Source organism: Cupriavidus sp. 22TCCZM04-2 (assembly GCF_057798895.1).
Genome location: NZ_JBYOJS010000014.1, coordinates 1 through 56,547, shown reverse-complemented (window position 1 = coordinate 56,547; position 56,547 = coordinate 1). Strand labels below are relative to the sequence as shown.

The following is a 56,547-nucleotide window of genomic DNA, read 5'->3' as shown; positions in this document are numbered from 1 at the left end:
TGTTCGGCCTGCCCGGCAATCCGGTGGCCGTCATGGTCACCTTCTACCATTTCGTGCGCGCCGCACTGCACCGTCAAATGGGTGCCAGCGTGCCGCCGCTGCCGCTGATGCGCGTGCGCAGCGCCCAGCCGATCCGCAAGAAGCCCGGCCGCACCGAGTACCAGCGCGGCATCCTGGCGCGCGGCGAGCAGGACTGGGAGGTGCGAGTGACCGGACAACAAGGCTCCGGCGTGCTGCGCTCGATGAGCGAAGCCAATTGCTTCATCGTACTGGCGCACGAGCAGGATTCCGTCCGGGCCGGCGATCTGGTCGATGTTCTGCTGTTCGACGGGCTGGTCTGAGCTTAGAACCGCGGGCCCGGGCGACGCCAATGTGTCGTTTTTGCGCCGCATATTGACGCTCACTGTTGGCGGTAGCGGGTGAAATGGACGCCACGCCGTTGCCGGGCTATGCGTGGCAACGGGCAATCGCTACACTTGCCGCACGATTTTGAAACATATCTCTCCCCCGTCATGAATCAGGAGATTGCCTACCTCCACCCGGTCAAGACCGCCCGCGCACTGGTGCTGGTCTACCTGTGCTTTTCGGTACCGATCGTCTCGCTGGGGCTGTTTGTTGCCTTCATCCGCTATGGCGATCTGCCCGGCATCACCGTGTTCACGGCCCTGATCCTGAACGCACTGATCGGATTCGGTCTGCTGTGGCTGGCCTGCAAGGCCTACAACTGGGTTGCCGCACGCTTTGGCGGCATCGAAGTCCACGTGCGGGAACTGGCGCCCGAAGAGCAGAACTGACCAAATTGCGGAGCCGGCGCGTGTCGCGCCGCCAGCTTCAGCCGCCCGCGTCTTCCGACACTTCGGGCACTCCCAGCACCTCGGGCACGCCGGTGCCCAACAACTGCTGTGCCGCCTCGCCAGGCAAGGCCTCGACTGTCCGCAACTTGCGCGCCATCTGGCGCGTGCGAACCTCGGCCTGTTCGATATTGCGTGCCGCACGCTCCAGCGTATCGCGGGTCTTGGCAAGCACGTCCCCGAATTTCCCGAACTCCGTCTTCACCGCTCCCAGCACTTCCCACACTTCGCTGGAGCGCTTTTCCAGTGCCAACGTGCGGAAACCCATCTGCAGGCTGTTCAGCACTGCCGTCAGCGTGGTCGGCCCCGCCACCGTGACGCGGTAGTTCCGCTGCATCACATCGGTCAGGCCGGGCCTGCGCAAGACCTCTGCGTATAGCCCTTCCGTGGGCAGGAAGAGAATGGCGAAATCCGTGGTGGCGGGCGGCGACAGGTATTTCTCCGAGATGGTCTGCGCCTCGCGCCGCAATGCCACTTCCAGCTCACGCCCAAACGCGGCCACGCCGTCGACGTCGCCACGCTCCTGGGCATCGAGCAAGCGCTCGTACTGCTCCTTCGGGAACTTGGCATCAATCGGCAGCCAGACCGCGCCCTGCGCGGCATCCTTGCCCGGCAGGCGGATGGCAAATTCCACGCGCGCGCCCGAGTTGCGCACGGTTTCCACGTTCTTGGCGTACTGGTCGTGCGTCAGCATCTGCTCGAGCAACATCTCGAGTTGCACTTCACCCCAGGTGCCGCGCGACTTCACGTTGGTGAGTACTTTCTTCAGGTCGCCGACGCCCTGCGCCAGCATCTGCATTTCGCCAAGACCGCGATGCACCTGCTCGAGCCGGTCCGAGACCAGCCGGAACGACTCGCCGAGCCGTTGCTCCAGCGTGGCGTGCAGCTTCTCGTCGACGGTGCGGCGCATCTCGTCGAGCTTGGTGGCGTTGTTCGCCTCGATGTCGCGCAGCTTCTGCTCCAGCGTGGCGCGCACCTCGGCCAGCCGGCGCTCATTGGCCTCCGACATCTGCGCAAGCTGTTGCTGCAGGCCGTCGCCAAAGCGGCGCAACGACATGGCCTGCTCGTCGCGTGCCTGCTGACCCTGCAACAGCAGGTTCTGCCTGACGTGTTCGAGTTGCTGGTTGTTCGATTCGGTCAGCTTGGCCAGCTGCTGGGCAAAGGTGTCGATCTGGTTGTTCTGCAGCGTGGCGATGCTCGTGAGCTGTGACGACAGCGTCTGCTGGAAGCGCAGCATCTGCTGGGCCGACTCCGACCGGCTGCCGCGCGCGGCCTCGGCCACTTCATTGCGCAGTTCGCGTTCGAGCCGCTCCATCCCGCGCAGGCCTTCATTGCGGGACTCGGCAAGCTGGCGATGCAGGTCGCCGTCGGCGGGCGTTGCATGCTGGCGCAGCACCAGGACGACAAGCAGAACCAGCGCCAGCAGCGCCACGCCCAGTGTAAGCAGGGGAATCCAGGTCATAGGTAACGTTTCAGCGGCGATGCCCCATCACCGTGGGATTGATGACGGACTTGGGATGCCCGGCATCAGGCCCGGCATCGAGCGCCGCGATCAGGTTGTCGGCGGCCAGCATGGCCATGGCACGGCGCGTCTTCTCCGATGCGCTGGCGATATGCGGTGTCAGCACGACGTTGGGCACGACCAGCAGGTCCGGGTGAACATCCGGTTCGCCTTCGAACACGTCAAGGCCCGCAGCGAAGATGCGACGCGCCTTGAGCGCGTGCGCCAGCGCCTCGTCATCGACGATGCCACCGCGCGCAAGGTTGACCAGCGTCGCAGTCGGCTTCATCTGGTTCAGTTCGGCAGCGCCGATCGCGTGGTGGCTGTCCGGGCCATACGGCAGGACCAGCACCAGGTGGTCGGACTGTTGCAGCAGCTCGGCCTTGCTCACATAACGCGCATTGAGCGCCTGCTCCGTGGACGCCGGCAGTTGGCTGCGGTTGTGGTACAGCACCGTCATGCCAAACCCGGCCGCGCGCCGAGCCAGCGCCTGGCCGATGCGGCCCATGCCGAGGATGCCCAGCGTGCTGCCGTACACGTCCATGCCAACCAGCATGTCATAGCTCCATCGCTGCCACCTGCCATCGCGCAGGTAGTGTTCGGACTCGGTGACGCGGCGCGCGGTCGCCATCAGCAGCGCCCAGCCGAAATCGGCCGTGGTCTCGGTCAGCACGTCAGGCGTGTTCGTGGCGACAATGCCCGCTGCCGTCAATGCCGGAATGTCGAGGTTGTTGTAGCCCACCGCCATGTTGCAGACGGCACGCAGGCTGGGCAGCGCGGCAATCAGGCCGGCATCGACGCGGTCTGCGGTATTGGTCAGCACGCCGGCCTTGCCGGCCAGGCGCGCCTTGAGCGCGTCGGCGTCGAGCACGGCGTCCTGCTGGTTGTCATCGACATCGAAATGCCGCGCGAGATGGTCGATGACATCGGGAAAAATGGCGCGGGTGACAAGGACAGACGGCTTCATGGCATCACACTTTGAAAAAGAGGAACGTCATCACCAGGAACAGCGGCAGCAGGATGGAGCCAGACCATAGCATGTAGCCGAAGAAACTGGGCATGCGCAAGCCGCGGTTTTCAGCGATGGCTTTCACCATCAGGTTCGGCGCATTGCCGATATAGGTATTGGCGCCCATGAACACCGCACCGGCGGAGATGGCCGCGAGCGTGGAAGCGTCGCGCGTCATCAGCGTGGCGGCATCTCCGCCTGCGGTGTTGAAGAACACCAGATAGGTCGGCGCATTGTCCAGGAAGGACGACAGCAGTCCCGTCGCCCAGAAGTACATGCTGTCGACCGGCTTCCCGTTTGCATCGCTGACCGTCCGCACCACGACCCCGAACGCGCCGTCGGTACCGGCCTTGAGCATGGCAATCACCGGGATGATGGTCAGGAAGATGCCGGCAAAAAGCTTGCCGACCTCCAGGATCGGCTCCCAGCTGAACTCGTTGCCGTTGCGTGCCGAGTGCGGCGTCACCAGCAGCGAGACAATGGCCACGACCACCAGCATCACGTCGCGCACGGCCGCCTGCAGCGGCACCTCCGTGCCCAGCACGTCGAACGAGAGGCCCGGCTTCCACAAACCGCTCATCAGGACCAGACCCACCACCGCGAGCAACAGCGCGAAGTTGACCTTGCCTTCGATGCGAAGCCCGCGTGTGTCCGGCGTGGGGTCGCTGCTGGCTGGCAGCGCCTCTTCCTTGTTGTGGTAGTAGTGCCGGTCGAGCACGTAGAAGATCGCCAGCAGCGCCACGCAGATGAACAACGTCTCCGGCAGGATATTGCGCAGCGTCCAGAAGAAGTCCACGCCCTGCAGGAAGCCAAGGAACAGCGGCGGATCGCCGAGCGGCGTAAGCGCGCCGCCCGCATTGGCCACCAGGAAGATGAAGAAGACCACCACGTGCGACACATGGCGGCGGTTGTCGTTGGCGCGCAGCAGCGGCCGGATCAGCAGCATGGCCGCGCCCGTCGTCCCCATGACGCTGGCAAGCACCGTGCCGAGTGTCAGGATGCCGGTATTGAGCCCTGGCGTTCCGTGCAGGTTGCCGCGCACACAGATACCGCCCGCGACGATATAGAGTGCTGCGATCAGCGCGATGAATGGAATGTACTCGGCCAGCAGCGCGTGCACCGCGCCTGCCAACGCCGTATGCACGCCGAACACCGCAGCGAACGGCAGCAGGAACAGGAGGCCCCAGCCCGCGGCGATCTTGCCGTAGTGCTGATGCCAGAAACGCGGTGCCAGAAGCGGCAACAGCGCAATCGACAGCAGCACCCCCGCGAACGGTAGTCCCCACCATGCGGACAGCGTTGCGCCATTGATGTCGGCGGCGTGTGACTGCGACGGCAAAAAGGCCAGCATGGCCGGCACCGGCCACAGCATGCGGGCACGTTGCATCAGATGAACTCTCCTTGGACAGTGTGCGCAGGAGCGGCCGGGCAAAACCGCCGCGCAGGTATGAGACCTGCAGCGGCGCCGCGCCTGCCCTTCCGAAGCGCGCGATCAGGTCTGGTCGACCAGGATGACGTGGACGCGATACGGCCCATGCGCGCCCAGCACGATGGTCTGCTCGATATCGCCGGTACGCGAGGGGCCGCTGATGATATTGGTCGCGCGCGGCAGCTCGCCGCGTTCGCTGCGCACCAGCGCGAACGCATCTTCGAGACTGTCGACGATGCGCGACACGGGCACCACCGCGATATGTGTCTCCGGCAGCAGCGCTGCCGACGCGAACGTTTCCGGACCCGACAGCAGCATCAACGAGCCCGTCTCGGCGATGGCGCAGAAACAGCCCGTGATGCCGACCAGATCGCCATGGTCGTGGTCGGCCTGCGGATCGCGCTCAGGAGGCCGGCACTCCACGGTCAAGCCGCTGTCCTGCCATGGCAGCGCGCCAAACGCGTCCCACGCGACGGCACGATGCACCAGGTTCAGGCTGTCCAGGAAGCGCGCCGTCGCCGCCGGCACATCGGCGAGCGTCGCGACACGATCGACCGTGGACGCCATGCGCTGCGCCTGTGCCATGAAGGCTTCGGTACGGTCCGGGTGCACCTCCGGACGAGGCCCCTGCGGATGACGCGCGAGGTAGTCGGCCACGGCTTCGCGCTCGCCGCTGGTTACCTTGGGCGAACGCCCCTGCGCGGCGCGGATACGGGCAAAGATGCGGTCACGGGCGTTGTTGGTTTCCATAGGGCCTGGCGTCATGAACATGCGTGGCAATGCACGCCATTATAGTGGCGCGCCCTGACCCGCCCTCGCCCCGAATCTGTTGAAAATTGCTAAGCAGGCGCCTGGACCTCGAACACCTGGCGCAGGTAGGCCAGGTAGCCGGGATCGTCGCACATGGTCTTTTCCGGCGTATCCGACAGCTTGGCCACGGGCTGCCCGTTGCAGCGGACCATCTTGATGACGATCTGCAGCGGCGTATAACCAAGGTCGTTGGTCAGGTTGGTCCCCACGCCGAACGCCAGCCGGCAGCGGCCATGAAAGCGCTCGTACAGCTCGATGACACGCGGGATATCGAGGCTGTCGCTGAAGATCAGCGTCTTGCCGAGCGGGTCGACGCGGTTGGCCACGTAGTGCGCCAGCATCCGCTCGCCCCACTGGAACGGGTCGCCTGAATCGTGGCGCACGCCGTCGAACAGCTTGCAGAAATACAGGTCGAAGTCGCGCAGGAACGCATCGAAGCCGTAGGTATCCGACAGCGCAATGCCAAGGTCACCGCGGTATTCGCGCGCCCAGCTTTCCAGCGCGAAGACCTGCGAATCGCGCAGGCGTGGGCCCAGCGCCTGGCACGCCTGCAGATACTCGTGGGCCATGGTACCCAGCGGCACCATATTGTGCAGGCGCGCGAAATGCACGTTGCTTGTGCCTGCCAGTTGCGGCCCCAGCATGCCACGCATCGCCAGCAGGACCTCTTCCTGCCAGCCGCGCGAGAAGCGGCGGCGCGTGCCATAGTCCGCGATCACGCAATCGCGGTAATTCGGTGCCTGCAGCAACGTCAGTTTCTCATCCAGCCGGCGGCGGCCTTCGGCAAGGTCGGGCTCGGGCCGGGTACGGCGGAAGTACACCTCGTTGACGATGGCCAGCAGCGGCACCTCGAACAGGATGGTATGCAGCCACGGGCCACGGATCGCAATCTCGATCTCGCCATTGCCCTGCGGCGCGGGTTCGATCGACACGTACTTCTGGTTCAGGTGGAACAGCGCGAGGAAATCGACGAAATCGCTCTTGATGAAACGCATGCCCCGCAGGAAGTCGAGCTCCTCGTCCGAGAAACGCAGGCTGCACAGGTGCGCCACCTCCGCACGGATTTCGTCGATGTACGGGGTCAGGTCGACGCCCGCGTTCCGGCACTTGAAGCGGTACTCGACGTGCGCCTGCGGGAAATGGTGCAGCACGACCTGCATCATCGTGAACTTGTACAGGTCGGTGTCGAGCAGGGATGGAATGATCATAACGGGCCAGACGGCGATGCCGGGTCAGGCACACATGCTAACCGATGTCCGCCCTGGCGGGCGGACGGGTGTTCGAACGCCCGGTCAGCCGCCGTCGAGAAAAGGTTGCGGGCGCCGTGGGGCCGCGGCGCCCTGCACACACCACAAGGGACGGTCATCGCTGCCGCGGCAAGACACCAGCGTTGCCGCCGCGCGCGGCACCCGCACCGGTAATGGCTCGGCGAACGCGCCGTTCTCCGCCATGATGCGCTCGGCATAGACCTGGACCCCCGCGCGCTGGAAGCTCAGTACCTGCACCATCTGGCGGGAATCAGGTTGCAGTTCGGGGCCACATGGCAACAACCCGGCCCGCCCGCAGTTGGCCATGGCATCCCCGGCCGGGGCCCGGGTGACGCTGAAGCTCTCCCAGTCGAAGCTCGTCAGTGCCGCGAGCGTCACCGGCTGGTCCGAGCGCGTGCGCCATGCCACCAGGCGGGACACCACGCTGTCAGCCATGGCGGGCTCGGACAACGTCTGCGCGTTCGCGCCGGCCGGCAGAGTCGCCGCCAGCAAGTGCAGCCCGATAAGCCCCAGCCACCCGAACAACGCCCGGTAACGCGCGCCTCTGAGGCGCTCCCACGGACCAAAGCGCTGCTGGCAAGGCATGGTGATCTCCTGGTGACCGGGCGTGACGGAGGATGCGGCGCTCTGAAGTGCTTCCGGGACCATCGCATCGTGCCATTCCCGCACTATCTGGCACAGACCTGTTCGCAATCAAATATACATAAAGAAATAAGAAAACTATCTGATCCAGCTATATAGACCCGCTATCCTTGCCCGGAGGCTCGGATACAATATCGGTTTCTGAAAGGCCACGGCCCGCGCTCGCCCCGTGCAGATCGCCAATTGGCGGCAATGCTCGTTGCAGCGCCGGCAAACAAGCGGCCGAAACCAGTTTCCCATCAAAAGCCGACCCGTTTTCCTGGAACCGAAATGACTCACGTTGTCACCGAATCCTGCATCCGTTGCCGCTACACAGACTGCGTTGACGTATGTCCGGTGGATTGTTTCCGTGAAGGCCCGAATTTTCTGGCCATCGACCCGGACGAGTGTATCGACTGCGCGGTGTGCGTGGCCGAATGCCCGGTGAATGCCATTTACGCCGAGGAAGACGTTCCGGGCGACCAGCAGCAGTTCATTCAACTGAACGTCGAGCTGGCGCGCAACTGGCCGTCCATCACCAAGACCAAGGCTCCGCTGGCCGAGGCCGAAGAGTGGAAGGACGCCACCGACAAGCTGCAATACCTGCAGCGCTGAACCGACTAGAAAGCCGTCCCCACGCGCTTTCCGCAATGCCGGGCACGCGATGCCCACAACGTATCAGGACGATTATGGACTTGAGCATTCCCAATCCCGTTGCCGACACGACGAAAGCCGCCGCCAGCAACACCGCCGGCGGTCAGCCGCTGGAAATCGACGCGCTGATCGTCGGTGCAGGCCCCGTGGGCCTGTTCCAGGTGTTCGAGCTGGGCCTGCTCGAAATCAAGGCACACGTCATCGACTCCCTCAAGGTGGTGGGCGGCCAGTGCGTGGAGCTGTATCCGGACAAGCCGATCTACGACATCCCGGCCGTGCCCAGCTGCACCGGCCAGGAACTGACCGACAACCTGCTCAAGCAGATCGAACCGTTCGAGCCCACCTTCCACCTGGGCCAGGAAGTCTCCGTGGTCGAGCGCCGTGAAGATGGCCGCTTCTTCGTCGAGACCTCGCTCGGAACCCGCTTCATCACCAAGACCATTTTCATCGCCGCGGGCGTGGGCTCGTTCCAGCCGCGCACGCTGAAGGTCGACGGCATCGACAAATTCGACGGCAAGCAGCTGTTCTACCGCGTCAAGGATCCGAGCCGCTTCCACGGCCGCAACCTGGTGATCGTCGGGGGTGGCGACTCTGCGCTGGACTGGGCGCTGGACCTCGTCGGCAAGGCCGAGTCGGTGGTAATGATCCACCGCCGCGACGGCTTCCGCGCGGCTCCGGCTTCGGTCGCGAAGATGAAGGATCTGTGCGAACAGATGGAAATGCAGTTCCTGGTCGGCCAGATCGGCGGCTATGAAGAGAAGGATGGCGTGCTCACCGAGGTGAAGGTGACTGGTGCCGACGGCGTCACCCGCCGCCTGCCGCTGGACGACCTGCTGGTGTTCTTTGGCCTGTCGCCCAAGCTCGGCCCGATCGCCGAGTGGGGCCTGGACCTGGAGCGCAAGCAGATCAAGGTGGACACCGAGAAGTTCCAGACCAATATTCCCGGCATCTTCGCGGTGGGCGACATCAACACCTACCCCGGCAAGAAGAAGCTGATCCTGTCAGGCTTCCACGAGGCCGCACTGGCCGCGTTCGGTGCTGCACCATATATCTTCCCCGAGAAGAAGATCCACATGCAGTACACCACCACCTCGCCGAAGCTGCACAAGGTGCTCGGCGTGGAATCGCCGGTGTTCGACTGATCACGGTCCGGACATCAGCGATCAAACGAAAAGCCGCCTGAATGGCGGCTTTTTTCTTGTGGGCGCCGACCGGGGGCTCGCCTATCATTCGGCCTCGCTGTTGATGCGAAGCAACGGAGCGCCACCAATCAGGCGCGCCTGCAGCGCAGACCGCAGCAGCCAGGCAGCTCGCCAGACCAGCCGGCAAGAAAAATACGCCAAAAGGTGTTGACGAAGAAAAGAGGCACTGGCTATAATCTCTTTCTCTGCTGTTCCCCGATAGCTCAGTCGGTAGAGCGCCGGACTGTTAATCCGTAGGTCCCTGGTTCGAGCCCAGGTCGGGGAGCCATCCGATACAAGACGAAGGCCGATGCGCAAGCATCGGCCTTTATCTTTTTGTCGATTCGGTTCGTTCTTGGCGCGGCGGCGTCCACGCAGGTCAGCAGCAATGCCCGGCCGTCGCACTGCACCCCTACCCTACCCCGCAAACCGGTAGCCGAGCCCGACCTCCGTGAGCAAATGCACCGGCTGCGCCGGATCCGCTTCGAGCTTGTGCCGCAAGTGGCCCATATAGACCCGCAGATACTGGCTGCTCTCGGAATGCGAAGGCCCCCAGACCTCGCGCAGCAATTCGCGATGCGTCATCACCTTGCCGCGATGCGCGATCAGCACCGACAACAGTCGGTATTCGATCGGCGTCAGGTGCACCGCCTGCCCCGCGCGCATGACCATCCGGCTCGCCAGGTCGACCTGCACCTCGCCAAAGGCGATCTGCGTCGAACCATGCGGATTCGATCGCGCATGCCGGCGCAGCAGCACGCGCAGGCGCGCCACCAGTTCGCCCACGCCGAATGGCTTGGTCAGGTAATCATCGGCACCGGCATCGAGCGCGCCGATCTTGTCTTCTTCGCCACTGCGCGCGGACAGCACCAGGATCGGCACCTCGGTCCAGGTGCGCACTTCGCGGATCAGGTCGACGCCGTCGCCATCGGGCAAACCAAGGTCAAGCACCACCAGATCCGGCTGGCGCGTGCCCGCCTCGATCAGGCCGCGCTTGAGGTTCTCTGCCTCGTGCACGGTGCAGCCTTCAGCCTGCAGGGCCGTGCGCACGAAGCGGCGGATATGGGGTTCGTCCTCGACCAGCAGCACCGTGGGCGAAAACTCGAAAGGCATCTGTTGCTCTCCGTCTGAATGCGATTACGCGGGGATATCCGCCGCCTCGGGCTCGATCACCGGCGGATTGCCGCGCGGCAGGGCCACCACGAAGCGCGCGCCGATGCCGACACCCGCCATGGCCGCTTCGCGCACCGGCTCGACCCAAATGCGTCCGCCATGGGCCTGCACGATTGCGTCGCAGACTGCGAGCCCGAGGCCCACGCCAGCGGTCACCGATTCACGTTCGCCGCGCGTGAATTTCTCGAAAATCTGCCGTTCGCTGCCGGCCGGAACGCCAGGGCCATCGTCTTCCACGATCAAACGTATCTCTTCATCAGTGGATTCGGCGCGAATACGGATCTCGGTTGCGGCCGGTGTGTACTTCGCGGCATTCTCCAGCAGGTTGCACAGCACGCGGTCGATCAGCACGGCATCGCACTCGACCAGCGGCATCGTGGACAAGTCCGCCACCACGACGCGATGCAGTGCAAGCGCGTCGCGCAACGCGCCAAGTGCCGCGCCGACCAGCTCTTCGAATGACTGCCATTCCTTCCGCATGCGTACGTCGCGTCCCTGCAACCTCGCCATGTCGAGCAGGTTGACCACCATGGTACTCATGCGCCTGGCCTGTTCTCGCATTGCGGCCACCGTCTCGGCGACGCGTGGCGCGAGCGGCGGATCGCCACGCTGCAGGGTCTCGGCCATGCCGATCAGGCTGGTCAGCGGCGTGCGCAGGTCGTGCGATACCGCGGCCAGCAGCGAGCTGCGCAGCCGCTCCGACTCCATCGACAGCAGCGCCTGCTGCGCGACGTCCACATAGTGCAGCCGCTCGATGGTGATGGCGATCAGCGTCGCGAACACGTCGACCTGCCGCCGCAATGCCGGCTGGGCAAACGCGCGCCACGCTCGCGGTTCCACCGCCAGCACGCCGCGCGTCTGCATCGGCGCCTTGAGCGGCAGGTACAGCACCGTGCCGGCCGGCAGCGTGTGCGTGCCCGTGCCGGCCGGCTGGCCATGATCGAACACCCATTGCGCGAGCACGCGGTCGATCGCGTCGCTGTGCGCATCGGCTTGCCCCGGCTCGACCACGGGCGCCTGCAGGCGGCCATCCGGCCCTACCAGGAAGAATGCCGAACGCGCATCGAAGGCCGCGTGCAGAAAGCGGCTGCCGATCGAGACGATCTGCTCTGTCATCAATGACGACGACAGCTCGCGCGCGAGCTCGTAGAGCGTGCGCGCGTCGGTCTCGCGCTGCACCGCCACCTCGGCCTGCTCGCGCAGGCCTGCAGTGAGCTGGCCGATCACCAGCCCCACCGACAGCAGCACCAGGAAGGTCAGCAGGTACTGCACATCGCTGACGGCGAAAGAAAGCCGGGGCGGCACGAAGAAGAAATCGAAAGCCCCCACGGCGATCACCGAAGCCAGCGCCGCCGCAGCGCGGCCATGCCGCAATGCCACGCCGACCACCGCCACCAGGAACAGCATGGCGATATTGACCAGGTCGAACCAAGGCCGGGCCAGCATCGACACCGCCGTTGCACCGGCGCACCAGGCCACGGCCCACAGGTAGGACTGCATGCGGACGCGGCGCTCCTGTACCTGCGCGGCCTCGCTTTCCTCGGCCGGGGCGGGAGCGCTCACGGGCTTGACGTCCATGCGCGTGGTGTCCGCAGCCACGCGTATCACGTCGATCTCTGGGCAGGCGACTGACAAGGCGTCGGCAAAGCTCTTGCGGCCGAACAGCCAGGCACGCGCGCCCAGGAACGGCGACAGCGCCCAGGCCAGCAGCGAGCGCCCTTGCATTAGCAGCGACTCGTCCTCGCGCCGCCATCGGGTCGGGGTGCGGCCAAGCACCACCTTGGTCAGATTGTGGCGCCTGACGTAGCCGGCGACCGCCTGCACCATATCGCTGCCGGCCAGCGTCTCGGTGCGCGCGCCCAGTTCTTCGGCCAGGCGCATCGCCGACTGCAGCCGCATGCGCTCCGCGTCCGACGCGGGCGCGAGCCGCGGCGCGGCCACGGTGATCACATGGCAGTCGCAATCGAGCTGGCCGGCCAGGCGGCGCGCGCTCCTGACAACCTGTTCGGCATCGCTGCCGGATCCGATGCAGGCCAGCACCGCCTCGCGCGTGCGCCAGACCGACTGGATCGACTCGGCGCGGCGATAGGCACGCACATCGTCGTCGACACGATCGGCCGTGCGCCGCAGGGCCAGTTCACGCAGCGCGATCAGGTTGCCCTTGCGGAAGAAATTGCGTACTGCGTGGCGGGCCTGCTCGGGCAGGTAGACCTTGCCTTCGCGCAGGCGCCGCAGCAGTTCATCGGCGGGCAGGTCGACCAGGATCACTTCGTCGGCACTGTCGAAGACGGCGTCGGGCACGGTTTCCCAGACGCGGATACCAGTAATGCCACCGACGGCTTCATTGAGGCTGTCGAGGTGCTGGACATTGACCGTCGTCCAGACGTCGATGCCTGACGACTGCAATTCCTGGATGTCCTGCCAGCGCTTCGGATGCCGGCTGCCGGCCGCGTTCGAATGGGCCAGCTCATCGACCAGCACCAGCGCCGGTCGACGCGCCAGCGCACCGTCCAGGTCGAACTCCGAGAGCACGCGGTCCCGGTACGGCACGTCCCGCATCGGCAGGCGCTCGATGCCGTCGATCAGCGCCTCGGTCTCGGCACGGCCATGCGTCTCGACCACGCCGATGACCACATCTGCGCCCTGCTCTCTCAGCGACCGTGCTGCGCTCAGCATCGCGAAGGTCTTGCCTACCCCGGCAGAGGCACCGAAGTAGACGCGCAGCTTGCCCCGCGCGGCGCGCGCGCCCTCGTCCTGCATGCGCTGCAGCAGGCTGTCCGGGTCCGGACGTTCAGCGGGAGATGGCAATTCGGGCATGGTTAGCGCACTTCCCGACGCAGGGTCGGGCACGGTCGGATTGTGCCACGCGCGCGAAAGCGCGCCCGCATTGCCGGCCTATTTTCCGGAGGCCGCATCCAGCGCCAGGTTCAGCTCGAGCACATTGACGCCGGGGTCACCCAGCACGCCCAGCAACGGCGACTCCGTGTTCGCACGGATCAATTCCCGCACCGCCTCCGGCGCCAATCCGCGCAGGCGCGCCACGCGCGATACCTGGTAATCGGCTGCCGCCAGGCTGATGTGCGGATCCAGTCCGCTGCCGGAGGCCGTGACAAGATCGGCCGGTACCGCCGCCTTGTTGTCCGGGTCCGCCGCGCGCAGGGCATCGATGCGTGCGCGCGCGGCATAGGTCAGGGCGGGGTTGGTCGGCCCGAAATTGGAACCGGCGGATGCCGCCGCGTTATAGGGCATGGGCGCCGTCGCCGACAGGCGGCCCCAGAAATACTTCGGGTCCGAAAAAGGTTGGCCGATCAGCGCCGAGCCGACGGCTTTGCCGTCCTTGACGATCAGCGAGCCGCCTGCCTGCTTCTGGAACACCACTTGCGATATTGCGGTGATCACGCTGGGGTACAGCAAACCCGTCAGCAGCGACAGCGCGATGAAGACGACCAGCGCCGGCCGCAGCAGCCCTCCTTGCTGCGGCTCGACTGGGGCTGGCTGCGTGGATTGCATGTGCGTATTCATGAATGCCTTCTCTATGCAAAGGTATGCTCAGACCCAGCCCAGCAGGGCCAGCACCATGTCGATCAGCTTGATCCCGGCAAAGGGCACCAGGATGCCGCCGAGACCATAGACCAGCAGGTTGCGACGCAGCAGCACCGCCGCGCCGAGCGGCCGGTAGGCCACGCCCCGGAGCGCCAGCGGTATCAGCGCCACGATGATCAGCGCGTTGAAGATCACGGCCGACATGATGGCCGACGACGGCGTGGTCAGTCCCATCACGTTCAGCAGGTTCAGCTGCGGGTAGGTGGTGGCAAACGCGGCCGGGATGATGGCGAAGTACTTGGCCACGTCGTTGGCCACGCTGAACGTCGTGAGCGATCCGCGCGTCATCAGCATCTGCTTGCCGATCTCGACGATCTCGATCAGCTTGGTCGGGTTGCTGTCGAGGTCGACCATATTGCCGGCCTCTTTCGCCGCCTGCGTGCCGCTGTTCATCGCCACCGCGACATCGGCCTGGGCCAGCGCCGGCGCATCATTGGTGCCGTCACCGGTCATCGCCACGAGGCGGCCCTCGCCCTGGTACTGGCGAATCAGCTTGAGCTTGGCCTCTGGCGTCGCTTCGGCAAGGAAGTCATCGACACCGGCTTCGGCTGCGATGGTCGCCGCGGTCAGCCGGTTGTCGCCGGTGATCATCACGGTCTTGATGCCCATCTTGCGCAGCTCGGCGAAGCGCTCGCGGATACCGGTCTTGACGATGTCCTTGAGTTCCACCACGCCCAGCACACGTACGTTGCCGTCGGCTGCCTCTGCCACCACCAGAGGCGTGCTGCCCGCGCGGGCCACATCGTCTACTGCCTGCATCACAGCCTCGGGAAACTTGCCGGCGCGCTCGGTCACGAAACGGCGCACAGCATCAGCAGCGCCCTTGCGCACGATGCGCTCGCCGTCGCCATTGCGCAGGTCCACGCCGCTCATGCGCGTCTGCGCCGCGAACGGGATGAACACCGGCCGTAGCACTGCCATGTCGGGTGCGGCAACACCCTGCTGCTGGCGCGCGAGCGTCACGATGCTGCGCCCTTCCGGCGTCTCGTCGGCAAGCGAAGACAGCCATGCCGCCTGTGCCAGCTGCTCAGCCGCGATGCCCGGTGCGGGCAAGAAGCGCGAGGCCTGGCGATTGCCGTGGGTAATGGTGCCGGTCTTGTCGAGCAGCAGCACATCCACGTCGCCCGCGGCTTCCACCGCGCGGCCCGAGGTGGCAATGACGTTCGCCTCCATCATGCGGCTCATGCCGGCGACGCCGATGGCCGATAGCAGCCCGCCGATCGTCGTCGGGATCAGGCACACCAGCAATGCGACCAGCACGGTGATCGTCACCGGAAGGCCGGCCCTGGTAACCAGCACGCTGTAGAGCGAGAACGGCAGCAGCGTGGCGGTGGCCAGCAGCAGCACGATGGTCAGGCCCACCAGCAGGATCGTCAATGCCAGTTCATTGGGCGTCTTCTGCCGCTTGGCGCCCTCGACCATGCCGATCATGCGATCGATGAAGCTTTCGCCCGGATTGGTGGTGATGCGTATCACGATCCAGTCCGACAGCACGCGCGTGCCGCCGGTCACCGACGAAAAATCGCCACCCGATTCGCGGATCACCGGCGCGGATTCGCCGGTAATGGCGCTCTCGTCCACCGACGCCACGCCCTCGATGACTTCGCCATCGCCGGGGATCATGTCTCCGGCCTGGGCCAGCACGATATCGCCGCGCCGCAAGGTGGTGGCCGCGCGCGTTTGCGTCGCGCCGCCCCGCTTGCCGTCCACCAGCACGCGCGCCACGGCGGTGGTCTTCAGTCCGCGCAGCGATTCGGCCTGCTGCTTGCTGCGGCCTTCCGCCAGCGCTTCGGCAAAGTTGGCGAACAGCACCGTGAACCAGAGCCAGACCGAGATGGCAAGGATAAAGCCGGCACTTTCCCCACCCGCCGCGGCAGGCGCGGCCAGCGACTTGAGGAACAGAATGGTTGTCAGGATGCTGGCCACGTACACCACGAACATCACCGGGTTGCGCAGTTGCTCGCGCGGCGACAGCTTCTTCAGTGCGGCCACCAGAGCCGGTCTGACCAGCTCGGGCGCGAACATGCCGCGCCGTGGAGGACGATGATGCTGGCCGGGCGCCTGGATGGCAACGCTCGCGGGCGTCATGGACGTTGCCGCCGATGCATGGGCGCTGGATGCGGCGCCGCCAGCCTTGCTCTGCGTCGCCATGGATTCTTGTTGCATGCGTTTCTCCGCAATACGCTTACTTGGCAATCGCCGTCACTGCGCCCTGCAGCTGCTCGGCAACGGGCCCCAGTGCCAGGGCCGGGACATAGGTCAGCGCGCCTACCATCAGCACCGAGCCGACCAGCAGCACCACGAACAGCGCGCCATGTGTAGGCATGGTGCCGGGCGTGACCGGCAGCCGCTTCTTCGCCGCCAGCGAGCCGGCCAGCGCGAGGACGGGGATGATGATCCAGAAGCGGCCGAACCACATCGCCGCGGCAAGCAGGGTGTTGTAGAACGGCGTGTTGGCGGACAGGCCGGCAAAGGCGCTGCCGTTGTTGTTGGCCGCAGAAGACAGTGCATAGAGGATCTCGCTGAAGCCGTGCGTGCCGGGGTTGAACACGCCCGCCCTGCCCGCCTCGGTCATCACTGCGATCGACGTGCCAAGCAGCACCAGCAGTGGCGTGACCAGGATCGCCACGGCGGCCATCTTCATCTCGTACGCCTCGATCTTCTTGCCCAGGTATTCCGGCGTGCGCCCGATCATCAGGCCGGCGATGAACACCGCCAGCACCGCGTACACGAGCATGCCGTAGAGGCCCGAGCCGACGCCGCCGAACACGACTTCGCCGAGCTGCATCAGCAGCATCGGTACCAGGCCGCCGATGGCGGTGAAGGAGTCATGCATCGCATTGACCGCGCCGCACGAAGCGGCAGTGGTGATGGTGGCGAACAGCGCCGACGCCGCCATGCCGAAGCGCGTTTCCTTGCCTTCCATGTTGCCGCCGGCCTGCAGTGCGGAAGCCGCGTGATCGATCGGTAGTCCGGCGAGGGCAGCGTTCAGGTGCAACTCGGACATCGAGGCCACACATGCCATGGCCACGAAGATCACCGTCATCGAAGCGAGCACCGCCACGCCCTGGCGCCGGTCCTTCACCATCTCGCCAAAGGTGAAACACAGCGCTGCCGGGATCAGGAAGATGGCCAGCATCTCGATCAGGTTGGCGAGTGCGTTCGGGTTCTCGTACGGGTGCGCCGAGTTCGCGTTGAAGAAGCCGCCACCGTTGGTGCCCAGCATCTTGATGGCTTCCTGTGAGGCTACCGGGCCCATGGCCAGAATCTGTTTGTCCGTCTTCAGGTCTTCCGTGAGCGGCTTGCCCTGTGTGTCGAGCACCGGCTGCCCGGCTGCATCGACCTTGGGCTGGCTGTACTCGACCGGCGTCACCAGGCTGACTTCCTTGTAGCCGTCGAAGTTCTGGATCACACCCTGGCTGACCAGCGCCAGCGCGATCACGGTCGCGATCGGCAGCAGCACGTACAGCGTGCTGCGCGTCATATCGACCCAGAAGTTGCCGATGGTCGCGCTGCGCTGGCGCGCAAAGCCGCGGATCAGCGCGAACACCACCGCGATGCCGGTCGCAGCGGAGACGAAGTTCTGCACCGTGAGCGCCAGCATCTGCGTCAGGTAGCTCATCGTCGACTCGCCCGCGTAGCCCTGCCAGTTGGTGTTGGCGACAAAGCTGATGGCGGTATTGAAGGCCGAGTCGGGCGACACGGCGCCGAAGCCTTGCGGATTGAGCGGCAGGTAGCCCTGCAGCCGTTGCAGCGCGTAGACCGCGACCACCCCGAGCAGGTTGAACGCAAGCACGGCAATCGCGTACTGCTTCCAGCCCATCCCGGCATCGGCGCGGACGCCGGCGAGCCTGTAAAGCAAGCGTTCGAGCGGACGCCCCCAGGCGGTCAGCCTATACGCGCCGTCCTCCATCGCGCGCCGCATATAGCGGCCGAGGAATGGCGCGAAGGCGAACAGGATTGCCAGGTACAGGGCCAGCAGGCCCAGGAATTCGGTTGACATCAGAATTTCTCCGGGCGGAACAGCGCGATCAGGAGGTAGATGAAAATCAGCGCGGCCACTGCGCCGCTCAACAGATCGGCCCAATCCATCACAGCCCCCTGCCGGCAGCGCTTTGGTTGCCGGGCGCGGCATCGTTGTGCAGTCCATCATGCCCGGCGGCGGCTTTCGCCTCATTGGCGCCCAAGGCGGCGCACAGCCATAGCAATGCCGCGCTGGCGGCAGCCAATACGATCAAGGCGATGAGGAAGAACCCGTCCATGACAATCGATCCAGGAGTGACTGACACCGGGAAGCTTATGGATCGGCACCTAAAAACGGGGTAGAAAGACCGGAAGCCGATATAAAGAACCTATAAAGACGCAGGACGGCCGAGAATTCCCGCCGCGGCATAACCTGGTGTAAATTCACGGCCTTGGCTGGCACCGCCCTGAAGTCGGCATCACGGCTCCGGGGGCGATTCACGGGCCACATTACTGGTAACGCGTAGCGCGCGATGCCTCCGAATCACGGCACGTTCTTGACATTTGCGTCGTATACGTGCCATAGTTACGGGCGTATAGCTTTTTACGGAAACCGGTACTGCCAGGCTCCCCGATGCATAAGGAACCCGGCGCTATCACCCCTGACACTGGTTGCACGGACTCACCGGTCCACATCTTTCAGGTTCGCGGGGGTGCATACAGGGCAGTGTCTGCCCCGTGTGCAATACCAGCCGCCCCGGCGGCCGCAGTTTCCCCTCGTTTGAACCAGCCGCTTGCGCGGCAGCCATCCCCTAAAGGACTGAATTGACCAAGATCGTCTTGAAACCCGGTGAGCCGGTTGAAGTTGCAATGCGTCGCTTCCGCCGCTCCATTCTGCAGACTGGCCTGATCGTCGAGCTGAAGAGCCGCACCGCCTACGAAAAGCCCACGACCGAGCGCAAGCGCAAGAAGAAGGCTGCCGAAGCGCGCCTGCGCAAGCGCCTGCGCATGCAGATGCTGCCGAAGAAGATGTACTGATTCGGTTCGCACCATAAAAAAACCGCCAGCATGCTGGCGGTTTTTTTATGTACGCACGTTTCACGCCACCACGCTGAAGCAACCCCGGGGCATAGTGCAGCGCAGCACCGGTCATGCGTGACGATGACCGGCATAATGGCGGATATTGCGCCCGCCGGCGCGCCAACCGTCTTCCTGCCTTGACTGCCATCCTGGAGTTGCGCAAGGTGCGCAAGCAATACGGCGATACAGTCGTCGTCAACGACCTGGACCTGCGGGTGCATCGCGGCCAGTGCTTCGGGCTGCTCGGGCCCAACGGTGCCGGCAAGACCACGACGCTACGGCTGCTGCTGGGCCTGACCACACCGGCAGGCGGCTCGCTGACGCTCTGCGGCGAACCGATTCCCGAGCGCGCGCCGCAGGCGCGCATGCGCGTGGGCGTGGTGCCGCAGTTCGACAACCTCGACCCGGATTTCTCGGTCATCGAGAACCTGCGCATTTTCGGCCGTTACTTTGGCCTGCCCTCGGCCGTGATCGCGCAGCGCGTACCTGCCCTGCTCGAATTCGCGCGACTGGAGAACCGTGCCAATGCCCAGGTGCGCGACCTGTCCGGCGGCATGCGCCGGCGCCTGACGGTGGCCCGCGCGCTGATCAACGACCCCGACCTGCTGATCATGGACGAGCCCACCACGGGGCTCGACCCGCAGGCCCGGCACCTGATCTGGGAACGGCTGAAATCGCTGATGGCCAGCGGCAAGACCATCCTGCTGACCACGCACTTCATGGAAGAGGCCGAGCGCCTGTGCAACTACCTGTGCGTGATCGACGGCGGCCGCAAGATTGCCGAAGGCAAGCCGCACGAGTTGATCGACAGCCAGATCGGGTGCGACGTGGTCGAAGTCTATGGCGATGAACTCGACACGCTGCGCGGCAGCCTGACACCGCTGGCCGAGCGCACCGAAATGAGCGGCGAGACGCTCTTCTGCTACGTGCGCGAGCCCGCCCCGCTGCTGGCCGCCCTGCACGGCCAGAGCGGCGTACGCTACCTGCACCGGCCGGCCAACCTCGAGGACGTGTTCCTCAAGCTGACCGGCCGCGAGATGAGGGACTGACATGAGCGAACAGGATCCGCGCCAGGAAGCGGCCACCGCAGAGGTCGGCCACGCCCGCCAGGGCACCGAACCGCGGCAGCACTATCGGCAGCCGGTGCTGCCCCGCAACCTGCGCAACTGGATGATGGTCTGGTACCGCAACTACATGGTGTGGAAGAAGCTGGCGCTGCCATCGATGATCGGCAACCTGGCCGACCCGATGATCTACCTGTTCGGCCTGGGGATCGGGCTTGGCCTGCTGGTCGGGCAGGTGCATGGGGTTCCGTATATTGCCTTTCTCGCGGCTGGCACCACGGCATCGAGCGTGATGATGTCGGCCAGCTTCGAGTCCATGTATTCGGCTTTCTCGCGCATGCACGTGCAGCGCACGTGGGAAGCGATCATGCATGCGCCGCTGACCCTCGGCGACGTGGTGCTCGGAGAGATCCTGTGGGCAGCCAGCAAGGCCGTTCTGTCGGGGCTCGCCATCATGCTGGTGGCGGGAGCGTTGGGATATGCGCACATGCCGGGAGCGCTGCTCGCGCTGCCGGTGATCGTGCTGGCGGGCATCACGTTCGCCAGCCTGGCGATGATCGTGACGGCGCTGGCCCCCGGCTATGACTTCTTCATGTTCTACCAGACGCTGGTCATCACCCCGATGCTGCTGCTCTCGGGTGTCTTCTTTCCGCTTGAACAGTTGCCGGAGGGCGCACGCGCGGCCACCAATGTCCTGCCCCTCGCGCATGCGGTGGCGCTGATCCGGCCGCTGATGCTCGCACGTCCGGTCGACAACGCCGGACTGCATATCGCGGTGCTGGCCGCTTACGCCATTGTCGCGCTGGTGCTTTCGCTGGTACTGTTGCGGCGCCGCTTGCTGCGCTGAGATGCGCCAGCGGCCGGTTGCCCGGGCCCGATGACCCGGCGCTTATCCATATGCCCGCCGGGCCGCCCTGCATGCCGTTTTCGTTTTCCGGTTCTCCCCGCCCTTTACATCTGGCCGTCTGCGTCACCGGCGCCGTATTGGCTGGCGTCACGCTTGCGGGATGCAGCGTCGTTGGGGCAACCGTGGCCGTTGGCAGCGCAGCCGTATCGACCGTGGCGACCGTAGGCTCTGCCGCCGTCAGCGTTGCTTCGACGGCGGTCGGAGCAACCTATGACGTGACCAAGGCCGGCGTCAAGGCCGTGGCCGGCAGCGATAGCGAGACACCGGCCCAGGTGCCCTGAGCCGGCACCACGCAGTCCTCTTACTCGCCCAGTCCGCGCAGCAGGTCGGCCTTCAGGTCGGCCACCGACTCCAGCCCCACCGCCAGTCGAATCAGCCCTTCGCCGACGCCCGCAGCCGCCTTGGCTTCGGGCGTGACGCGCGCATGCGTGGTCGTGTACGGATGCGTGATCGTGGTACGCGTGTCGCCGAGGTTGCCGGTGATCGAGCACAGCCGCGTGTTGTCGATCACGCGCCAGGCATTCGCGCGCTGCTGCTCGGGCGTGGCGCCTTTCAGTTCGAACGACACGATAGCGCCACCGCCGCTCTGCTGGCGCATGGCGATCTCGTGCTGCGGATGCGACTTGAGCGCGGGGTGGAACACGCGCGCCACGGCAGGATGCGATTCCAGGAACTCGGCCAGCGCGAGCGCGTTGAGGGAATGCCGCTCCATTCGGATGGCCAGCGTTTCCATGCCTTTGAGCAGCACCCAGGCGTTGAAAGCGGACAGCGTCGGGCCGGCGGTGCGCACGAACGGGAATACCTTGCCCATGATGAAGTCGCGCGTGCCGACCACCGCGCCGCCCAGCACGCGGCCTTGTCCGTCGATATGCTTGGTGGCCGAATGCACCACGATATCCGCGCCGAACTTGATCGGCTGCTGCAGCGCCGGCGAACAGAAGCAGTTGTCGACGACGAGCTGCGCGCCGGCATCGTGGGCGATCTCGGCCACGGCGGCGATGTCGGCCACTTCGGTGAGCGGATTCGACGGGGTTTCCAGGAAGAACATCTTCGTGGTCGGCCGCACCGCCGCGCGCCATGCGTTCAGATCCGCCGGATCGACGAAGGTGGTCTCGATGCCGAACTTCGCGAAGATATTCCCGAACATCGTCATGGTCGAGCCGAAGATCGCGCGCGAGCTCACCAGGTGATCGCCCGCCTGCATCAGCGACATCACCACCGAGAGGATCGCGCTCATGCCCGAGGCAGTCGCCATGCAGGACTCCGCGCCCTCCAGCGCCGCCAGGCGCGACTGGAACATCGACACCGTCGGGTTGGTGAAGCGCGAATAGGTGAAGCCCTCTTCCGAGTTGGCGAAGCGTTCCGCGGCTTCGGCGGCGCTGTTGAAGCAGAAGCTCGAGGTCAGGTACATCGCCTCGGAGTGCTCCATGTATTCGCTGCGCAGCGTGCCGGCGCGCACGCCGAGGGTATCGATGCCAAGCGATTCAGGATTGAGCGGTTCGTTCATGCTGATGGCGCGGTCGTACCCGCGTGAATGCAGTGGTTCCAACAAACCGGCGGCAAAGCAGCCGGCCATGAAAAAAGCCCGTGCGATCGGGTGGTCGGATCGACGGGCTTGCGTGTTCTGCGGATACCTTGGGATTGACTCGGGATTGCGCGGCTACAGCCGCTTGTTTCCCTTCTGACGGCAATCCTCTGACGGCTATCTCTTTAGCTGTTTCGGGCAGGACCCGCGTCCGCAAGCTGACCTTCAAATCGACGCCCGGCCATGTTACGGCCGGGCCTCGCATTCGTCAACGCACGCGGGGCCGGCGCGGCTTACTCGTTGCCGCCCGAACGCTGCAGGTGCAGTTGCGAGCGCTCCATGTCGCCGGTGCCTTCGCGGTCGGCCTGGCTGCGCGCGGTTTCCAGGCGTTCCAGGTAGGCTTCGTCGATGTCGCCGGTGATATAGCGGCCGTCGAAGCACGAAGCGTCGAAGTCCTTGAGCGCAGGGTTGATGTCGCGTACGGCCTGCTTCATCGCCTCCACGTCCTGGTACACGAGCTTGTCGGCGCCGATGATCTTCGCGATCTCTTCGTGCGTGCGGCCATGGGCCACCAGCTCGCTGCGCGTCGGCATGTCGATGCCGTACACGTTCGGGTACTTCACCGGCGGCGCGGCCGAGGCAAAGATCACCTTGTTGGCGCCCGCGTCGCGCGCCATCTGCACGATTTCGAACGAAGTGGTACCGCGCACGATCGAGTCATCGACGATCAGCACGTTCTTGCCCTTGAACTCCACGCCCATGGCGTTGAGCTTCTGGCGCACCGACTTCTTGCGCACCGCCTGGCCCGGCATGATGAACGTGCGGCCCACGTAGCGGTTCTTGAAAAAGCCTTCGCGGTAGCCGACGCCCAGCCGGTTGGCCACCTGCATGGCGGCCGGGCGGCTGGAATCGGGAATCGGCATGACCACGTCGATGTCGCCGGCCGAGACTTCCTGGCGGATCTTCTCGGCCAGGTAATCGCCCATGCGCAGGCGTGCGTCATAGACGGGAACGCCGTCGATGCAGGAATCCGGGCGCGCCAGGTAGACGTATTCGAAGATACACGGCGTCAGCACGGGATTGTCCGCGCACTGCTTGCTGTGCAGCTTGCCGTCGAGGTCGATGAAGATGGCTTCACCGGGCGCCACATCGCGCTCCAGGCGGTAGCCGATGCCTTCAAGCGCCACCGACTCGGACGCCACCATCCACTCCTTGCCGCTCGGCGTGTCCACGCTGCCCAGGCACAGCGGGCGGATGCCGAATGGGTCGCGCACGGCCAGCATGCCGTAGCCCGCGATCTGCGCGGCAATGGCGTACGAGCCCTTCACACGGCGGTGCATACCGGCAACGGCTGTGAAGATGGTCTCGGGTTCCAGCGCCATGCCATGGCTGGCACGTTGCAGCTCGTCGGCCAGCACGTTCAGCAGCACCTCGGTGTCCGAGTGCGTGTTGATGTGGCGGCGATCGCGGCGGAACATCTCTTCGCGCAGCTGCTGCCAGTTGGTCAGGTTGCCGTTGTGCGACAGGATGATGCCGTACGGCGCGTTGACGTAGAAAGGCTGCGCCTCTTCTTCGCTCGATGCCGAGCCCGCGGTCGGGTAGCGGACCTGGCCGATACCAGCCGTGCCGGGCAAGCCGCGCATATTGCGCGTGCGGAACACGTCGCGCACGAGGCCGTTGGCCTTGTGCATGTGGAAGGTACTGCCGTTGGCGGTGGCGATGCCGGCAGCATCCTGTCCGCGGTGTTGCAACAACAGCAGGCTGTCGTAAATCAATTGGTTGACAGGCGAGGTGGAGACCACGCCGACGATACCGCACATGCCAAGCTCCCAGGGAAAGGCTTTGATTCAGGGGCGCAGCCTTGTCCTTAGGACACGGCTTGCGTTTCGTACCGGCCAGGCATGGGTGCCAGGCCTAATGTCATGTCTTGACGTACTTCGCCAGCTCCGGTGGCAGCCATGGCTTCAGCGATTCCATGGCCTGCATCACATAAGGGCGGCTCACCGCGTCGCGCCAGAATTCCTCTTCCGGCAATTTCGTCAGGCCGGCCAGCGTGACCAGCAGCATCACCAGCAGCGCGCCGCGCAGCAGCCCGAACACCAGCCCGAGCCCGCGATCCGCCGGCTTCAGGCCGGTGCTCTCCAGCAACTGGCCGATCACCGTGCCCGCCAGCGCCGCGCCGATCACGGTGCCGATCAGCAAGGTGATAAAGCCGAGCGCATGGCGCGCGATTTCGCCGCCGGGCAGCGACTCGGGCATCCAGCCCGCGGCCACGCCGCCAAAGCGATAGGCCACCCAGAACGCCACGACCCAGCCGATCAGCGACAGCACCTCGCGGACCAGTCCGCGCAGCACGCCGATCAGGCCGGAAGCAAGCAGGGTGAAGACGACTGCGTAGTCGAAGAAAGTCGGCTGCATCGTTGCTGGCGGCCGCGCCACGCGCGGCCACACGGGCTTACTGTTCCACCACCTTCGACGTCAGGCCGACCGCGCGCACGCGCTTGTCGGCGGCATCGGCGGCATCCCGGTCATTGAAGGGGCCCGCGCGCAGCAGGATTCGTTCGCCGTCGGCCAGCACTTTCTTTTCCACATACGCCGGCACCTTGCTCGCCTTGAGCTTGGCCAGCCAGTTCTTCGCCCGCTCTTCCGAAGAGAAGGCGCCAATCAGGATCAGGTACTTGCCGCTGCCTTGCGGCTTGGCCTCGGCGGTCTTGGCTTCGGCGGGCTTGGCGTCCGCACGGGCAGCAGGCTTTTCCGCCGCCGCGGCAGGCTTTGCAGGCGTGCTTACGAGCTCCTCGCCGGCATCGAGCGCTTCGGCGCCTTCGCCGCGGGCCTGCTGGGATTGCGGGGCCGGCGGCAGCGGCTCGGCCTTGCGGGCTTCGACCTTCGGCTTCTGCGCGGCCTGGCCGCCCGAGACCTTTACCGACACATCGTCGGAGACCGGGCGCGGCTTGGTTTCGAAGATGATGGGCAGCACGATGACGGCGGCCACCACCAGCACCACGGCGCCGATCAGGCGGCGGCGTGCGCGCTGCTTCTGCGGGAACTCGGGATCCAGCGTGTCATCGGCATATTCCTCCGCCAGCCGGCGCGACGAGGCGATGCCTGCACCAGGATCGGTGCGCTGGCGACGCGCACGCTCGGGTGCCGGGTCGTTGCCCTTGCGGGAAGAAAACAGCGAAAGCAGGCCCATAGATTGGTTCGGTGCGGCGGCCGTCCGTGTTGAGTCGGTGTCGACCGCTGGTTTGTCGCTCGATTGCCGCACGACCGTTGCGCTGCAACGATCGTACCGGCGGCGGTACCGCTAGTTTGCCTGCGTGGCGCGGTAAGCCATCACGCCGGCAACGGTATAGAACGATCCGAAGACCAGAATTCTATCATTCTCGGTCGCTCTCTCGATGGCATCCCTGTAAGCCGCCTCGGGGCTGGAAAAGCAGGCCGCCGTGGCGTCCGGCCCCGCCTGGAAACCGCCCTCTTCAAGCTTCAGCAGCAAATCGGCGGCGGTAGCGGCACGCTCGGTCGGCAGGTCGCACAGGCACCAGTGGTCGACCTTGTCGGCAACCTGGCTCAGCACCCCCGCGAGATCCTTGTCCTGCATGGCGCCGAACACCGCGTAGGTATAGCGGAAGAAGCCCATGTTCTCCATGTTCTGCCCCAGCGTGGCCGCCGCATGCGGGTTATGCGCCACGTCGAGGATCACGGCCGGCCGCCCGGGCAGGACCTGGAAGCGCCCCGGCAGTTCGACGAAGGCCAGGCCATTGCGGACTTCCTGCGCGCTGACGGGCAGCTGCGGACGCATGGCCTGCAGCGCAGCCAGCGCCGCCGACGCATTCAGCAGCTGGTTGGCGCCGCGCAGCGCGGGATAGCCGAGGCCGTTGAGCTTGCGCTCGCGCCCGCTCCAGTCCCACTGCTGGCGTTCCTGGCCCTTGGCGGCCTGGTGCCGGAAATCGCGCCCGACCAGCCACAGGTCGGCGCCGATCGCCTCGGCGTGGTCCACCAGCGATTGCGGCGGCACCGGGTCGCCGCAGATCGCCGGCACGCCAGGACGGAAGATGCCGGCCTTCTCGAAGCCGATCTTCTCGCGCGTGTCGCCGAGGTATTGCGTGTGATCGATATCGACGCTGGTGATGACCGCGCAGTCCGTGTCGATCACGTTGACGGCGTCGAGCCGGCCCCCCAGCCCCACTTCCAGCACCATGGCATCGAGCCCGGCCGCCGCAAACATATGGATGATGGCGAGCGTGGTGAACTCGAAGTACGTCAGGCTCACCGGATCGGCAAAGCTCGTGCGGGCGCGTTCCACCGCTTCGAAGTGCGGCAGCAGTTGCGCGTCCGTGGCGAACTCGCCATTGATGCGGGCGCGCTCATTGAACGACACCAGGTGCGGCGACGTATGGCAGCCCACCTTGTAGCCCGCCTCCAGCAGGATGCGCTCCAGCATGGCGCAGGTTGAGCCCTTGCCGTTGGTGCCGCCAACCGTGAACACCACGGCATCGATGCGCAGGCCCAGCGCTTCCTTGACGCGCGTGATGCGGGTCAGGCCCATGTCGATGCCCACGGGATGGGCAGTTTCGAGATGGGCGAGCCATTCGGGAAGGGTGTGGAAGACAGGCATGAGGGGGGTGAAGAGGCTTTGCTACTAGATTTGGCCAGCCGGCCTGAAAGTCAAGTTCGCTGTTGCGCGGTGGCGCCAGCAAAAGCAAAAGGCGCGTCAACCGCCCGCGCCCTTGCCTGGTCCACCGATGCGCTTTTACGCGACCGCGTCCGCGGGCTGCTTCTGCAGCAGCGCAAGCAGTTGCGCCAGCTCGGCGCGCATCTTGCGGCGGTCGACGATCATGTCGATGGCGCCCTTCTGCACCAGGAACTCCGAACGCTGGAAGCCTTCCGGCAGCTTTTCGCGCACGGTCTGCTCGATCACGCGCGGGCCGGCAAAGCCGATCAGCGCCTTGGGCTCGGCGATCACCACGTCGCCCAGGAACGCGAAGCTCGCGGACACGCCGCCCATGGTCGGGTCGGTGAGCACGCTGATGAACGGCAGCTTCGACGCGGACAGCTGGTTCAGCATGGCCGTGGTCTTGGCCATCTGCAGCAGCGACAGCAGGCTTTCCTGCATGCGCGCACCGCCCGTGGCGGTAAAGCAGATGAACGGCACCTTCTGCTCCAGCGCCGCCTGGGCACCGCGCACGAAGCGCTCGCCGACCACGGAGCCCATCGAGCCGCCCATGAATTCGAACTCGAAGCAGCTTGCCACCACCGGAATGGTGTGGATGGCACCGCCCATCACGACCATGGCATCGGTCTCGCCGGTGTCATCCATGGCCGCCTTGATGCGGTCGGGGTACTTCTTGCTGTCCTTGAACTTGAGGGCATCCACCGGCACGATTTCCTGGCCGATCTCATAACGGCCTTCGGCATCGAGCAGCGCATCCAGGCGCGCACGCGCGCTGATCCGCATATGGTGGTCGCACTTCGGGCAGACGTGCAGGTTGGCCTCGACGTCGGTCCGGTACAGGGTGGACTCGCACGACGGGCACTTGACCCACAGCCCCTCGGGAATGCCCTTGCGGGTACGGGGGTCGGTCTGTTGAATCTTTGGGGGCAGGAGTTTATCCAACCAGCTCATGAAAGCTCCTTTCGGATGACTGCCGTTCACCGTGCGCGACGGCATGACGATTGCATGACGAACATTACGCATCGGCCCGGCGATAGCCAGGGCAACGACAGGGAATCAACCCGGGAATTTACCATGCCGACAAGGATCAGCCGAAGCAGAACGCGCATCAGGCGCACGCTTCGGCACTTTTTAGCAGTCCTTAAGCCGGCAATGGATCACTTCAGGCGTCCATGGCCTGGCGAATCCCGGCAATGAACGAGCGCAGCGACTCGACCGCCTGGGCTCGCGGTGCGTCTTCGAGCAGCTGCACAAGCCGGCTGCCGATCACCACGGCGTCGGACACGCCGCTGATGGCGCGCGCGGTTTCCGAATCGCGGATGCCGAAACCCACGCCGACCGGCAGGTTGACGTGCTTCTTGATCAGCGGCATGCGCGCCGCCACGCTGTCCAGGTCGAGCGTTGCCGAGCCGGTCACGCCCTTGAGCGAGACATAGTAGACATAGCCGCTCGCCACCTTGCCCACGGCCGCGATGCGGTCGTCGGTGGAGGTCGGTGCGAGCAGGAAGATCGGGTCGATGCCGTTGTCGCGCATCAGCGCGGCGAAGGACTCGCACTCCTCGGGCGGGTAGTCGACCACCAGCACGCCATCCACGCCCGCGTCGCGAGCGGCACCGGCAAAGGCGGCTTCGCCCATGCGCTCGATCGGATTGGCATAGCCCATCAGCACGACCGGCGTGTCGGCATTGGTCTGGCGGAATTCACGCACCCACTGCAGCACCTGCGTGAGCGACACGCCACTGGCCAGTGCGCGCTCGGAAGCACGCTGGATCACCGGGCCATCGGCCATCGGATCGGAAAACGGCACGCCGAGCTCGATCACGTCGGCGCCGCCGGCAACGAGCGCGTGCATCAGGGCCACGGTCAGGCCCGGTTCCGGGTCGCCAGCGGTGATGAACGGAATCAGGCCCTTCTTGTTCTGCGCGGCCAGCGCCGCGAATGTCTTCTGGATGCGGGACATATCAGGGAATCAGGTGAGGCCGCTGCGCCGACGAATCCTCGTCATTGGCAGCCGCCGATGTTGGGTTGCGGTCCGCCTCGGACCTGGCCAGTTGCACGGCCGCTGCCACGCGTCCGCGAGCCACCTCGACATACTCGGGATTGATCTCGAAGCCCGCGAAGCGCCGCCCGTGGCGCAGGCACGCCACGGCGGTCGTGCCGCTGCCGGCGAACGGATCCAGCACCAGGCCGCCCGGCGGACAGCTCGACAGCACCATGCGCTCGACAATCTCCAGCGGCTTCTGCGTGGGATGGTTGGCGCGTTCCGGGTCTTGCCGGTGGATGCGCGAGATGCTCCACAGGTCCTTGGGGTTGTAGCCCATCTCGAGCCACTTCTTGCCTTCGAAACGCGGGCGGCTGCGCGCCTTCTTGGTCTCCGGGTCATACGGGATGCGCACCGGGTCCAGGTCGAAGTAGTAGTCGCGCGCCTTGGCGAAAAAGCCAATGTTGTCGTGCACCGACGAGTACTTGCGCGTGGTGCCGCCCATGCTCGGCACGCGGCGGTCCCAGATGATCTCGTTGATCATGGTCAGGCGGCGCTTGAGCATGACAAACAACTCGGGCGAGTACTGCCAGGTGCAGAACAGGTACAGCGTGCCCTTGGGCGACAGCTTGGGGCAGACGGCATCCATCCAGCGCTCGGACCACTCCAGGTAGGCCTGGCCGGAGAGCAGGTCGGAGTCATTGCCGTAGTCCTTGCCCAGCCCGTAGGGCGGATCGGCGACGATGAGGTCGACCGAACCATCCGGCAGGCGCGCAATGCCCTCGAACATGTCTTCCTGGAACAGCTGCAGCGCGGGCGCGTCCGCCGCGCCGGGCAGGTCCGAAGCCCCGCCCAGGGCCAGTTCCGAAGGTGCGGAAGGTGGCAGCGCGCGCATCAGAGCTTGAGCCCCGAACGTTCGGCCACGGTATGCATGTCCTTGTCGCCGCGGCCGGACAGGTTCACCAGCAACAACTTGTCCTTGGGCAGCGTTGGCGCCAGCTTGCATGCATAGGCAATGGCGTGGCTCGATTCCAGCGCCGGGATGATGCCCTCGATGCGGCAGCAGTCGTGGAAAGCCTTGAGGGCCTCTTCATCGGTGATCGGCACGTACTGCGCGCGGCCGATGTCCTTGAGCCAGGCATGCTCGGGTCCGACGCCCGGATAGTCGAGGCCAGCCGACACCGAATGCGTCTCGATGATCTGGCCGTTCTCGTCCTGCAGCAGGTAGGTGCGATTGCCGTGCAGCACGCCGGGCGTGCCGCCGGTCAGCGAGGCCGCATGTCGGCCGGTATCCAGGCCATCGCCTGCTGCTTCCACGCCGATCAGCTGCACGTCCTTGTGCTCGATATACGGGTAGAAGATGCCCATCGCATTGGAGCCGCCGCCCACGCAGGCGATCACGGCATCCGGCTGGCGGCCGGTCATTTCGGGCATCTGCACCTTGGCTTCCTCGCCGATCACGCACTGGAAATCGCGCACCATCATCGGGTAGGGGTGCGGGCCGGCGACAGTGCCGATGATATAGAAGGTGCTCTCGACGTTGGTCACCCAGTCGCGCATGGCTTCGTTGAGCGCGTCCTTGAGCGTGCGCGAGCCGCTTTCCACCGGCACCACGGTGGCGCCCAGCAGCTTCATGCGATAGACGTTGGCGGCCTGGCGCTTGACGTCCTCCGAGCCCATATAGACCACGCATTCCATGCCGAAACGCGCGGCAATGGTGGCCGTGGCCACGCCGTGCTGGCCGGCGCCGGTCTCGGCGATCACGCGCTTCTTGCCCATGCGCTTCGCAAGCAGCGCCTGGCCGATCACGTTGTTGATCTTGTGGGCGCCGGTGTGGTTCAGGTCTTCGCGCTTGAGATAGACCTGGGCGCCGCCGAGCAGCTCGCTCCAGCGCTGCGCGTGGTAGATCGGCGACGGGCGGCCGACAAAGTGCTTCAGTTCACGACGGAATTCGGCATCGAACTCCGGATCTTTCTGGTAGTGGGCATAGGCCTCGCGCAGTTCATCGAGCGCGTGGACCAGCGTCTCGGAGACGAAGGTGCCGCCATAAGGGCCGAAATGGCCACGGGAATCGGGCAGGTCGTACATGTCTGGACTCTTCAGGTCAGCGGCCTTGCCTCGGGGCAAGGGCGCAAATTTGACGGTGATGCGGGTGGCGCGGCCAGCGGACTGCCGGGCAAAGCGGCGATCTTGCGACTCGCCTCATCCGGCCTCGGCACTGCGGACAGCGCGCACGAACGCGGCAATGCGGGCGTGGTCTTTCACGCCCTTGGCGGCCTCGACGCCGCTGCTGACATCCACAGCGTAGGGCCGCACGCGTTCAATCGCGCCAGCGACGTTTTGCGCGTTCAACCCACCACTCAAAACGATGCGAGGAGCGCCGCTTGCGTTCGGGTTGCGGGTGGACGGATGGGACGGATGGTTGGAAGCGAGCCATGCCGGAGGAATCAGGGTCCAGTCGAAGACGTGGCCGCCGCCGCCATAGCCCTCGACGAAGGCATCCAGCAGCAGGCCAGCGGCATCACGGTATTGATCGGCGAATTCTATCAAATCGAGACCGGGCCGCACACGCGCCGCGCGCAGAAAAGGCAGGCGGCAGCGCTGCGCAATCTGCGAGCAGTCCTGCGGGCTCTCGTCACCGTGGAACTGAAGCAGCGTCAGCGGCACACGCTCGGCCACGTGGGCCACCTCTTCCATGTCGGCATTGACAAACAGGCCCACCACCGAGACGAACGGCCCGGCGGCTTCGGCGAGCTGGGCGGCGCGCGCCAGGTCGACGTAGCGCGGGCTGGGCGGATAGAACACCAGCCCGATGGCATCGGCGCCGGCATCGACCGCGGCCCGCACGTCTTCCTCGCGCGTCAGGCCGCAGATCTTGATGCGGGTGCGCTCAGGCTGCGTCATGGGGAAACACTCCGTGGAACAGGCTGGCGGACGAGTCGGCCGCCGGAATCTGGAAAGCCTCAGGATACTTCACGTCCGCGAGGTACAAGCCGTCGGGCATGAACGTCGGTGCGGCAAGCTTGCGATCGCGCCCGTTCAGCACCTCGCCCAGCCAGTGCGCCGGGTAACGCCCCCGCCCCACCGCCACCAGGCAACCCATCAGGTTGCGCACCATGTGGTGCAGGAAGGCACTGGCGCGAAACCGCACGAAGGTCCAGTTGCCGTCCGCCTTCAGCGTCACGTCGTACATGGTCTTGACCGGCGATTTGGCCTGGCACTCGGCGGCGCGGAACGACGAAAAATCATGCTCACCCAGCAGGCACCGGGAAGCCTCGCGCATGGCATCCACATCCAGCCGCTGGCCCGGCGGCAGCATCAGATACCCGGCGCGCCCATGCGCGAGCGGCACGCGGTGCGGCCCGGTGTAGAGCGCGTAGTAGTACATGCGCTCGAATGCGAGAAAGCGAGCGTGAAAGTCCTCACTGACCGGAAGCGCCCACTGCAGCGCAATCGAAGGCGGCAGGAAGGCATTGACGCCACGCACCCACGAGAACCTTTCACGGTTCAGCGTGGTATCGAGGTGGATCACCTGGCCCAGCGCATGCACGCCGGCATCGGTGCGGCCCGCCACGGTGGTCAGCAGGCGCACGCCGGCGAAGCGCTCGATGGCGTCCTCGAGGTGGTCCTGCACGGTATTGCGATGGGGCTGCGACTGCCAGCCGGAAAAGGCTGCACCGTCGTAGTGGAGGCCGATGGCGATGCGGTTCATGGCGCGGAAGACTGGCCCGCCAATCGAGGGGGCCGACAAAAACAAATGCGCCGGAAGGGACGCTTCCGGCGCATCGCTTCGGGCCGCGGCAAGCATGCCGCCTGCCCGGACCGTCGATGATAACTCAGGCGACCTCGAGCAGCAGCGAGCGCGCCTCGGCTTGCAGGTCGTCCTGCGACTGCTCCACGACTTCCTGCAGCAGTTCGCGCGCGCCTTCCTTGTCGCCGATTTCGATGTAGGCGCGGGCCAGGTCGAGCTTGATCTGCATATCGCGCCCGCCATCAATGCCGTCCGTCGACAGCGTGCTCGGCGAGACGCCCGGCGTGGTGTCCGCGCCGCTGTCGCTCATGCCAATGGCGGCCAGATCGATCGGCTCGGGCAGCTTGCCGTCACGGATCATGGTCGGGGACGGCAGCGGCGTAGCGGCCTCGGCGTCGCTGCGCGCTTCGGCCGTGGATCCGGCACTAAGGTCGAGCGAGATGCCCGACATGTCGAAATCCAGTCCGCGCGAGCGCGTCGGCGTGTCCAGGCGCGGCACGTCCGCCAGGGCGTCGTCACCGGTAACCGGCAGCGTCAGGTCCAGGCCATCGTCGAATTTCCCAGCCGGTTCAAGCGACTCGTCCGCGTGAATGGCGGTATCGCCAAACACCAGTGCGGCCGATTCCGGCGCCACGATCGGGTCGCCGGCCGCCGGTGCCGGGAAGGCATCGAGCGGCAGGGCCAGGTCCGCCAGCGAGGCTTCGCGCGGCGCCGCGGCAGGGTTCTGCGACGGATCCTGCGTGCGCCACTGATCGCCCGGCGCGGTGGCCGTTTCTGGACCACCACTGGTATCCGGCGTCACCGACAGGAACAACGCATTGCCCGCATCGAGTGCGCGCCCCATTTCCGCGGCCTTGAGCCATTCCGCGCCTTGTCCACCGGTCTGGGCGAACATCTCTTCTGCAATCACGCGGAAACCTTCCACATCCTGACGATTACTGTAAATCTCCAGGAGCTTGAGCCTGATCGGCTGCTGCTCCGGATCCTTCTCGAGCGCTTCGCGCAGGATCTCTTCTGCCTGCACATCGCGCCCGTAGGCGATATAGACTTCCGCCTCGGCGATCGGGTCGACCTCGCTGGCCTCCGGCATGTTGTTGCCGATACGGAAATCGGCACCGAACACGCTGTGCTGCGAGGTGTCCACGCTCTGGCCACCGGCGGCGCCAAACAGCGAATTGGCGCCGGCCATCACGGTGCTTTCCTGCGACAGGATGCTGTCACCGAAGGCGCCGCTATCGGCCGTCTTCTGCTGCTGGCGGCGGCGATAGATTGCATAGCCGCCCAGCAGCGCGACCAGCAGGCCGCCGCCCGGCAACAGCATCGGGTTGGCCAGCAGGCCGTCGAGGAACGACGGCTCCGGAGCGGGCTGTGCCTGCACCACGACCGGCGGACGCCTGACGGCCGGGGCAGCGGCCTGCGCAGCGCTGGCCGCCGCGGCCGGCGCCGAGGCGGCCGCCGTTGCAGTGGCCGCCGCCGCGGCCGGAGCTGCCGCCGCACTGGCGGTCGCCTGTGCCGCGGTTGCGGCCGGCGTGGCTGGCGTGGTTTCGGCCGGCGCATCCGCCTTCGGCGGCTCGGCTGCGACCACGTTCGGCGCCTTGGCTTCCGTCTTCGCGGCCTTGTCCGCCGCCTTCTCGGCCTTGTCCTTGTCGGCCAATGCTGCCTGGTTGGCCTGAGTCAGCTTGGCGATCTCGCTGTTCTTCAGCTCGATCAGCTTCTGCATGTCGCCGACGTTCTTTTCGAGCTGTGCCAGACGGCTCTCGGCTTCCTTCAACTGCCGCTCGCGCGCGACGCTGGCTTCGGCCTGCGCCGCGGCACTGGCCGCGCCCGAGCGCTCGGCCTTGCTCAGCTTGAGTTCGTTCTGCGGGCCCGCGGCCGGCACGGCCTGGTCCTGCACGCGTGCGGTGACGTTGCCAGACTGCTGGCGACCGCTGTCCGGCTCGACCGACTTGGCCGCGGCGGCACCCGCCAGGCGGCTCCGGTAGGCGTCAAAGCCTTGCGTGCGCGCAACCACCTCGCGGCGGGCAGCCTTGGGCGCCACCGACTGTGCCTGCTGGCGCGAAGGCACCTGCAGCACGGTGCCGGATTTCAGGCGGTTGATGTTGCCGCCGATAAAGGCATTCGGATTGTTTCGGTAGAGCGCGACCAGCATCTGGTCCAGCGACACGCCCTCCTGATCCATCAGGGCATCGCCGGCGATCGACGACAGCGTGTCGCCGCGCTTGACCGTGTACGCACCGCCTGCGGCTGCGTCGGCGCCAGCCTGTGCTGGCTGGGCGCGGTGCGTGGCAGCTTGCCTCGCGGGCTTGGCCGCCGGGACCGGAGCCGGAGCAGCCGGCTGCGTGCCCTGCGCGACGGCGGGCTGCGGCGGTGCCGACACCGGTGCGGCGGCCGGCGACGCGTCCGGCGTGGCGGCCTGCACGACCGTCGCGGGCGAGAAACTCTGGTTGGAAGGCTTGGCCCCGGCGGGGTCAAGCAGGAATGTATAGGCCCGCGACACCTTGCCGCTGGACCAGCTCATGTCGACCAGGATGTCGACGAATGGCTCGCTGATCGGCTGGCTGGACCGGACCTTGGCCACGTAGCTGCCATTGGCGCGGCGCTCGATGTCAAGCCGCAGGCTGCTCACTGCCGGCACATAGGTCAGCCCCGCGCGGGCATATGCCGCCGGAGGGGCCAGCTTGATGCTGAGTCCTGCTGCCTCTTCTGCACTCACCCCGCTGATGTCGATCTCGGCCTGCAGCGGCTGACCCAGATTCGACTGAACCCGCAATTGCCCGAACCCCGCGGCATAGGCAGCCGGCTGCGCAAGCAGCAGGCCGATAGCCGTAACGGCCAGCGTTGACCAGCGCTGACGGACGGTTGGCGCATCTTTCCGGCGATGTTGGCTCACACTCACCTTGTGCTCCGTTATGGTTTTAGTAGCGATAGAAACCCGACCCCAAAGCATTCGCTCCGGCTAGCGGGCATTCTTGTGCGCCCGTCGCCAGATTGCGCGCAGTGCCGACACGAAGGCCGGCACGCAGGCGCATGCCGACGTATTGTGACCCATCCCCCGGGGAAATAGGCGTTCAGATGTAACAACGCCGCGCAGGGGCGCGGCGTCACAGGCTGATCCGGGGTTTCTGTTGCCTGGCCGCAACGATAGCCGCCAGGTCCCGAAAGGTCGGTTCCGGAGGATCAGGACTCGATCAAAATGCGCAGCATACGGCGCAGCGGTTCGGCCGCGCCCCACAGCAGCTGGTCGCCCACGGTGAAGGCGGACAGGTACTCACCACCCATCTGCATCTTGCGCAGGCGGCCGACCGGAATGGTCAGCGTGCCGGTCACGGCAGCGGGGGTCAGGTCCGTCATGCTGGCTTCACGCGTGTTCGGCACCACCTTGGCCCACTGGTTGGCCTCGGCGAGCATGCTTTCGATCTCGTCCAGCGGCACATCCTTGCGCAGCTTGATGGTCAGCGCCTGCGAATGGCAGCGCATGGCGCCGATGCGCACGCACAGCCCGTCCACGGCGATCGGCGTAGCGCCGGTCGCGCCCAGGAACCCTTCGCCGCGGCCCAGAATCTTGTTGGTCTCGGCGCCGCCCTTCCATTCTTCCTTCGACTGGCCGTTGCCCAGGTCCTTGTCGATCCAGGGAATCAGGTTTCCGGCCAGCGGCACGCCGAACTGCTTGGTTTCCTCGGCGGACAGGCCGTGCTGCGTCGCCAGGATCTGGCGGTCGATTTCCAGGATGGCCGACGCCGGGTTGTCCAGCAGCGGCCTGACCGAAGCGTTGAGCGTGCCGAACTGCGTCAGCAGCTCGCGCATATGCTGCGCGCCGCCGCCCGAGGCTGCCTGGTAGGTCATCGACGTCATCCATTCGACCATGTCGGCCTGGAACAGGCCACCCAGGCCGATCAGCATGCAGCTGACCGTGCAGTTGCCACCGATGAAATTCTTCACGCCCTTGGACAGCGCATCCTTGATCACACCCTGGTTCACCGGATCCAGCACGATGATGGCATCGTCCTTCATGCGCAGCGACGAAGCCGCGTCGATCCAGTAGCCCTTCCACCCAGCCGCGCGCAGCTTCGGGAAGACTTCATTGGTGTAGTCGCCGCCCTGGGCGGTCAGCACCACGTCGCACTTCTTCAGTGCCTCGATGTCGTTGGCATCCTTGAGCGTGGTTTCGTTCTTGGCCATGGCGGGCGCCTTGCCGCCGGCATTGGACGTGCTGAAGAAGACGGGCTCGATATGGTCGAAATCACGCTCTTCCTGCATGCGCTGCATCAGGACGCTGCCGACCATTCCCCGCCAACCGACGAGACCTACAATCATGATTTACCTCGGATGTGTTTTTTACTTCCCCGCCATTTTCCTCGCCCGGCGTGGCTGCGCGGGGAAGACGGGCAGGCACGACGAACGGATCTAGGCGATCGCGGTTTTAATAATAGTTTTAATCGTCGTTGCGGTCTGGCCGAGCGAAATCGTGCCGACCGGGCCGCGGGTAGCGGTCAGGGCAGCAACAGCAGTCAGGGTGGACTGGGAAAATCGGGCCATCCACAGAGTCTACACGATTTTGCGGCGCTGCCGCAGCGTGGGAAATCAGGACAAATAAAAGAAAAGGCGCTGCAATGCAGCGCCTTTCCCGGATTGTGACTTACAGAGCGGCCAGTACGGCTTCGCCCATTTCACGCGTGCCGACCTGCTTGCAGCCCGGCGTCAGGATGTCGCCGGTGCGATAGCCCTGCGCCAGCACCTTCTTGACGGCGTTCTCGATGCGATCGGCCTGCTCGGCCTTGTTCAGCGAGTAGCGCAGCATCATCGCGGCCGACAGGATGGTGGCCAGCGGATTGGCCACGCCCTTGCCGGCGATGTCCGGCGCCGAGCCGTGCGACGGCTCGTACAGGCCCTTGTTGTTCGCATCGAGCGATGCCGACGGCAGCATGCCGATCGAACCGGTCAGCATGGCAGCCTCGTCCGACAGGATGTCGCCGAACATGTTGCCGGTCACGATCACGTCGAAGCTCTTGGGCGCCTTGATCAGCTGCATGGCGGCGTTGTCGACATACATGTGCGACAGCTCGACGTCCGGATATTCCTTGCTGACGTCGATCACGATGTCCTTCCAGAACTGGAAGGTCTCGAGCACGTTGGCCTTGTCCACGCTGCAGAGCTTCTTGCCGCGCCTGGCCGCGGCCTGGAACGCGACGTGCGCGATGCGGCGGATTTCCGGCTCGCTGTAGCGCATGGTGTCGAAGCCTTCGCGCGCGCCCTTGAACAGGCCGTCCGGCGCCTCGCGAACACCGCGCGGCTGGCCGAAATAGATGTCGCCGTTCAGTTCGCGCACGATCAGGATGTCGAGGCCCGCCACCAGTTCCGGCTTCAGGCTCGATGCGCCCGTCAGTTCGGGGTAGCAGATGGCCGGGCGAAAGTTGGCGAACAGCTGCAGGTGCTTGCGCAGGCCCAGGATGGCCTGCTCCGGGCGCAGCGCGCGCTCCAGGCTGTCGTACTTCCAGTCGCCCACGGCGCCGAACAGGATGGCGTCGGCTTCCTGGGCGAGCTTCAGCGTGTTTTCCGGCAGCGGATGGCCTTCGGCCTCGTAGCCGGCGCCGCCCACCGGGGCGGTTTCCATCTCGAACTTCTCGTCGAGGGCGTTCAGGACCTTGACGGCCTCGGCAACGATTTCCGGACCGATGCCGTCACCCGGCAGGACTGCGATCTTCATGCTGTTTTCCTCGTTTGATTTTTGCTGCCGCGCTCAGCCGACCAGGCGGTTGTTCAGCCACGGCATCCTTGCCACGCGCTCGGCTTCATACGCCTTGATCTTCTCGGCATGACGCAGCGTCAGGCCGATGTCGTCGAAGCCGTTCAGCATGCAGTACTTGCGGAACGGGGCGATGTCGAAGCTGTAGGCATCGCCGCCCGGCGTGATCACGGCCTGCTTGTCCAGGTCGATGGTCAGTTTGTAGCCGTTGAAGGCGTTGGTCTCGTTGATCAGGTGGTCGACCTGCAACTCGCTCAGCACCACCGGCAGCAGGCCGTTCTTGTAGCAATTGTTGAAGAAGATATCGGCAAAGCTCGGCGCGATCACGGCGCGGAAGCCGTATTGCGTCAGCGCCCACGGTGCGTGTTCACGCGAGCTGCCGCAGCCGAAGTTGCGGCGCGCGAGCAGGATCGACGCGCCCTGGTAGCGCGGCTGGTTCAGCACGAAGTCCGGGTTCAGGGGACGCTTGCTGTTGTCCATGCCGGGCTCGCCGACGTCCTTGTAGCGCCACTCGTCGAACAGGTTCGGGCCGAAGCCGGTACGCTGGATCGACTTCAGGAACTGCTTCGGGATGATGGCGTCGGTATCGACGTTTTCGCGGTCGAGCGGGGCCACGAGGCCGCTGTGTACGGTGAACTTGTCCATGTCTCTTTCCTTACTTCTTGGCCGCGCGCTCAAGCGAGCTGCCGGCGGCCTGCGTGTCCTTGCCCAGGCCGGCCATGGTATTGCAGCCGGCCAGCTGCAGCATGCCCAGGCATGCCAGCACTGCGATCAGGATCCGTTTCATCGCGTCCTCAACCCAGCTTGCGGATATCGACGAAATGGCCTTCGATGGCGGCGGCAGCCGCCATCGCAGGGCTCACCAGGTGCGTACGTCCACCCGCGCCCTGGCGGCCTTCGAAGTTGCGGTTCGACGTGGATGCGCAGCGCTCGCCCGGATCGAGTCGGTCGGCATTCATGGCGAGGCACATCGAGCAGCCGGGCTCGCGCCATTCGAAGCCCGCGGCCTTGAACACCTTGTCCAGCCCTTCGCGCTCGGCCTGCTCCTTGACCAGGCCCGAACCGGGCACCACCATCGCCAGCTTGACGTTGGACGCCACCTTGCGGCCCAGCTTCTGCACGACCCACGCGGCGGCGCGCATGTCTTCGATGCGGCTGTTGGTGCAGGAGCCGATGAACACCTTGTCAACGTTGATGCTCTCGATCGGCACGTTGGGTTGGAGGTTCATGTACTCGAGCGCGCGCTCCATGGCGTTGCGCTTGGTCGGGTCCTTTTCCTTCTCGGGGTCCGGCACGCGGTCTTCGATGCTGACCACCATCTCGGGCGAAGTGCCCCAGGTCACCTGCGGGCGGATTTCTTCGGCACGCAGCTCGACCACCTGATCGAACTTGGCGCCGGCGTCCGAGTGCAGCGTACGCCAGTAGCCCACGGCCTGCTCCCACTCCACGCCTTGCGGGGCGTACGGGCGGCCCTTCACGTATTCGAGCGTGACGTTGTCCACCGCCACCAGGCCCGCGCGCGCACCGGCTTCGATGGCCATGTTGCAGACCGTCATGCGGCCTTCCATGGTCAGGTCGCGGATCGCCGAGCCAGCGAACTCGATGGTGTAGCCCGTGCCGCCGGCCGTGCCAATCTTGCCGATGATCGCCAGCACGATATCCTTGGCGGTGCAGCCGCGCGGCAGCTTGCCTTCCACGCTGACCAGCATGTTCTTGGCCTTCTTGCCCAGCAGCGTCTGGGTGGCCAGCACGTGCTCGACTTCCGACGTGCCGATACCGTGCGCGAGCGCGCCGAAGGCGCCGTGCGTGGACGTATGCGAATCGCCGCACACCACCGTCATGCCCGGCAGCGTCGCGCCCTGCTCCGGCCCGATCACGTGCACGATGCCCTGGCGATGATCGTTCATCTTGAACTGGGTAATGCCGAAGCTGTCGCAATTGGCGTCCAGCGTATCGACCTGCAGCTTCGACACCGGATCGGCGATGCCCTGGGTGCGATCGGTCGTCGGCACGTTGTGGTCCGACACCGCCAGGTTGGCGCTGATGCGCCATACCGGGCGCTCCGCCATCTTCAGGCCTTCGAACGCCTGCGGGCTCGTGACTTCATGCAGCAGGTGGCGGTCGATGTAGAGCAGCGTGGTGCCGTCTTCCTCGACGTGGACGGTGTGGTCATCCCAGAGTTTGTCGTAGAGCGTCTTGGCCATGATGCAGGGGGCGGCCAGCGTCCAGTTTCGGTGGAAATGGCGCGGTGCCGCGTAGTGGTTTGCAGGGATCTTTTCTTGTCCGCCCGCCTCGTTGCCGGAGGGCAGGACACCGTGACGACAACCGCGATAATGACGCCGGAAGCCGCCCGAAGCGAGCGCTTTTGCGATGCTTGACTTCTCAAGCGATTATGCCACGGGACCAGCGCCAGCCGGCCCCGGCACAGCGTTGCGCTGCGCCGCGATTGGCGAAAGGGGGCCTTCGCGGATGGCGAAAGCACTTTTGCCCCCTCGCTCCCGCATGGGAACGAGGGGAGCAGGATCAGCCGCCCAGGTAGGCCGCCTTGATCCGGTCGTTGGCCAGCAGGTTGGCGCCGGTATCGGCCAGCACGACCTTGCCGGTTTCCAGCACGTAGCCGCGGTCGGCCACCTGCAGCGCCTTGTTGGCATTCTGCTCGACCAGGAACACCGTGACGCCCTCCTGCCGGATGGTGCGGATGATGTCGAAGATCTGCGCGATGACCAGCGGCGCCAGGCCAAGCGTGGGCTCGTCCAGCAACAGCAGGCGCGGCCGGCTCATCAGCGCGCGGCCGATCGCCAGCATCTGCTGCTCGCCGCCCGACATGGTGCCGGCACGCTGGCCCGAGCGCTGGTTCAGCCGCGGGAACAGCTTGAACACATGCTCGATGCCCGCCTCGATTTCATCGCGCTTGGCGAAGAACGCCCCCATCTTCAGGTTTTCGAGCACCGTCAGGCTCGGAAACACGCGCCGCCCTTCGGGCGAGATGGCCATGCCCATGCGCATGATTTCGTGCGTGGAGCGGCCGGTGATCTCCTGCCCCTCGAACAGCACGCGGCCGCTCGAGGCGCGCGGCGAGCCGCACACGGTCATCATCAGCGTCGTCTTGCCGGCGCCATTGCTGCCGATCAGGGTGACGATCTCCCCCTTGTTGACTTCGATCGATACGCCCGACAGCGCCTCCACGGCGCCGTAGTGGGTATGGACCTGTTCCAGCTTCAGCATCAGTCCTCTCCCAGGTAGGCCTTGATCACGCGCGGGTCGTTGCGCACTTCGTCGGGCTTGCCGATCACGATCGGCTTGCCGTGCTCCATCACCAGGATGCGGTCCGACACGCCCATCACCAGGCTCATGTCGTGCTCGATCAGCAGCACGGCGATGCCAAACTCCTTGCGCAGCTGGTCGATGAGCTGCGACAGCTCGATCTTCTCCTGCGGGTTCAGGCCCGCGGCGGGCTCGTCGAGCATCAGCAGGCGCGGCTTGGTGATCATGCAGCGCGCGATCTCCAGCCGGCGCTGGTGGCCGTATGACAGCGTGCCGGCCTCGCGGTTGGCGACCTTGGTCAGGCCCATGCGCTCCAGCCAGTCAGCGGCACGCTGCAGCGCCTCGCGCTCGGCGCGGCGGTAGGCCGGCGTGGCGAACAGCCCGCGCAGGAGGCCGGCCTGCACCTGGAGGTGCTGCGCGACGAGAAGGTTCTCCACCACCGTCAGGTTCTTGAACAGGCGGATGTTCTGGAACGTGCGCACCAGGCCGTGGCGCGCCACCATATGGCTCGGCAGGCCGGCGATGGCGTGGCCGTCCATGGTGACCTCGCCCGCCGTCGGCTTGTAGAAGCCGCCGACGCAGTTGAACACCGTGGTCTTGCCGGCGCCGTTCGGGCCGATGATCGCGAAGACCTCGTCGCGCTTCACGTCGAATTCGATTCCATCCACCGCCAGCAGGCCGCCGAAGCGCATCTGCAGGCCGGAGACCTTCAGCAATTCTGCATTGGCACTCATCGCGGCAACTCCACGTGCGGACGGCTCGCGGGCAGCAGGCCCTGCGGACGCCACATCATCATCAGGACCATCACCAGGCCGAAAATCAGCATCCGGTACTCGGCAAAGCCGCGCGCCACTTCGGGCAGCACGGTCAGCAGGATCGCCGCCAGGATCACGCCCAGCTGCGAGCCCATGCCGCCCAGCACCACCACGGCCAGCACCAGCGCCGATTCGATGAAAGTGAACGATTCCGGGTTGACCAGCCCCTGGCGCGCCGCAAAGAACGCGCCGCCGATGCCGGCAAAGGCCGCGCCCAGCGTGAACGCCGACAGCTTGATGCGGGTCGGGTTCAGGCCCAGCGAACGGCACGCGATCTCGTCTTCGCGCAGCGCTTCCCAGGCACGGCCCATCGGCATGCGGATCAGGCGACTGGTGACGAACAGCGTAAAGCCCACCAGCAGCAGCGCGATCAGGTACAGGAAGATCACCATGTGCTCGCCCTGGTAGTCCAGGCCGATCAGCTCGTGGAACGTGCGTGCGCCCTCCACGCTGGCGCTGCGCGCCATCTCGAAGCCGAACACGGTCGGTTTCGGAATGCCGGAGATGCCGTCCGGGCCGCCGGTGTACTCGGTCAGGTTGCGCGCGAGCAGGCGGATGATCTCGCCAAAGCCCAGCGTCACGATAGCCAAGTAGTCGCCGCGCAGGCGCAGCACCGGGAACCCGAGCAGGAAACCGAAGGTGGCCGACATCCCCGCCGCGATCGGCAGGCATTCCCAGAAGCTGAGCCCGAAGTACTGGTTCAGCATCGCGTAGGTGTAGCCACCGACGGCGTAGAAGCCCACGTAGCCCAGGTCCAGCAGGCCGGCAAAGCCGACCACGATGTTCAGGCCCAGCCCCAGGATCACGTAGATCAGCGCCAGCGTGGCCACGTCCACCGCGCCGCGCGAGCCGAAGAACGGCCACACCAGGCCGACGGCCAGCAGCACCCACACCGCTGCGCGCTGCTGCCCCACGCCGAGCTGCGGCATGGCCGGCAGGCGCACGGCATTGCCCGCGCGCGTCAGCAGCGGCTTGAACAGCTGGAACAGGAAGACCGCCGCCACGGCGATCCACACCGGCCGCCAGTGCGGCTCCAGCACGACCTTGTAGCCTTCCAGCTTGAGCTGCAGGCCAAGGACGGGAATGGTCAGGATGGCCGTCATCACGGCGGCCATCACCGCATTCTTCAGGGATTGCCCGGCGGGCATTGCAGAAGTCCGGTTTGTCATGTCGCGTTTCCCCTCAGACCTTTTCCACGTCCGGCTTGCCGAGCAGGCCGGTCGGGCGGAACAGCAGCACCAGCACCAGCAGGCTGAATGCCACCACGTCCTTGTATTCGGCCGGCATGTAGCCGGAGGCGAAAGTCTCGGCCAGTCCCAGCAGCACGCCGCCAAGCATCGCGCCCGGGATGCTGCCGATGCCGCCGAGCACCGCGGCCGTGAACGCCTTGATGCCGGCGATAAAGCCGATAAACGGATTGAGCTTGCCGATGGTCAGCCCGATCAGCACACCGCCGACCGCGGCCAGCATCGCGCCGAGCACGAACGTGAACGAGATCACGCGGTTTGTGTCGATGCCGAGCAGGTTGGCCATGCGCATGTCTTCGGCGCAGGCGCGGCAGGCGCGGCCCATGCGCGAATGCCCGATGAAGAGGGTCAGCGCGATCATCAGCACCAGCGTCACGCCGACGATCAGCAAGCGCGAGTACGGTACGGTGACGACGAAGTCGCCGCCCATCTGGAACTCGATGGCGCCCGAGATCAGGATCGGCACGGACACGTCGCGTGCGCCCTGCCCGATCTGCACATAGTTCTGCAGGAAGATCGACATGCCGATGGCCGAGATCAGCGGCACCAGCCGCGGCCCGCCGCGCAAGGGGCGATACGCCACGCGCTCGACCGCGAAGCCATAGCAGCCGGTGACCAGGACGGATACCAGCAGCGCGGCACCCAGCACGAGCGGCAAGGGATAGCCGGCCTGCACGCCGATAGCGGTCAGTGTGACCAGGCCCACGTAGGCGCCGATCATGTAGATCTCGCCGTGGGCAAAGTTGATCATGCCGATGATGCCGTAGACCATCGTGTAGCCGATGGCGATCAGCGCATAGATCGCACCCAGCGTCAGGCCGTTGACCAGCTGCTGGGTGAACTGTGGAAGAAATTCGTTCATGGGGGAAGCCTCAGGAAATCGAAGCCCGATAGCGGAACATCCCGCCGCCCCTTGTGGGGGCGCGGGATGCCGGCGAAGGAAATGCCCGGATTAGTTGGCGGCGGTCTTGCTGGCGTCCTTGTGCCAGGTGTAGACCACGAACTTGAAGGACTTCAGGTCGCCCTTGTCGTCGTACTCGACCTTGCCGATCGGGGTCTGGAAGGCGTTCTTGTGCATGTACGCCGCGACCTTGGCCGGATCGGTGCTCTTGGCGCCGGCGATGGCGTCGCCAACGATCTTGACGGCGGCGTAGGCCGGCATCTGGAACGGACCGTTGGCGTCACGCTTCTTGTCGGCGAAAGCCTTCACCAGGCCGGCATTGGCCGGATCGGCCGAGAAGTCGGCCGGCAGCGTCACCAGCATGCCTTCGGAGGCCGGACCGGCAATCGCGGTCACGTCCTTGTTGCCCACGCCTTCGGGACCCATGAAAGTGGCCTTCACGCCCTGCTCGCGCGCCTGGCGCATCAGCAGGCCCATTTCCGGGTGGTAGCCGCCGAAGTACACGAAGTCCACGCCTTGCGACTTCAGCTTGGTGATGACGGCCGAGTAGTCCGAATCGCCGGCGTTGATGCCTTCAAACACGACCACGGGGATCTTGGCGGCGTCCAGGTCCTTCTTCACCGAAGTGGCGATGCCCTGGCCGTACGACTGCTTGTCGTGCAGTACCGCGACCTTCTTCGGCTTGACCTTGGTGATGATGTACTGGGCGGCAGCCGGACCCTGCTGGTCGTCGCGGCCGATGGTGCGGAAGATGAACTTGCGCTTTTTGGCCTCGGTCAGCTGCGGCGCGGTGGCCGACGGCGTGACCATCACGATGCCTTCGTTCTCGTAGATGTCCGAAGCCGGAATGGTCGAACCCGAGCAGACGTGGCCGATCACGTACTTGATGCCCTGGCTGACAATCTTGTTGGCCACGGCCACGGCCTGCTTCGGCTCGCAGGCGTCGTCCATCAGCACCGCTTCGAACTTGTTGCCGCCGGCGCCGCCAGCTGCGTTGATCTGTTCGATGGCGGTCAGCGCACCGGCCTTGACCATGTCGCCATACTGGGCAACCGAACCGCTCATCGGGCCGGCAATGGCGATCTTCACGGTTTCGGCGTTGGCGGCAGCGCCAAGGGTAGCCAGCACGGCGGCCAGCGAAATGGACGTAAGGCGGGAAAGCGTCATCGGGTGCTCCTCGATTGGTTTTGTGGTCATACGGGCAGAGACAGCATGACCTGCGCAATCGAACTACACACCGCGGACGACAGGGGAAACCAGGTCCGAGACGCGGCAGACGGGTCCGGCAAGAAGACAGCAGATGCGGGGCCCGGCATGTGTCAGCCCCCGGAAGGATCAGGGGAGCATGGTTCGGAAAGACAACGTTTGATGCGTTCTCTATTGCGCAAGCGCTGTCGCCTGCCCCGCTTGCCGCACGGCGTGCCGGAGGGTAACCCGGCTGCCATCGGCAGAGCAGCCCGCATTATAGGGTCAAATTCCCCGCCGGAAGCGAAAATCGCACAACAAATGCGGAACCTAGTTGACAGATTGCGACACAATTCTCCACAAATTGCGCTTCTGACCACTTGGCGTGCAATTTTCTGCTCTCACATTCGCCGCATCGCACAAGGCCCTGAAGCCAGAAAGACGAACGCCCCGGCGGGCCGGGGCGTTTGCGATTTGCTGCATTGCGCAGCAGCAGGCAGTGGAAGGCTTAGCGCTTGTCCACGTCCGGCACGTTGCGCGTGGCGGCGCCGTTGAACAGCTGGCGCGGACGGCCGATCTTGTATTCCGGATCGGTGATCATTTCTTCCCACTGCGAGATCCAGCCCGGGGTACGAGCCAGCGCGAAGATGCAGGTGAACAGCGACGTCGGGATGCCCAGCGCGCGCTGGACGATGCCCGAGTAGAAGTCGACGTTCGGGTACAGCTTGCGGCTGACGAAGTACTCGTCTTCCAGCGCGATCTTTTCCAGCTCCATGGCGAGCTTGAACAGCGGGTCGTTGTGCAGGCCCAGTTCGTTCAGCACTTCATGGCAGGTTTCGCGCATCAGCTTGGCGCGCGGATCGTAGTTCTTGTACACGCGGTGGCCAAAGCCCATCAGGCGCACGCCCGAGTTCTTGTCCTTGACCTGCTTGATGAACTCGCCGATGTTGTCGACGCTGCCGATTTCTTCCAGCATCTTCAGTGCGGCTTCGTTGGCGCCGCCGTGGGCCGGACCCCACAGGCAGGCCACGCCGGCGGCGATGGCGGCAAACGGGTTCGTACCCGACGAGCCAGCCAGGCGCACGGTCGAGGTCGAAGCATTCTGCTCGTGGTCGGCGTGCAGAATGAAGATGCGGTCCAGCGCGCGCTCGAGCACCGGGTTCACGGTGTACGGGGCGCACGGCGTGCCGAACAGCATGCGCAGGAAGTTGCCCGAGTAGGACAGGTCATTCTGCGGATAGATGTACGGCTGGCCGATGTTGTACTTGTACGCCATGGCGACCATGGTCGGCATCTTGGCGATCAGGCGGATGGCCGAGATCTCGCGCTGGTGCGGATCGTCGATGTCCATCGCGTCGTGGTAGAACGCGCTCATGGCACCCACCAGGCCCGTCAGCACGGCCATCGGGTGGGCATCGCGGCGGAAACCGCGCATGAAGAACTGCAGCTGCTCGTGAACCATGGTGTGGTTCATGACGTGGCCAACGAATTCTTCCTTCTGCTTGGCGTTGGGCAGCTCGCCCTTCAGCAGCAGGTAGCAGGTTTCGAGGTGGTCGCACTTCTGCGCCAGCTGCTCGATCGGGTAGCCGCGGTACAGCAGCTCGCCCTTGTCGCCGTCGATGTAGGTGATCTTCGAATTACACGAAGCCGTCGACATGAAACCGGGGTCGTAGGTGAACTTGCCGGTCTGGCCGTACAGCTTGCGAATGTCGATCACGTCCGGGCCCACGGTGCCCTGGTAAATCGGCAGCTCAACGCTGGGGGAACCATCGGAGAACGATAGCGTGGCTTTCACATCGGACGGCGTCATGTCGGATCCTTCAAATGCTGTGAATAATAGTATTGACCAAAAACTCAGACCGAACGCAGCAGGCCAATAATGCGCTGCATCGGGGGCGTGTCGAGTTCACCGTCGAGCTCCTTGCGGGCAAGGAGCAGGTCCATCAACTCGTTGTCGCTGAGCTCGAACAGCGTGCTCAGCGAAGCCACATCCTCGTCGGACAGGCTCTCCTCGTAACGGTTGAAAAATCGCTCGACGATGATGTCGTTCTCCAGAAGGCCGCGGCGCGCACGCCAGCGCAGACGCGCGCGTTTGTGTGGATCGGCCTGGTGGGAGAAGATGGTGGCGGGACTCTCGGTCATGGCATCCTGCTTTCCGGCGCGCCTGCCTGATATTGCCGCTCAGGCCGACGCGCCGCTTACAACAACTGCTTTCTACTGCGAACTCCGCCGGATCAGACCGCGCGGCGGACCATCAGCTCTTTGATCTTGCCGATGGCCTTGGTCGGGTTCAGACCCTTCGGGCACACGTCGACGCAGTTCATGATGCTGTGGCAGCGGAACAGGCGGTACGGGTCGTTCAGGTTGTCCAGACGCTCGCCGGTGGCCTGGTCGCGGCTATCCGCGATGAAGCGGTAAGCCTGCAGCAGGCCGGCCGGGCCGACGAACTTGTCCGGATTCCACCAGAACGACGGGCACGACGTCGAGCAGCTCGCGCACAGAATGCACTCGTACAGGCCGTCCAGCTCGTCGCGCTGCTCCGGCGACTGCAGGCGCTCTTTCTCGGGCGGCGGCTCGTCGTTGATCAGGAACGGCTTGATCGAGTTGTACTGCTTGAAGAACTGCGTCATGTCGACGATCAGGTCGCGCACGACCGGCAGGCCAGGCAGCGGACGCAGCACGATGCGGTCAGGCAGCTCGCGCATATTGGTCAGGCACGCCAGGCCGTTCTTGCCGTTGATGTTCATCGCGTCCGAACCGCACACGCCTTCACGGCACGAGCGGCGGAACGAGATGGTCTCGTCCAGCCTCTTCAGCTTGACCAGCGCGTCCAGCAGCATGCGCTCGTGACCATCGAGCTCGACCTCGTAGGTCTGCATGCGAGGTGCCGCGTCCTTGTCCGGATCGTAGCGGTAGACTTCGAAAATACGCTTCATTTCTGTGGGTCCTGTTTTCTCTACGATGCGGTGCTCAGAAGGTACGGGCCTTCGGCGGAACGCTTTCCACCGTCAGCGGCTCCATCTTCACCGGCTTGTAGTCGAGGCGGTTGCCTTCGCTGTAGAACAGCGTGTGCTTGAGCCAGTTCTGGTCGTCGCGGTTCGGGAAGTCGCTGTGTGCGTGTGCACCGCGCGACTCCTTGCGGGCAGCCGCCGAGATCATGGTGGCCTTGGCCACTTCCACCAGGTTGGCCACTTCCAGGGCTTCCACCAGTGCGGTGTTGAAGACCTTGGACTTGTCCTTGAGGTGGATGTTGTTGGCGCGCTCCGACACTTCCAGGATGCGCTCCACGCCTTCGTCCATCAGCTTCTGCGTACGGAACACGCCGGCATGCGACTGCATGTTCTTGCGGATGTCGTTGGCGACGTCCTGCGTGTACTCGCCCGACGACGTGCCCTGCAGCTTGGCCAGGCGCGACATCGCGAGGTCGGCGGCGTCGGCCGGCAGCGGCTTGTGTTCCTTCTGCTTCAGGTTCTGCGCGATGATGTGGTTGCCAGCCGCACGGCCGAACACCACGAGGTCGAGCAGCGAGTTGGTGCCCAGGCGGTTGGCGCCGTGCACCGACACGCACGAGCATTCGCCGATCGCGTAGAAACCGTTGAGCACTTCGTTCGGGTTGCCGTTCTTCGGCACCACGACCTGGCCATGGTAGTTCGTCGGAATGCCGCCCATCTGGTAGTGGATGGTCGGGACGACGGGGATCGGTTCCTTGATCGCGTCGACGTTGGCGAACTTCATGCCGATCTCGCGGATCGACGGCAGGCGCTTCATGATGGTCTCGGCACCGACGTGGGTCAGGTCGAGCAGCACGTAGTCGCCGTTAGGGCCACAGCCGCGGCCTTCCTTGATTTCCTGGTCCATCGAGCGCGACACGAAGTCGCGCGGCGCCAGATCCTTCAGCGTCGGGGCATAGCGCTCCATGAAGCGCTCGCCGTCCTTGTTGCGCAGGATACCGCCTTCGCCGCGCACGCCTTCGGTGATCAGCACGCCCGCGCCGGCCACGCCGGTCGGGTGGAACTGCCAGAACTCCATGTCTTCCAGGGGCACGCCTGCGCGCGCCGCCATGCCCAGGCCGTCACCGGTGTTGATGAAGGCGTTGGTGGAAGCCGCGTAGATACGTCCGGCACCGCCGGTCGCAAACAGCGTGGTCTTGGCTTCGAGGATGTAGACCTCGCCGGTTTCCATTTCCAGCGCGGTCACGCCCAGCACGTCGCCGTCCTGGTCGCGGATCAGGTCCAGCGCCATCCACTCGACGAAGAAGTGGGTCTTGGCGCGCACGTTGCGCTGGTACAGCGTGTGCAGCAGTGCGTGGCCGGTACGGTCCGCCGCGGCGCAGGCGCGCTGCACAGGCTTCTCGCCGTAGTTGGCGGTGTGGCCGCCGAACGGACGCTGGTAGATCGTGCCGTCCGCATTGCGGTCGAACGGCATGCCGAAGTGCTCGAGCTCGTACACGACCTTCGGGGCTTCACGGCACATGAACTCGATGGCGTCCTGGTCGCCCAGCCAGTCGGAGCCCTTGATGGTGTCGTAGAAGTGATAGTGCCAGTTGTCCTCGCTCATGTTGCCCAGCGAAGCACCGATGCCGCCCTGCGCCGCCACGGTGTGCGAACGGGTCGGGAACACCTTGGACAGCACGGCGACGTTCAGGCCGGCTTCCGCGAGCTGGAGGGATGCGCGCATCCCGGCGCCGCCAGCACCGACGATGACCACGTCAAAGCGGCGACGCGGCAATCCAGTCTTGACTGCGACCATTTATTACACCCTCCAGAGAATCTGAGCAGCGTAGCCCGCACAACCGACGAGCCACAGAATCGTAAGAACTTGCAGCACGAGGCGCAGCGCCATCGGCTTCACATAGTCCATCCAGATGTCGCGCACGCCGAACCAGGCGTGATACAGCAGCGACAGGATGGTCAGGAACGTGATGATCTTCATCCATTGATTGGAGAAGAGCCCTGCCCACGCTTCGTACGAAGCGCCGTTCGACAGCAGGAAGGCAATAGCCAGGACGATGGTGAAGACCACCATGATCACGGCCGTGACGCGTTGCGCGAGCCAGTCTTTCAGGCCGTAGTGCGCACCGACGACAAGACGCTTGGGACCGATATTATTGTTTGCCACCTTGATTCTCCTCAGAACAGGCCGAACAGCTTCAGGCCGAAAATCAGGGTAAGCAGCAGGCTGACAACCAGCACGCCGATGGCAGACTTGGCCGAAGCGGGCTTGGAGACGCCAACGTGCACGTCCAGCAGCAGGAAGCGGATACCAGCGCAGAAGTGATGCAGATAACCCCAGATCAGGGCCAGCACAACCAGCTTGACGAAGCCACCGGACAACAGCGCCGAGAACTTTGCGAAGCTCAGTTCGGAGGTAATGCTCTGCTCAAACAGGTACAGAACAAAGGGAAGAAGGAGGAACATCAAGGCACCGCTCACGCGATGCAGGATGGATACCTTGCCGGCCCAGGGCAACCGGTATTTCGCGATCTGCGAGACACCGATATTCCGGAACTCCGGCCTGGCTTGTTTGACGGCTTCAGCCATGCGAGACCCCAATTTGCGGTAAACAAAAAACGAAACTGCCATTGCCCTGCATGCAAAAGAATGCATTGGGGCAAATCCATGAGATTTTAGCGCCTTTGTTGCGCGCCGCACCAATAATTTTCAGCTATCAGGCCCGGACAGGCGGCGCCCGACAATCGCACACAGCAATGCGGGAAGTGCAAAAACCACCCGCGCCCCGCAATAGCCGCAACCATCATGACGAATATCGCAATAATCATGGCGCCCGGCCCGCCGGCAGCCGCGATATTCCGATATTCAACTCAGGTCATTCTGGTAATAGTGGCGCGTGGTCACGTACAGCCCGCGCCTCACCTCGACCGGACGGTCGCCGTAGGTATACGACACGCGCTCGACCGACAGCAGCGGCGACCCGACCGGGACAGACAGCAAGGTAGCCGCCGTCTCGTCGGCGGCTACCGCACGGATTTTCTCGGAGGCCCGAATCATGCGGGTACCGAACTCGGCCTCGAACAATGCGTACATGGGGCCCTTCCACTCGGTCAGCTTCTCTGCCGTGAGCCCCTTGAAGTTGGCGCCGAGCAGCCAGATCTCGTCCAGCACGGTCGACTCGCCCGAAAATGTCAGCACACGGCGAATCTGCACGACGCTGTCGCCGGTACGGATATCGAGCAGCCGGGCAATCTCCGCGGGCGCGCGCAGCCGCTTGCACTCGAGCACCTGGCTGGCGCCATAATGCGGCTCCCCTTCGTCCGGCACCAGCCGCAGGAAGCGGAACTTCACCACGTCTTCGTGGTGGGTGGTGACGAAGGTACCCTTACCCTGCCGGCGCGCCACCAGGTTGTCGGCGGCGAGCTCGTCGATGGCCTTGCGCACGGTGCCCTGGCTGACCTTGTAGCGCGATGCCAGCTCCATTTCGCTGGGAATCATCTCGCCCGGCTTCCACTCGCCCGATTGCAGGCTGCGCGTGATCAGGGCCTTGATCTGCTGGTAGAGCGGACTGAATGTAGGCGACGGCACGGCGTGGGCCGCGGCAAGCGCGGCCGGCGGGTGGGAGGGCGATGGTGACGACTGCGCCCCGGCGCCGGAACTGGAATTGGCGGCGCCAGAATCCTGCGCTCCGGGTGCGGAGGCGCCGGTCAGGGACGTAGGCAGGGAGGACATAGGGGGGATTTCACCACAAAAGGGCAAAGCCCGTCCAGCCCGACGTTAAATGTCTTATGTCTTATATAAGACATATGAATTGACATCGCGGATGGCCGGGCCTACACTCGCGCTGGTCCACGCCGGCGGCACGCGTGACAGAAACAAGACAACCGTCCGATCTGGCTAACGCGCCCCGCTTCGCAGTAGACTTACGCTTCGTTGCCTTACCATGACCCGTTGTGGCTCTCCCTCACCGGCTCCGCCCCGTGGCCCTGCCACCTGGTTCCGGCGGACGGCTGCTCCCCGCTATGGCGACAACCAGCACCTGGTGACGTGCCTCCCCCTACGCGGCGCGCCACCCACCGGTTTCCCCCATCTTTTCGTTTGGAGATTTACTCATGGCTAAAGCCCCAATGCGCGTCGCAGTGACCGGCGCCGCTGGCCAGATCGGCTACTCCCTGCTGTTCCGCATCGCCAATGGCGACATGCTGGGCAAAGACCAGCCGGTCATCCTCCAACTGCTCGATCTGCCCCAGGCCCAGGCGGCCGTCAAGGGCGTGGTGATGGAACTGGAAGACTGCGCCTTCCCGCTGCTGGCTGGCGTGGTGATCACCGATGATCCGAAGGTCGCCTTCAAGGACGCCGACGTCGCCCTGCTGGTGGGCGCCCGTCCCCGCAGCAAGGGCATGGAGCGCAAGGACCTGCTCGAAGCCAACGCCCAGATCTTCACGGTGCAGGGCAAGGCACTGGACGAAGTCGCCAGCCGCAATGTCAAGGTGCTGGTGGTCGGCAACCCGGCCAACACCAATGCCTACATCGCCATGAAGTCGGCCCCGAGCCTGCCGCGCGAGAACTTCACCGCCATGCTGCGCCTGGACCACAACCGTGCCCTGTCGCAAATCGCCGCCAAGACCGGCAAGCCGGTGGCATCGATCGAGAAGATGTTCGTGTGGGGCAACCACAGCCCGACCATGTACGCCGACTACCGCTACGCAACCGTCGACGGCAAGAGCGTCAAGGACATGATCAACGACCCGGTGTGGAACAACGACGTGTTCCTGCCGACCGTCGGCAAGCGCGGCGCCGCCATCATCGAAGCCCGTGGCCTGTCGTCGGCCGCTTCGGCTGCCAATGCCGCCATCGACCACGTGCATGACTGGGTGCTGGGCACCAACGGCAAGGTCGTCACCATGGGCATCCCGTCGAACGGCGAATACGGCATCCCGGCCGACACCATGTTCGGCTACCCCGTGACCTGCGCCAACGGCAAGTACGAAATCGTCAAGGGCCTGGAGATCGACGACTACAGCCGTGAAAAGATCAACATCACCCTGAACGAACTGGAAGAAGAAAAGGCCGGCGTGCAGCACCTGCTCGGCTGATCTTCGGATCCATTCCGCCAGGGAAACCGGAGCACCGCAACGATTCAAGAATCGGCGCGGGCTCCGGTTTTTTGTTGGGCCGCGACCTTTCCCGGCGGCCCCAGATCATTTTTGACCAGAATCCAAGTGCACCCCTCCGAGGTCTTGTTCCAGGGCGAAGCCACCCCCACCCAGTTGCCGGTGTGCGATCACTACGCGGGCAGCGAAAGGCTGATGCTCAAATCGCTGGCCCTGCAGCAAGAGCTTGGTCCCGTCTTCGATATCACCTTTGACTGCGAAGACGGTGCCGCCGTGGGGCTGGAGCGCGAGCACGCCGAACTGTGCGCCGGGCTCGTGAACAGCCCGCTCAATCGGCACAATCGCGTGGGTGTGCGCATCCATGATCCTGCCCATTCAAGCTGGAAGCAGGATGTCGATGTGCTCGTGCGTGCCGCCGGCGCACGGCTGGCGTATGTGGTCGTGCCCAAGGTGACCGACGTTGTCGAAGTGGCGCGCGTGACCGACCACGTCAACCAGGCCGCACGCACGGCAGGCATTGCGCGTCACATTCCGATCCATGTACTGATCGAAACGCACGCCGCGCTCGAACAGGCTTTCGAAATCGCCTCGCTGGTGCAGGTCGAATGCCTGAGCTTCGGCCTGATGGACTTCGTGTCGGCCCACCACGGCGCCATTCCCGGCGATGCCATGCGTTCACCCCAGCAGTTCGAGCACCCGCTGATCCGCCGTGCCATGCTGGAGATTTCGGCCGCCTGCCATCGATACGGCAAGGTCCCTTCGCACAATGTCAGCACCGACGTGCAGGCCCCGCAGCGCGCGGGCGATGACGCGCTGCGCGCGCGCTCCGAGTTCGGCTACCTGCGCAAGTGGAGCATCCATCCGGGCCAGATCGAGCCGATCGTCGCCGCGTTCCGGCCTGGCATCGAGGAAATCGGCGCCGCCAGCCAGATCCTGCTGGCCGCCCACGAGAACAACTGGGCCCCGATCCGGCACGACGGGCAGTTGCACGACCGCGCCAGCTACCGCTACTACTGGTCGCTGCTGCAGCGCGCCCACGCCACGGGCACGCCACTGCCGGACAACGTGGCCGAGCTGTTCTTCGACTAGGCCGGGGCCCGCGTCCGCACAACATCCGGCAAATACCAAAATTCAAGGAGAACAGGATGTCCGCAACCAAGAACAAGGCGCGCGCTGAAGCCCCGCAGCCGACGGGGCCGAAGCCCAAGAAGTCCGTTGCCCTGTCGGGCGTGACCGCCGGTAACACCGCCCTGTGCACCGTTGGCCGTACCGGCAACGACCTGCACTACCGCGGCTATGACATCCTGGACGTGGCCGATGCCTGCGAGTTCGAGGAAATCGCCCACCTGCTGGTCCACGGCAAGCTGCCGAACAAGGCCGAACTGGCCGCGTACAAGACCAAGCTGAAGTCGCTGCGCGGCCTGCCCGCCAACGTCAAGGCCGCGCTGGAATGCGTGCCGGCCTCGGCCCACCCGATGGACGTGATGCGCACCGGCGTGTCGGTGCTGGGCACCGTGCTGCCGGAGAAGGACGACCACAACACCCCGGGCGCGCGCGACATCGCCGACCAGCTGATGGCCAGCCTGGGCTCGATGCTGCTGTACTGGTACCACTTCAGCCACAACGGCCGCCGCATCGAAGTCGAAACCGACGATGACTCCATCGGCGCCCACTTCCTGCACCTGCTGCACGGCAAGAAGCCGTCGGCCCAGTGGGAACGCGCGATGCACACCTCGATGATCCTGTACGCGGAGCACGAGTTCAACGCATCGACCTTCACCGGCCGCGTCATCGCCGGCACGGGCTCGGACATGCACTCGGCCATCTGCGGCGCGATCGGCGCGCTGCGCGGCCCCAAGCACGGCGGCGCCAATGAAGTGGCCTTCGAGATCCAGAAACGCTACGACAACGCCGACGAAGCCGAGGCGGATATCCGCCGCCGCGTGGAGAACAAGGAAGTCGTGATCGGCTTCGGCCATCCGGTGTACACCATTGCCGACCCGCGCAACCAGGTCATCAAGGCCACCGCGCGCGAACTGTCGAAGGAAGCCGGCTCGATGAAGATGTTCGACATCGCCGAGCGCCTGGAAACGGTGATGTGGGATATCAAGAAGATGTTCCCGAACCTGGACTGGTTCAGCGCCGTGAGCTATCACATGATGGGCGTGCCGACCGCGATGTTCACGCCGCTGTTCGTGATCGCGCGTACGTCGGGCTGGGCTGCGCACATCATCGAGCAGCGCATCGACAACAAGATCATCCGCCCGAGCGCCAACTACACTGG

The 56,547-nt window shown here is 65.1% G+C and carries 54 protein-coding genes and 1 tRNA gene (1 of these 55 only partly in view); 13 read left to right on the top strand and 42 right to left on the bottom strand.

Annotated elements, in window-relative coordinates; translation table 11 throughout:
• Positions 1-341, top strand: partial view of a molybdopterin molybdotransferase MoeA gene (gene moeA / locus AC3FKG_RS20060; RefSeq protein ID WP_488743975.1) — the 3' portion only. The gene continues 946 nt to the left of window position 1, outside the view; only the last 341 of its 1,287 coding nucleotides appear in the window; its start codon lies beyond the left edge, outside the window; the stop codon is at positions 339-341.
• 171 nt (positions 342-512) lie between these two features.
• Positions 513-794: a hypothetical protein gene (locus AC3FKG_RS20055; RefSeq protein WP_483708662.1), complete on the top strand. Its 282-nt coding sequence runs from the start codon at positions 513-515 to the stop codon at positions 792-794.
• Between the two features lie 37 nt (positions 795-831).
• On the opposite strand, the gene AC3FKG_RS20050 is transcribed toward AC3FKG_RS20055, so the two are convergent.
• From AC3FKG_RS20050 to AC3FKG_RS20025, 6 genes are all read right to left on the bottom strand, one after another.
• Positions 832-2,313, bottom strand: a complete 1,482-nt coding sequence (locus tag AC3FKG_RS20050) for a DNA recombination protein RmuC (RefSeq protein ID WP_488743974.1) — start codon at positions 2,311-2,313, stop codon at positions 832-834.
• 10 nt (positions 2,314-2,323) lie between these two features.
• Positions 2,324-3,319, bottom strand: coding sequence for a 2-hydroxyacid dehydrogenase (locus AC3FKG_RS20045; protein WP_483708664.1), 996 nt, complete (start codon positions 3,317-3,319; stop codon positions 2,324-2,326).
• A 4-nt stretch (positions 3,320-3,323) separates the two neighbouring features.
• Positions 3,324-4,748, bottom strand: coding sequence for a sodium:proton antiporter (locus AC3FKG_RS20040; RefSeq protein WP_488743973.1), 1,425 nt, complete (start codon positions 4,746-4,748; stop codon positions 3,324-3,326).
• A gap of 105 nt (positions 4,749-4,853) precedes the next feature.
• Positions 4,854-5,540, bottom strand: a complete 687-nt coding sequence (locus AC3FKG_RS20035; RefSeq protein WP_483708666.1) for a LutC/YkgG family protein — start codon at positions 5,538-5,540, stop codon at positions 4,854-4,856.
• Between the two features lie 89 nt (positions 5,541-5,629).
• Complete coding sequence (gene pncB, locus AC3FKG_RS20030; protein ID WP_488743972.1) at positions 5,630-6,808, bottom strand: nicotinate phosphoribosyltransferase; 1,179 nt, start codon at positions 6,806-6,808, stop codon at positions 5,630-5,632.
• 84 nt (positions 6,809-6,892) lie between these two features.
• The gene (locus AC3FKG_RS20025; protein ID WP_488743971.1) at positions 6,893-7,453 is read right to left on the bottom strand and encodes a hypothetical protein; all 561 of its coding nucleotides are present in this window, start codon (positions 7,451-7,453) and stop codon (positions 6,893-6,895) included.
• Between the two features lie 327 nt (positions 7,454-7,780).
• Here AC3FKG_RS20025 and fdxA point away from each other — a divergent pair, with 327 nt between their 5' ends.
• The 3 genes from fdxA to AC3FKG_RS20010 all read left to right on the top strand — a co-directional run bounded on the left by fdxA (position 7,781) and on the right by AC3FKG_RS20010 (position 9,613).
• Complete coding sequence (gene fdxA, locus AC3FKG_RS20020) at positions 7,781-8,104, top strand: ferredoxin FdxA (protein WP_483711515.1); 324 nt, start codon at positions 7,781-7,783, stop codon at positions 8,102-8,104.
• 74 nt (positions 8,105-8,178) lie between these two features.
• On the top strand, positions 8,179-9,285 hold the full coding sequence (locus AC3FKG_RS20015; RefSeq protein ID WP_483708669.1) for an NAD(P)/FAD-dependent oxidoreductase: 1,107 nt from the start codon (positions 8,179-8,181) through the stop codon (positions 9,283-9,285).
• Positions 9,286-9,537: 252 nt separating this feature from the next.
• Positions 9,538-9,613, top strand: a tRNA-Asn gene (locus tag AC3FKG_RS20010).
• Positions 9,614-9,741: 128 nt separating this feature from the next.
• Here AC3FKG_RS20010 and kdpE read toward each other — a convergent pair.
• The 7 genes from kdpE to AC3FKG_RS19975 form a co-directional block, all read right to left on the bottom strand.
• A complete protein-coding gene (kdpE, locus tag AC3FKG_RS20005) occupies positions 9,742-10,437 on the bottom strand; it encodes a two-component system response regulator KdpE (protein WP_483708670.1) in 696 nt (231 codons plus the stop codon).
• A gap of 24 nt (positions 10,438-10,461) precedes the next feature.
• Positions 10,462-13,314, bottom strand: coding sequence for a DUF4118 domain-containing protein (locus tag AC3FKG_RS20000; protein ID WP_483708671.1), 2,853 nt, complete (start codon positions 13,312-13,314; stop codon positions 10,462-10,464).
• A gap of 78 nt (positions 13,315-13,392) precedes the next feature.
• Positions 13,393-14,019, bottom strand: a complete 627-nt coding sequence (gene kdpC / locus AC3FKG_RS19995) for a potassium-transporting ATPase subunit KdpC (RefSeq protein WP_488743970.1) — start codon at positions 14,017-14,019, stop codon at positions 13,393-13,395.
• 27 nt (positions 14,020-14,046) lie between these two features.
• The gene (gene kdpB / locus AC3FKG_RS19990; protein ID WP_488743969.1) at positions 14,047-16,266 is read right to left on the bottom strand and encodes a potassium-transporting ATPase subunit KdpB; all 2,220 of its coding nucleotides are present in this window, start codon (positions 16,264-16,266) and stop codon (positions 14,047-14,049) included.
• Positions 16,267-16,285: 19 nt separating this feature from the next.
• Positions 16,286-18,103: a potassium-transporting ATPase subunit KdpA gene (kdpA, locus tag AC3FKG_RS19985; RefSeq protein ID WP_488743968.1), complete on the bottom strand. Its 1,818-nt coding sequence runs from the start codon at positions 18,101-18,103 to the stop codon at positions 16,286-16,288.
• Positions 18,103-18,192, bottom strand: a complete 90-nt coding sequence (kdpF, locus tag AC3FKG_RS19980) for a K(+)-transporting ATPase subunit F (protein WP_483708675.1) — start codon at positions 18,190-18,192, stop codon at positions 18,103-18,105. Before kdpF ends, kdpA begins: the two co-directional genes overlap by 1 nt.
• The gene (locus AC3FKG_RS19975; RefSeq protein WP_483708676.1) at positions 18,192-18,362 is read right to left on the bottom strand and encodes a hypothetical protein; all 171 of its coding nucleotides are present in this window, start codon (positions 18,360-18,362) and stop codon (positions 18,192-18,194) included. The genes kdpF and AC3FKG_RS19975 overlap by 1 nt, the downstream gene beginning before the upstream one ends.
• Before the next feature lie 526 nt (positions 18,363-18,888).
• On the opposite strand from AC3FKG_RS19975, the gene rpsU reads away from it, so the two are divergent.
• The 4 genes from rpsU (at position 18,889) to AC3FKG_RS19955 (ending at position 21,395) form a co-directional block, all read left to right on the top strand.
• Positions 18,889-19,101: a 30S ribosomal protein S21 gene (rpsU, locus tag AC3FKG_RS19970; RefSeq protein ID WP_211948988.1), complete on the top strand. Its 213-nt coding sequence runs from the start codon at positions 18,889-18,891 to the stop codon at positions 19,099-19,101.
• A gap of 179 nt (positions 19,102-19,280) precedes the next feature.
• Positions 19,281-20,192 (top strand): nodulation factor ABC transporter ATP-binding protein NodI, encoded by a 912-nt coding sequence (gene nodI / locus AC3FKG_RS19965; RefSeq protein ID WP_488744012.1) that lies wholly within the window; start codon positions 19,281-19,283, stop codon positions 20,190-20,192.
• A gap of 1 nt (position 20,193) precedes the next feature.
• The gene (locus AC3FKG_RS19960; protein ID WP_483708678.1) at positions 20,194-21,054 is read left to right on the top strand and encodes an ABC transporter permease; all 861 of its coding nucleotides are present in this window, start codon (positions 20,194-20,196) and stop codon (positions 21,052-21,054) included.
• A 182-nt stretch (positions 21,055-21,236) separates the two neighbouring features.
• On the top strand, positions 21,237-21,395 hold the full coding sequence (locus AC3FKG_RS19955) for a hypothetical protein (protein WP_483708679.1): 159 nt from the start codon (positions 21,237-21,239) through the stop codon (positions 21,393-21,395).
• Positions 21,396-21,415: 20 nt separating this feature from the next.
• Here AC3FKG_RS19955 and AC3FKG_RS19950 read toward each other — a convergent pair whose 3' ends face one another.
• The 13 genes from AC3FKG_RS19950 to asd form a co-directional block, all read right to left on the bottom strand.
• A complete protein-coding gene (locus AC3FKG_RS19950) occupies positions 21,416-22,621 on the bottom strand; it encodes an O-succinylhomoserine sulfhydrylase (protein WP_483708680.1) in 1,206 nt (401 codons plus the stop codon).
• A gap of 311 nt (positions 22,622-22,932) precedes the next feature.
• Positions 22,933-24,459 (bottom strand): amidophosphoribosyltransferase, encoded by a 1,527-nt coding sequence (gene purF, locus AC3FKG_RS19945; protein ID WP_483708681.1) that lies wholly within the window; start codon positions 24,457-24,459, stop codon positions 22,933-22,935.
• 100 nt (positions 24,460-24,559) lie between these two features.
• Positions 24,560-25,057, bottom strand: a complete 498-nt coding sequence (locus AC3FKG_RS19940; RefSeq protein WP_483708682.1) for a CvpA family protein — start codon at positions 25,055-25,057, stop codon at positions 24,560-24,562.
• 37 nt (positions 25,058-25,094) lie between these two features.
• Entirely contained in the window at positions 25,095-25,832 is a 738-nt protein-coding gene (locus AC3FKG_RS19935) for an SPOR domain-containing protein (RefSeq protein ID WP_483708683.1), read from the bottom strand.
• Between the two features lie 111 nt (positions 25,833-25,943).
• Positions 25,944-27,254, bottom strand: a complete 1,311-nt coding sequence (gene folC / locus AC3FKG_RS19930; RefSeq protein WP_483708684.1) for a bifunctional tetrahydrofolate synthase/dihydrofolate synthase — start codon at positions 27,252-27,254, stop codon at positions 25,944-25,946.
• Between the two features lie 135 nt (positions 27,255-27,389).
• Positions 27,390-28,262 (bottom strand): acetyl-CoA carboxylase, carboxyltransferase subunit beta, encoded by an 873-nt coding sequence (accD, locus tag AC3FKG_RS19925; protein WP_483708685.1) that lies wholly within the window; start codon positions 28,260-28,262, stop codon positions 27,390-27,392.
• A gap of 211 nt (positions 28,263-28,473) precedes the next feature.
• The gene (gene trpA, locus AC3FKG_RS19920) at positions 28,474-29,271 is read right to left on the bottom strand and encodes a tryptophan synthase subunit alpha (RefSeq protein WP_488743967.1); all 798 of its coding nucleotides are present in this window, start codon (positions 29,269-29,271) and stop codon (positions 28,474-28,476) included.
• A 1-nt stretch (position 29,272) separates the two neighbouring features.
• On the bottom strand, positions 29,273-30,187 hold the full coding sequence (locus tag AC3FKG_RS19915; RefSeq protein ID WP_483708687.1) for a DNA-methyltransferase: 915 nt from the start codon (positions 30,185-30,187) through the stop codon (positions 29,273-29,275).
• Complete coding sequence (gene trpB, locus AC3FKG_RS19910; RefSeq protein WP_483708688.1) at positions 30,187-31,380, bottom strand: tryptophan synthase subunit beta; 1,194 nt, start codon at positions 31,378-31,380, stop codon at positions 30,187-30,189. Before trpB ends, AC3FKG_RS19915 begins: the two co-directional genes overlap by 1 nt.
• A 114-nt stretch (positions 31,381-31,494) precedes the next feature.
• The gene (locus AC3FKG_RS19905; protein ID WP_483708689.1) at positions 31,495-32,196 is read right to left on the bottom strand and encodes a phosphoribosylanthranilate isomerase; all 702 of its coding nucleotides are present in this window, start codon (positions 32,194-32,196) and stop codon (positions 31,495-31,497) included.
• Positions 32,183-33,004: a tRNA pseudouridine(38-40) synthase TruA gene (gene truA / locus AC3FKG_RS19900; protein WP_483708690.1), complete on the bottom strand. Its 822-nt coding sequence runs from the start codon at positions 33,002-33,004 to the stop codon at positions 32,183-32,185. Before truA ends, AC3FKG_RS19905 begins: the two co-directional genes overlap by 14 nt.
• Before the next feature lie 124 nt (positions 33,005-33,128).
• Positions 33,129-35,939: a motility hub landmark protein FimV gene (locus AC3FKG_RS19895; protein ID WP_488743966.1), complete on the bottom strand. Its 2,811-nt coding sequence runs from the start codon at positions 35,937-35,939 to the stop codon at positions 33,129-33,131.
• 281 nt (positions 35,940-36,220) lie between these two features.
• Complete coding sequence (gene asd / locus AC3FKG_RS19890; protein WP_483708692.1) at positions 36,221-37,357, bottom strand: aspartate-semialdehyde dehydrogenase; 1,137 nt, start codon at positions 37,355-37,357, stop codon at positions 36,221-36,223.
• Here asd and AC3FKG_RS19885 point away from each other — a divergent pair.
• Positions 37,274-37,678 (top strand): hypothetical protein, encoded by a 405-nt coding sequence (locus AC3FKG_RS19885; protein ID WP_488744014.1) that lies wholly within the window; start codon positions 37,274-37,276, stop codon positions 37,676-37,678. The two genes, asd and AC3FKG_RS19885, sit on opposite strands and share 84 nt — an antisense overlap.
• 1 nt (position 37,679) lies before the next feature.
• On the opposite strand, the gene leuB is transcribed toward AC3FKG_RS19885, so the two are convergent.
• From leuB to AC3FKG_RS19805, 16 genes are all read right to left on the bottom strand, one after another.
• Positions 37,680-38,747, bottom strand: coding sequence for a 3-isopropylmalate dehydrogenase (gene leuB, locus AC3FKG_RS19880; RefSeq protein ID WP_488743965.1), 1,068 nt, complete (start codon positions 38,745-38,747; stop codon positions 37,680-37,682).
• A 33-nt stretch (positions 38,748-38,780) separates the two neighbouring features.
• A complete protein-coding gene (gene leuD / locus AC3FKG_RS19875; protein WP_483708694.1) occupies positions 38,781-39,431 on the bottom strand; it encodes a 3-isopropylmalate dehydratase small subunit in 651 nt (216 codons plus the stop codon).
• Between the two features lie 10 nt (positions 39,432-39,441).
• Positions 39,442-39,573, bottom strand: coding sequence for an entericidin A/B family lipoprotein (locus AC3FKG_RS19870; RefSeq protein WP_483708695.1), 132 nt, complete (start codon positions 39,571-39,573; stop codon positions 39,442-39,444).
• A gap of 7 nt (positions 39,574-39,580) precedes the next feature.
• Positions 39,581-40,990: a 3-isopropylmalate dehydratase large subunit gene (leuC, locus tag AC3FKG_RS19865; protein WP_483708696.1), complete on the bottom strand. Its 1,410-nt coding sequence runs from the start codon at positions 40,988-40,990 to the stop codon at positions 39,581-39,583.
• 319 nt (positions 40,991-41,309) lie between these two features.
• On the bottom strand, positions 41,310-42,011 hold the full coding sequence (locus AC3FKG_RS19860; protein WP_483708697.1) for an ABC transporter ATP-binding protein: 702 nt from the start codon (positions 42,009-42,011) through the stop codon (positions 41,310-41,312).
• Positions 42,011-42,784: a high-affinity branched-chain amino acid ABC transporter ATP-binding protein LivG gene (gene livG, locus AC3FKG_RS19855; RefSeq protein WP_483708698.1), complete on the bottom strand. Its 774-nt coding sequence runs from the start codon at positions 42,782-42,784 to the stop codon at positions 42,011-42,013. The genes AC3FKG_RS19860 and livG overlap by 1 nt, the downstream gene beginning before the upstream one ends.
• Positions 42,781-44,034, bottom strand: a complete 1,254-nt coding sequence (locus AC3FKG_RS19850; protein WP_488743964.1) for a high-affinity branched-chain amino acid ABC transporter permease LivM — start codon at positions 44,032-44,034, stop codon at positions 42,781-42,783. The genes livG and AC3FKG_RS19850 overlap by 4 nt, the downstream gene beginning before the upstream one ends.
• A gap of 13 nt (positions 44,035-44,047) precedes the next feature.
• Complete coding sequence (gene livH / locus AC3FKG_RS19845; RefSeq protein ID WP_483708700.1) at positions 44,048-44,974, bottom strand: high-affinity branched-chain amino acid ABC transporter permease LivH; 927 nt, start codon at positions 44,972-44,974, stop codon at positions 44,048-44,050.
• Between the two features lie 90 nt (positions 44,975-45,064).
• Positions 45,065-46,180 (bottom strand): branched-chain amino acid ABC transporter substrate-binding protein, encoded by a 1,116-nt coding sequence (locus AC3FKG_RS19840; protein ID WP_483708701.1) that lies wholly within the window; start codon positions 46,178-46,180, stop codon positions 45,065-45,067.
• A 526-nt stretch (positions 46,181-46,706) separates the two neighbouring features.
• Entirely contained in the window at positions 46,707-48,008 is a 1,302-nt protein-coding gene (gene gltA / locus AC3FKG_RS19835; protein WP_483708702.1) for a citrate synthase, read from the bottom strand.
• 44 nt (positions 48,009-48,052) lie between these two features.
• Entirely contained in the window at positions 48,053-48,340 is a 288-nt protein-coding gene (locus AC3FKG_RS19830) for an FAD assembly factor SdhE (RefSeq protein ID WP_483708703.1), read from the bottom strand.
• A gap of 92 nt (positions 48,341-48,432) precedes the next feature.
• Entirely contained in the window at positions 48,433-49,134 is a 702-nt protein-coding gene (locus tag AC3FKG_RS19825; RefSeq protein ID WP_488743963.1) for a succinate dehydrogenase iron-sulfur subunit, read from the bottom strand.
• Between the two features lie 34 nt (positions 49,135-49,168).
• Positions 49,169-50,947 (bottom strand): succinate dehydrogenase flavoprotein subunit, encoded by a 1,779-nt coding sequence (gene sdhA, locus AC3FKG_RS19820; protein WP_488743962.1) that lies wholly within the window; start codon positions 50,945-50,947, stop codon positions 49,169-49,171.
• A 3-nt stretch (positions 50,948-50,950) separates the two neighbouring features.
• Positions 50,951-51,316 (bottom strand): succinate dehydrogenase, hydrophobic membrane anchor protein, encoded by a 366-nt coding sequence (gene sdhD / locus AC3FKG_RS19815; RefSeq protein ID WP_483708705.1) that lies wholly within the window; start codon positions 51,314-51,316, stop codon positions 50,951-50,953.
• 11 nt (positions 51,317-51,327) lie between these two features.
• On the bottom strand, positions 51,328-51,738 hold the full coding sequence (gene sdhC, locus AC3FKG_RS19810; protein ID WP_483708706.1) for a succinate dehydrogenase, cytochrome b556 subunit: 411 nt from the start codon (positions 51,736-51,738) through the stop codon (positions 51,328-51,330).
• 276 nt (positions 51,739-52,014) lie between these two features.
• Positions 52,015-52,881 carry a GntR family transcriptional regulator gene (locus tag AC3FKG_RS19805; RefSeq protein WP_483708707.1) on the bottom strand — a complete coding sequence of 289 codons (867 nt, stop codon included), beginning with the start codon at positions 52,879-52,881 and terminating at the stop codon, positions 52,015-52,017.
• A 380-nt stretch (positions 52,882-53,261) separates the two neighbouring features.
• Here AC3FKG_RS19805 and AC3FKG_RS19800 point away from each other — a divergent pair, with 380 nt between their 5' ends.
• From AC3FKG_RS19800 to prpC, 3 genes are all read left to right on the top strand, one after another.
• On the top strand, positions 53,262-54,245 hold the full coding sequence (locus AC3FKG_RS19800; RefSeq protein ID WP_483708708.1) for a malate dehydrogenase: 984 nt from the start codon (positions 53,262-53,264) through the stop codon (positions 54,243-54,245).
• Between the two features lie 126 nt (positions 54,246-54,371).
• The gene (locus AC3FKG_RS19795; protein WP_488744011.1) at positions 54,372-55,352 is read left to right on the top strand and encodes an HpcH/HpaI aldolase/citrate lyase family protein; all 981 of its coding nucleotides are present in this window, start codon (positions 54,372-54,374) and stop codon (positions 55,350-55,352) included.
• 56 nt (positions 55,353-55,408) lie between these two features.
• A partial coding sequence (prpC, locus tag AC3FKG_RS19790; RefSeq protein WP_488743961.1) for a bifunctional 2-methylcitrate synthase/citrate synthase occupies positions 55,409-56,547 on the top strand: 1,139 nt, incomplete at its 3' end.

Excerpts from the sequence above, each read along its gene's own strand:
- AC3FKG_RS20000 (WP_483708671.1), bottom strand. The coding sequence starts at position 13,314 with ATGCCCGAATTGCCATCTCCCGCTGAACGTCCGGACCCGGACAGCCTG.
- AC3FKG_RS19805 (WP_483708707.1), bottom strand. The coding sequence starts at position 52,881 with ATGTCCTCCCTGCCTACGTCCCTGACCGGCGCCTCCGCACCCGGAGCG.
- livG (WP_483708698.1), bottom strand. The coding sequence starts at position 42,784 with ATGAGTGCCAATGCAGAATTGCTGAAGGTCTCCGGCCTGCAGATGCGC.
- truA (WP_483708690.1), bottom strand. The coding sequence starts at position 33,004 with ATGAACCGCATCGCCATCGGCCTCCACTACGACGGTGCAGCCTTTTCC.
- sdhC (WP_483708706.1), bottom strand. The coding sequence starts at position 51,738 with ATGGCTGAAGCCGTCAAACAAGCCAGGCCGGAGTTCCGGAATATCGGT.
- folC (WP_483708684.1), bottom strand. The coding sequence starts at position 27,254 with ATGCCTGTCTTCCACACCCTTCCCGAATGGCTCGCCCATCTCGAAACT.
- pncB (WP_488743972.1), bottom strand. The coding sequence starts at position 6,808 with ATGATCATTCCATCCCTGCTCGACACCGACCTGTACAAGTTCACGATG.
- purF (WP_483708681.1), bottom strand. The coding sequence starts at position 24,459 with ATGTGCGGTATCGTCGGCGTGGTCTCCACCTCGCCTGTCAACCAATTG.
- leuD (WP_483708694.1), bottom strand. The coding sequence starts at position 39,431 with ATGGACAAGTTCACCGTACACAGCGGCCTCGTGGCCCCGCTCGACCGC.
- AC3FKG_RS19885 (WP_488744014.1), top strand. The coding sequence starts at position 37,274 with ATGGTCGAAATCACGCTCTTCCTGCATGCGCTGCATCAGGACGCTGCC.
- AC3FKG_RS19975 (WP_483708676.1), bottom strand. The coding sequence starts at position 18,362 with ATGGACGGGTTCTTCCTCATCGCCTTGATCGTATTGGCTGCCGCCAGC.
- trpA (WP_488743967.1), bottom strand. The coding sequence starts at position 29,271 with ATGTCCCGCATCCAGAAGACATTCGCGGCGCTGGCCGCGCAGAACAAG.
- asd (WP_483708692.1), bottom strand. The coding sequence starts at position 37,357 with ATGATTGTAGGTCTCGTCGGTTGGCGGGGAATGGTCGGCAGCGTCCTG.
- AC3FKG_RS20040 (WP_488743973.1), bottom strand. The coding sequence starts at position 4,748 with ATGCAACGTGCCCGCATGCTGTGGCCGGTGCCGGCCATGCTGGCCTTT.
- AC3FKG_RS19800 (WP_483708708.1), top strand. The coding sequence starts at position 53,262 with ATGGCTAAAGCCCCAATGCGCGTCGCAGTGACCGGCGCCGCTGGCCAG.
- AC3FKG_RS19870 (WP_483708695.1), bottom strand. The coding sequence starts at position 39,573 with ATGAAACGGATCCTGATCGCAGTGCTGGCATGCCTGGGCATGCTGCAG.
- AC3FKG_RS20015 (WP_483708669.1), top strand. The coding sequence starts at position 8,179 with ATGGACTTGAGCATTCCCAATCCCGTTGCCGACACGACGAAAGCCGCC.
- AC3FKG_RS19935 (WP_483708683.1), bottom strand. The coding sequence starts at position 25,832 with ATGGGCCTGCTTTCGCTGTTTTCTTCCCGCAAGGGCAACGACCCGGCA.
- kdpF (WP_483708675.1), bottom strand. The coding sequence starts at position 18,192 with ATGGATTGGGCCGATCTGTTGAGCGGCGCAGTGGCCGCGCTGATTTTC.
- AC3FKG_RS19830 (WP_483708703.1), bottom strand. The coding sequence starts at position 48,340 with ATGACCGAGAGTCCCGCCACCATCTTCTCCCACCAGGCCGATCCACAC.
- AC3FKG_RS20055 (WP_483708662.1), top strand. The coding sequence starts at position 513 with ATGAATCAGGAGATTGCCTACCTCCACCCGGTCAAGACCGCCCGCGCA.
- AC3FKG_RS19825 (WP_488743963.1), bottom strand. The coding sequence starts at position 49,134 with ATGAAGCGTATTTTCGAAGTCTACCGCTACGATCCGGACAAGGACGCG.
- accD (WP_483708685.1), bottom strand. The coding sequence starts at position 28,262 with ATGAGCTGGTTGGATAAACTCCTGCCCCCAAAGATTCAACAGACCGAC.
- AC3FKG_RS19940 (WP_483708682.1), bottom strand. The coding sequence starts at position 25,057 with ATGCAGCCGACTTTCTTCGACTACGCAGTCGTCTTCACCCTGCTTGCT.
- AC3FKG_RS20045 (WP_483708664.1), bottom strand. The coding sequence starts at position 3,319 with ATGAAGCCGTCTGTCCTTGTCACCCGCGCCATTTTTCCCGATGTCATC.
- AC3FKG_RS20035 (WP_483708666.1), bottom strand. The coding sequence starts at position 5,540 with ATGGAAACCAACAACGCCCGTGACCGCATCTTTGCCCGTATCCGCGCC.
- leuB (WP_488743965.1), bottom strand. The coding sequence starts at position 38,747 with ATGAAGATCGCAGTCCTGCCGGGTGACGGCATCGGTCCGGAAATCGTT.
- AC3FKG_RS20025 (WP_488743971.1), bottom strand. The coding sequence starts at position 7,453 with ATGCCTTGCCAGCAGCGCTTTGGTCCGTGGGAGCGCCTCAGAGGCGCG.
- kdpC (WP_488743970.1), bottom strand. The coding sequence starts at position 14,019 with ATGAATACGCACATGCAATCCACGCAGCCAGCCCCAGTCGAGCCGCAG.
- AC3FKG_RS19850 (WP_488743964.1), bottom strand. The coding sequence starts at position 44,034 with ATGACAAACCGGACTTCTGCAATGCCCGCCGGGCAATCCCTGAAGAAT.
- kdpA (WP_488743968.1), bottom strand. The coding sequence starts at position 18,103 with ATGTCAACCGAATTCCTGGGCCTGCTGGCCCTGTACCTGGCAATCCTG.
- AC3FKG_RS19860 (WP_483708697.1), bottom strand. The coding sequence starts at position 42,011 with ATGCTGAAGCTGGAACAGGTCCATACCCACTACGGCGCCGTGGAGGCG.
- AC3FKG_RS19950 (WP_483708680.1), bottom strand. The coding sequence starts at position 22,621 with ATGAACGAACCGCTCAATCCTGAATCGCTTGGCATCGATACCCTCGGC.
- livH (WP_483708700.1), bottom strand. The coding sequence starts at position 44,974 with ATGAACGAATTTCTTCCACAGTTCACCCAGCAGCTGGTCAACGGCCTG.
- AC3FKG_RS19915 (WP_483708687.1), bottom strand. The coding sequence starts at position 30,187 with ATGCGCGCGCTGCCACCTTCCGCACCTTCGGAACTGGCCCTGGGCGGG.
- AC3FKG_RS20050 (WP_488743974.1), bottom strand. The coding sequence starts at position 2,313 with ATGACCTGGATTCCCCTGCTTACACTGGGCGTGGCGCTGCTGGCGCTG.
- trpB (WP_483708688.1), bottom strand. The coding sequence starts at position 31,380 with ATGTACGACCTGCCCGATTCCCGTGGCCATTTCGGCCCTTATGGCGGC.
- AC3FKG_RS19905 (WP_483708689.1), bottom strand. The coding sequence starts at position 32,196 with ATGACGCAGCCTGAGCGCACCCGCATCAAGATCTGCGGCCTGACGCGC.
- gltA (WP_483708702.1), bottom strand. The coding sequence starts at position 48,008 with ATGACGCCGTCCGATGTGAAAGCCACGCTATCGTTCTCCGATGGTTCC.
- AC3FKG_RS19960 (WP_483708678.1), top strand. The coding sequence starts at position 20,194 with ATGAGCGAACAGGATCCGCGCCAGGAAGCGGCCACCGCAGAGGTCGGC.
- fdxA (WP_483711515.1), top strand. The coding sequence starts at position 7,781 with ATGACTCACGTTGTCACCGAATCCTGCATCCGTTGCCGCTACACAGAC.
- AC3FKG_RS19840 (WP_483708701.1), bottom strand. The coding sequence starts at position 46,180 with ATGACGCTTTCCCGCCTTACGTCCATTTCGCTGGCCGCCGTGCTGGCT.
- sdhA (WP_488743962.1), bottom strand. The coding sequence starts at position 50,947 with ATGGTCGCAGTCAAGACTGGATTGCCGCGTCGCCGCTTTGACGTGGTC.
- kdpB (WP_488743969.1), bottom strand. The coding sequence starts at position 16,266 with ATGCAACAAGAATCCATGGCGACGCAGAGCAAGGCTGGCGGCGCCGCA.
- kdpE (WP_483708670.1), bottom strand. The coding sequence starts at position 10,437 with ATGCCTTTCGAGTTTTCGCCCACGGTGCTGCTGGTCGAGGACGAACCC.
- leuC (WP_483708696.1), bottom strand. The coding sequence starts at position 40,990 with ATGGCCAAGACGCTCTACGACAAACTCTGGGATGACCACACCGTCCAC.